Here is a 57,671-nt window from a genome sequence, read left to right on the forward strand (position 1 = left end):
TAGGGCCTGTTGACCTTTCAGGATTAAAATTTGTTCAATCTAGGGGCGATTTAATCGCGGCGTGAGGTTTGTAACCTAGCGGGCTAAGTTAAAACCAAGCAACAAAGAGTAAATTGCCCCTAGGCAGAACCCTTCGGGCAGCGCATGTTTGGCATTTATTCCACGTTATCGCCTATTTATGGGAAATAACCACACTACATAGATTCTGCCTTGCCTAAATACCAAACAGACTGCTGCAAATTTAACCTCGAAAGATAAACAGCCCCTAGCAGATTTAAATTTTCAGTAAAGGTAGTGTCTGCTGAACTACTTCCTCAATAAAATTAATTCAACATAGCAAGTACATAGGGTCTTCGCTTTGTGAAGAACAACGCTCATATCTATCGTTTTTACCTTCTATAGCACTGAAAATAAACACATCAAAAGACACCTTATATTGGACAATATCGAATTTAAAGCTTACGTTTAGTAGTATAAAAAGTTGATAATATTAAACAAAGGCATATCTTTAATGCATGTGAGCCCTCTAATAGAAAAAGAATTAAATGATAGTGTGCGGATCCTTTATTTAAATGCCTACTCTGGATTGTTTATATCTTTTATTGCTAGTACGGGCATAGTTTTTGGTTTTAGTGATAAGTCTTTTACTTCAGTTACCGATAAGCTTATTTGGTGGTTTATCATGGTTGTTGTTTTAGGGATCCGTTTGATAGATGTTTACTATTTTAAACGAAGCAGTAAAGCAGCGAGTTATGTTGATTTATATAGATTCTCTTTAAGTGTAACCCTCACGGCGTTGATTTGGTGCTGTTATGGATTGTATTTCCATTCATCTTTCAGCGTCCTAGAGCTTACAAGTATAATCATCATTTTTTCTGCACTAGGTGGTGGCTCTGCAAATATTCTTTCAGCGCATCGACCAACATGTTTTATATACGCATTTTTGTTATTGATACCATATTCAGTGCTACTGACCCTATCTGAAGAACATTATCAAAATGTATTAGGAGTATTAGGTATAGGCTTTGGGTTTGTTACGCTTATTGCTTTACACAAGGCTGCAAACTTTACGCAAAATGCCATCCATTTAAAAAATCAAAATATTGAACTATTAGAGCTGATGGAGCAGCGTGTCGAATTACGAACACAAGAAATTTATCATCTATCAAATAGCGATTCCCTTACTCAATTATTGAATAGAAACGCTTTTTTAAAAGAGTCAAAAAAAAGGCTATCGCGATACCCTAATGAATCATTTGCGTTGTTATTTATTGACTTAGATGGCTTTAAACATATTAACGATACTATGGGGCATGAGGTTGGCGATCAGATTTTAACAAAAACTGCCCAGAGAATTTCAGCAGTGTGTAGCCAAAATGAGTATAAGTGTCGATGGGGAGGTGACGAATTTTTATTACTTACTGATTATAACTGTAAGGATAAAACTAATGATTTTGCAAATAAAATCATTAGTGCCATTACACAAGTACACTCGAATAGCCATTACAAAGCGGGAATAGGTGCAACGATAGGTATTGCATTTTATCCTGAACATGGCAGTGATTTGGACGAATTAATTCTAAATGCAGATATGGCGATGTATCATCAAAAGCGTATTAATAGAGGAAAAATTAGTTATTTTGATGATAATTTGCGTATGCAACTTGAGCGTATAAGACGCTTAAATGACAGGCTTTCTTTTGCGGTACAAGACGGAAGTTTATCGCTTGTTTTTCAACCTATTATAGATTCGAATACAAATTTCCCCAGTTCAGTTGAAGCACTTTTACGTTGGCAAATGGATGGTGAACCGGTTCCACCGGATGAGTTTATTCCTATTGCAGAGCAATATGGGATGATTAGTGAAATTGGACTCTGGGTTTTAAAAAACGCGTGTATTCAAGGGCTCGAGTTTCAAAGAATCATTCCCGATTTATCAATTAGTGTTAATGTCTCTGTTATGCAGCTTCAAGGGCAAAAATTTGTTGTTGAAGTTGCTGATATTTTAAGAAAACTTAGCTTTCCAGCTGATAAGTTACATATAGAAATCACTGAGTCAGTATTTGCTAAGGATAAAAGTACATTTTTATCAACGGTTAAATCTTTGCAAGAGTTAGGGGCTAGGATATCGATAGATGACTTTGGTACTGGCTATTCATCCTTATCAAGTATGTTAGATATTGGTGTGGATATCGTAAAAATAGATAAAACGTTTATTCAAGATGTCGATAAAAAAGGTCTGAGTATAGTAAATGCAGTGGTACAAATGGCCAGTTCACTTAGCTTTGATGTGGTTGCTGAAGGTGTTGAGACAATTGATCAGAGCGAAAAGTTATACAGTTTAGGCGTTTCGCATTTACAAGGTTATTATTTTTCTAAACCGTTAGATGCGAGTTCTTTATGCACTTATCTTGAGAGCATAAAAAAGGCTTCATAAGAAGCCTTTTAATTATTGATGTGTTTTACTTACAAATCAAAAGTACGTGATATGGCAAGTACGATACGCTCATCTGCATAATCATAGTCAAGGCTCGTATTTTCAGCCGCCACTTCAATACCAAACCCTTCATAACTAGTTTGATATGCTAAACGGTAATGGTTGTATGATTTTTTCTCGTTAACGTCCCACGCCCATTTTTGGCCATCAAGTGAGTTTGATATATCAAAACTTGCACGTAGTGCATGATTTGGAGCCAGCTCATAGGTGTGTGCAACCATTGAGATTACATGACCTCCACCTTGACCAAAGTAATCCCAGCTATACCAAAAGTTAAGCTCAGTTTGGCCGTATTCACTCGCATAGCCAAACTTAGTGTAAGCTTCAGCGTAGTTACCATCGCTGTTATTACCTTGATAAGTGTAATAAGCAATACCGTAGTCAACGCTAAACTGCTCATCAAGCTGCACATACTTGCCTACATAAGCATCAAGTTCAAAATCAGTGTCATCACCAAAATCTACATTTGACGCCCAAACACCGGCGTATACACCGCTATCAAAAGCATAATCTAAGCTGCCTTGAATTGCAGGGTCGTTATCTGTCTGTGTTACACCATTAAATGTGTAGTCAGACGCTGCCGTGATTGTTGTTGACCAATCAGCAGCTGCTGTTGTTGATAAAAGTGCAAATGGTAGTGCTACTACAAGTTGTTTTAGTTTGTTATTCATTGTTTATCCCTAGTGTACTGTGTCTATTTTTGTGTAATCAATCTTATTTGCTTTTGGTGAGCTGTCTATATTTTTGACTGTTTTAAATTTACTGTATCCAATAAAAGCAGCACACAGAAAGAATAGTCCAATAACTAATGCGCCTACCCACTGAATTTGTAAAAACTCTAGTTTAAATAATAGTGTTAATAGAGACAGAGCGACAACATTCCCAAGTATATATTTCATTTTACCAAAACGTTTAACGGTAAGGTTTAGGTTATCTGTATATAAACGCACTAACGAGTCGAGTGAGTTGATTACAAATACAATACCTACAAATACCATAGCAAAGTTTTTAATACCTTGAGTTGGGATGCCTGCTTCATGGTAGTGATAAAGTACGCTAAACCATATCGCAATAGGAATAGAAGGGAATATCAACATCGCACCTAATACTTGGTATGTTTTAAGTCCACCAACAAAGCGTGATGTAAATTGACCAATCATTATGCTCCACGCAAACCACCAAAATAAGTAAAACTCATGGTAATCATTCAACGGTAAAACAAATTCGTTAATGTTGGCAAAGTAAGTGCCAATTGAGCCCAAGTTATTAGTAAACGCAGACATTTCACTATCACCAATAACAAACGCGCCAACCCACATGAAACCTATTAACGCTAAGAATAACCACGTAGTCGCAATACTTAAAATACGCACATATTTAATGTCGGTGCTTGAGTACACTGCAAAACAAATCGCAGCAAATACAATTAAATAAAACTCGCTAACTACACTTGTACCGTCACCTAATTCGGGTAAGTACCAAGGTAAATTTGTAAGTAGTAAATAAGCGGTAAATGCACATGTACCAATAATTACAACATTATTGATAAATTTGACCCAAGGAATTTCGAAAAATTTAACTTTAGGTTCTATTACACAGAAATAAAAGCACGTAAGAAAGTAAAATCCCCAGATCAAGAATCCCCAATAGCCAAATTCAATAGCCAGTGGATTTGCAAACGCGTATTCTGGGCTTGCTTTTATGTCTGCATAACCTGCAAACTCAGTTAAAGGAAACATAATAAGGCCAACATCAAGGCCTGATGTAAATAGTATCGCTATAAACGTAAAGGTTTTTACCGGTGTTACACCTACTACACGTACATTACCCCATTTTAGTAAGATAATAACAACTGCGAGTAAAGTAAAAATGATGCCTGCATTAAGCCAAATAGTCATTGTTACCCTCCAATAATGAATAAAAATAATTCATAAGCACTCCGTATTTTATTGTTTTATTCTCGCATTAACACAACGTAACCTATTTACATCGTGTGCCACTGCAAGGCACGCTCAGGTTTAGCCCGACGAGGCTAAACCTGAGCATGTGGCTAAAGTTAGATCTTTGAACTACGTTGTGTTTCTTGCCAGTTTGTTGTTATGGCAACATTCACATCCGATTTCTGTAATGGGTTTTTACCCAAAATTATGTCAGCTGCTTTTTCGGCAACCATAATGGTAGGTGCATTCAAGTTTCCGTTAGGAACTGTTGGGAATATAGATGAGTCAACAACACGCAGTCCTTCAATACCATGTACTTGCGTATTTGAATTAACAACGGCCATATCATCTTCACCCATTTTGCATGAGCAAGAAGGGTGGTAGGCACTTTCTACGGCTTGGCGAACAAAAGCATCTATTTCTTCATCTGTTTGAATATGTTTACCAGGTTGAATTTCTTCATCGCGGTATTCATCAAAGGCACTTTGTTCGATTATGTCGCGTGTTAAGCGAACGCACGCTCTAAAGCCTTCAATATCGTCTTGGTGTTCAAGGTAATTAAATAAAATAGTTGGTGGCTGCTCAGGGTTCGCAGAAGCAATAGTAACACTACCGCGACTTTTTGGTTTGTTATGACCAACATGTACCTGAAAACCATGACCTGCAAATGCACTTCTACCATCGTAACGCATAGCCGCTGGTAAAAAGTGATACTGAATATCTGGCCATTCAACACCTGGTTTTGAGCGAATAAACGCACACGATTCAAAATGATTCGTTGCACCTAAACCCGAACGCGTTAATAACCAGCGCGCGCCAATCAACCCTTTTGAAATAATGCCTAGCTTGCCGTTAAGCGTGATAGGTTGCTTACACTTGTATTGAAAGTAAAACTCAAGATGATCTTGTAAGTTTTGACCTACACCTGGTAGATGATGCTGTACTTCAACGCCTGCTTTTTCAAGCGCTTGAGTATCACCAATACCAGAGAGTTGTAAAATATGTGGAGAGCCGATTGGGCCTGCACTTAGTACAACGTCTTTTGCAGCATGTGCGGTTTTAACGTCGCCATTTACTTTGTATTCAATGCCTGTGGCTTTTTTGCCATCTAAAATCACGCGTTGTGCGAGTGCACCGGTAATAATCGTTAAATTACTACGCGATTTAACAGGGTCTAAATACTCACGAGACGCAGAGCTTCGCACGCCGTCTTTTACGGTCATGTGCATTGGGCCAAAACCCTCTTGCTGCGACGCATTATAATCATCTGTAGAAGCGTAACCGGCTTGTACACCTGCTTTGATAAAGGTGCGGTAAAGCGGGTTTTTCATTTCGTTGCCGTTATTAACGCCAAGCGGGCCTTTTCCACCACGGTAAGTATTTTCACCAAGGTAAAAGCTTTCTGCTTTTTGAAAATACGGTAAACACGATTGGTAATCCCAGCCGTTTGCACCGTGTTGCTGCCATTCGTCAAAATCTTTTGCGTGGCCACGTACATATACCATGCCATTAATAGATGACGAACCGCCTAATACTTTACCTCGAGGACAATGCATTTCACGGTTATCTAAATGAGGCTCAGGCTGCGTATGAAACTGCCATGCGTATTTGTCACTATTCATAGGAATAGATAACGCGGTTGGCATTTTTATAAAAATACTTTTATCGCTACCGCCAGTTTCTAGTAGTAACACGCGGTTACTTGAATCTTCAGATAAACGGTTTGCTAAAACACAACCCGCCGAACCCGCGCCAACAATAATATAGTCGTAATGATTACTCATAGTAGGGCGCCTTAAAATGGGCTTTCTATGTCGGCCATACCAACATAAATAGACTTAGTTTGCGTGTATTGATCAAGAGTTTGTATACCATTTTCACGACCAATACCCGATTGCTTGTAACCGCCAACTGGCATTTCAGCAGGTGAGTTACCGTATGCATTAATCCAACAAATACCGGCTTGTAACTTATGAATAACGCGGTGCGCACGTTTAATATCGCTAGTAAATACGCCTGCGGCTAAGCCTAGGTGAGTTGCGTTAGCGCGTGCAATAACATCGTCTTCGTCGTCAAAAACAAGCACGCTCATTACAGGGCCAAATATTTCTTCTTTAACGATTGTCATATCGTCGTTGCAATCAATGAACACAGTCGGTGCTACAAAATAGCCATTAGGTGCAGACTCAGGTGAAAGCGTTGTACCACCGGTTAATAGCGTTGCACCTTCTTCGATGCCTTTATTAACGTAGCTCATTACTAGTTCTTGGTGCTTTTTAGAAATAAGTGCGCCAAAGTTAGTATTTAAATCTTGTGGGTCGCCAGCAATAATGTTTTTCTCAGTGCGCGCTTTAAGCTCATCAATAAACTGCTGATATACATTTTTATGAACGTAAATACGTGTACAGTTAGTACAAATTTCGCCTTGCGTATAAAAGTTACCTAACATAGCAGCGCTAACCGCTTGCTCTATGTTGGCATCATCAAATACTAATAGTGGAGATTTACCACCAAGTTCCATCGTGACATCTTTTAACGTACCGGCAGCACTTGCCACTACTTTTTTACCTGTGCCTACTTCACCCGTAAACGATACTTTATCAATATCGCTATGCTGCGTTAGCCACTGGCCTACATCGCCTGCGCCTTGAACAACATTAAACACACCTGCAGGTACACCAGCTTCAACAAATACTTCTGCAAGTTTAATAGCGCCAAGTGGTGTTTCTTCAGATGGTTTGAATATAAATGCATTACCAGCAGCAAGGGCAGGGCCCGACTTCCAACATGCAATTTGTAGTGGGTAGTTCCATGCACCTATACCCGCACAAATACCTAACGGCTCTTTACGCGTGTAGTAAAAGTCATCACCAACCATTTGTTGTTGGCCTACTTGTGCTGGTGCAAGGCCTGCAAAGTATTCAATTACATCAGCGCCGGTTTCAATATCAACACAATTTGCTTCTTGCATTGGTTTACCGGTATCTAGTACTTCTACGAGTGCTAACTCATCGTTGCGTTCGCGTAAAATAGCCACTGCTTTTAATAAAATACGACTACGTTCAATAGGTGTCATTGCTGACCACAGTGCAAAACCTTGTTTTGCACTGGCAATGGCTGCGTTTTGAATAAATTCGTCGGCAATTTCTACTGCGTAAATAACCTCACCCGTTGCTGGGTTTGTTACATCAAATGTTTTGCCGCTCTGGTTTGCAAGAGAATGGCCGTTAATAAAATTTTGATAGACAGGTGTAGTCACGCTAGGCTCCATATTGCTTGATAAGTGAAAGTACATAGCTTTTTGCTAACTTTTCACTGTGTTTAAACTGATTATTGTCTGATTTACTCAGTACTGCTCTTAACCATAGGCCATCGATCATCGCGGCGCTAAGTTCTGCAGCTTGATTTGCTTGCTCAATAGGCATTAATTGCTTAAAAGAAAATGCTAAATTACTTTGCAAGCGTTTACTGTTTACGTTTTGTAGTCTGTGTAATTCTTCATCGTGCATCGATTGCGCCCAAAAACTTAACCACGTTCGGGTTGTATCATTACGCTGTTGTACAAGCGCAAAGTTGGCTTCGATAATAAACATTAAACGCTCAGTGGCAGTGGTTTGATGACTTACTTTACTTATTAAGCCTTGCTTTAAGCTTGTTAGTAAGTATCTAACCGTGGCTTCAATTAACCCCTGCTTTCCACCAAAATAATGGCTAATGATGCCTGACGATAAACCTGCATTTTTACTAATGCTGTTTATCGTTGTGCCTTGCAGTCCCTTAGTAGCAACTGACTCTATAGTTGCGTCAATTAGCTGCTGACGTCTAACAGGTTCCATTCCGACTTTAGGCATAATTATTATTAATTGAACGTTCAATAAAGATAAGCTTAAGGTAATAGCTCTAATAATTCAAGGCTAAGGTAAACACCGAGATATTAAAATGTAGATAGAACATTAATGATCTAGTGATTAATAGAATAAATGCAATGATTTTAAAGTGGGTGTGTATTCAATAAAATCAAATGGTTAAGTTTGTTTTTTTGAGTATTTGAAATGGTGATGATTTCGTTACTATAATAAATTAAGAAAATCATTATAAAATCGTTAGTACCGTAATAGTTAGAGTACTAATAGTGTTATTTTAATGCAAAAGAGTATTAAACCTACAATTAGTTAGTGTTCTAATAAACACATGTGTAAATAGTTGACCTATAAATTAATTAATATTTAAATTAGATTCGGACAACATGATGCTCTGATTTTAAATTTTTATTGCAATTAAGCGTTATTAATAACGCCTTTAAATAGTAGGGGGTAACGTCTTAGTCTATTGCCAATGTAGTCGTCAGCTAAAATTTGCTGGCAAATAAAGTCAATATCTTTGCTTGCCTCAAAGACCCAATCAAAACGCTCTATAGCCAGTAAAAAACCACGCTTTAAATGAGTTTGAGAGCGGTACTGTTCTAGGTTTTTTTGAATAATTGAGATTTTGCTTGGATCAGCTTGAAGCTCTTCTACTACTTGGTTAATAAAAGTAGTATTGAGCTTACTGGTAGGGCGGTGTCTTAATTTTTGTGGGTGCATTAGCGCTCGTTTGCAATGTTATATAATTTTTTCAAAAAGTCGTCTTTATGTTTTTCATGTTGGTAGTCAAGATGATAAGTATTATGAAAACCAAAGCGTAATTCAACGCCGCTACCTTGTAAATATACGGTGTAACCGTCTACGTCAGAATAAGCAGTAACCCCTTGATAATGTTTACCTTCATCAGTCATTTCGCCTTTTTGAATTATGCGTTCATAAACGGCTAAAATCTGTTTGTTGTCGAGTTCGTTTTTCATGCTTTACACCTTTTATTTAGTAACTCATACGATACAGATATGAGGGTCGATCAACTTAAAAACAATAGCTAAAAAAGTGTGATATTGCTTTGTAATTTAGCCTTTTTAAATTATGCTCAAAACTCATTTATTGTTGAGCTTACACCATGATAGACAAGGCGTTACTACTAAAAACTCGTGAATTATCGGATCAATTAATTGCATTGCAAACGCCTATTAGGATACTCGATGCTATTAATTGGGATAAACAAACTAAAGAGGAGTTTTTTAGACAAAAATGTCAAAAAAATCCACTTATTGATCGTGCATACTATCAACAGCGCGACCTCGGTTTTGTACCTAGCGAGTTACGCCAAGCGTTTTCTACTTTGCACCGTAACATTATTAACCAATTGGGGCAGTTAAATCCCATTGCTCAATACATGGGAAAAATGTGCACAGAGTATAAAACGGTATTAAGCATGCTTGAGTATCGTGGCACGCCTGAGTTCCATGACTTATCGGTAGAGTTATTTGGTCATCCTAAAGATTTATTTCATGCCGGTGAGCCATCACTTTCTGAGCTAGCTAATATGCTAGATAAACCGCTGCAAAATTTACTCATAGCCGACATACTACCTGACGACCCTAAAAATATTGCTGCTGTTGATGCGGTGCGTATTTTGTCTGAGCAAGTAAATGCCAGCATGGCAGGTATAAACGTAGAGGTTATGCTTAGCGATGGGATTGTCAGTGATGCAGCCGCCGGTGCAAATAATATAAAACTAAATCAAGATGTAAGTTTTTCCCAGCGTGAGCTTGATATTTTAGAAGTTCACGAAGGGTGGATACACGTGGGCACAACTCAAAATGGATTAGCGCAGCCGTATTTAACCTGTTTAAGTAAAGGTACGCCAAGCTCGACTATTACCCAAGAAGGTTTAGCGGTACTTACCGAAATTATTACATTAAAATCGACCCCAAGGCGTTTATCTAAATTAGTGAATCGTATTCAAGCCGTTACAAAGGTAATAGATGGCGCTGAGTTTGTAGATATTTACCGTGACTACGTAGCGCAAGGTTTATCAAAAGATGACAGCTACACACTTGCGCAGCGTGTATTTAGAGGCAGTACGCCAACAGGTCTGCCGTTTACAAAAGATATTGCCTACATTAAAGGCTTTGTACTGGTTTATAACTTAATACGCGTAGCAATACAGCTTGGTCGAATCGATAGGCTACCTTTATTATTGGTAGGTAAAATATCGATAGATGACTTTAGATTAATATCGCAGCTTCATGATTTAGGTGTGATAGAGAGCCCACAATTTGTGCCGCCACACTTTAAAGATTTACGCGGTTTGGCTACCTGGTTGAGCTTCGGTCGTTTTATTGGCGACTTATCGTTTGAAAAGTTAGAAAACGATTATAAACCGTTATTTTTATAATTATAAATTATTGGTCAATTCATTAATAAGGGAAGCTGCTACCTTATTAATAAATTTTAGTACAGTGATAGTTGTTTTAAATTGGGTAACTACATACTTCTATAGTTGAGGAATAGGAGAATTATTAGCGTATTAAAGATTGGATTTGTACTTTATTCATTTTAAAAAACACCTATGCACGCTTAAAGAGGTTGAAATCGGTTGCCATTGCTAATGTGTATCCCCTCATCCTACAGCTGATAATTAAATCACTGTTGTTCAATTTAGGTAACTGAATAGGCCGAGGATTTCATTTATATTGTCGCAAGTAGGGCTTGAAATATAGAATCAAAATACTGGTTTTATTGTTTAGTACTGTCGGTTGGGGAGTTCGTTGCATCAAACATAAAACCGCAAAATGAACCGTAAATACAACCGTCTAGGTAGTACCGTGTTTGGCTTAACGAACTGATTACTCCATTATTAATGGTAATACTTGTCACGCAGGTTGTCACAATGAAACGACAAGGTTCTGCAACAATTTGCACTGTTCCAGATGCTTAGGTAGTTGTTGAGTTTATTAGCGCAAAAAACACGTCAAGCGGAAGTGCATCTACACTGTATGGCACAGGGAAATACCACCTGAATTAAGCGTATTAATAGCATTAACTTATTTAGTTGAGATTACCGATTAATAAAATTAATCGGTAATCTTAATATTCATTTGTGTTGAGCTATATTAAACGTAGTTTTATATATTGCCATCATCCGCTCTGCTACCTCTGGCGAAGTCGAATTATGGTGAGTCTGCTTTAAAAAATCATAGGCTGCAGGTGTTTTCATGTAAGTATCAATTAAGGCGATTGCTTTTTTTCCTTCTGAAGTTTTACTACAAGCAAAGTACCCATTTATAAACTCGGGGTATTCACTTATGTCTCGACTTTCTAGCTGAGAAAATTGCGTATCTGTTAAGTTCATTTTCATAGTGTTTTCATAATCGATGATCATATCAACACGTTTATGAATTAATAATTGGCTAAGTTGAGCAAAGCTGTTTGCGCCTGTTATTTTTGCTACTTGGGTTCTATAATCCGAAAATATCGCATCTAATTGTTGATAACTTGTTGAACTAACTATGGCAAAGGTGTGTTTGTTATTAAGTAATTTTGAAATAGAAACTTTTGTAGGTAAATCTTTTAAAGTGTTTTTGAAACCGAATAATTTGCGTTGCTGATGCATATAAGTTGGAATTTGAGAAAAGACAAGCTGTTTGTTTCGAGCTTTTGTTTTTATTAAATTAAAGCTACAAACTGCCTCGTTAGTCGATAAACGTTTAATTAATCGAGCATGATTTGTTCTCGTTAAAACGGTATTAAAATACGTGTTCAAAATTGGCTGAAAAAAATTATAGTATTGTTCGCCGGGTCTTGAATCGGCATCTTCATCTGAAAAATACGAATAAGATAAAATAGTGAGGGAAGGGTTCGCATAAATTAAAGAAGGTGTAACTAATAAACTGATAAGAATACATATTTTAAAAAACTTCATATTTATGCCTTTTTCTTTAAAAATACCAAGTATCTCCAATGTTGTCTTTATAAAAAGCCCTTTCGGGCTTTTTTGTACTAAATTTTGAATTTTATTATCGAGCGTTGGTGCTTTCAAATATTTTGTCAGCAGAGGCTGCAACAAAACCAGTATAAAGCTCACCGTCTGCTTTAGGGTAACGAATAGCAAACTCATAAAAACAGCTAGGGATGCTCATATCACCGTCACTAAAGGTAACTGAGTATTCATCAGCAAGTGTTGACGATTGCTCTAGTAACACCTCTGGAGAGCCTTTAACCTCGCCGCCTGATGTATTAAGCGAAAAACCTGCATCTTTTAGAGCTTGGTTAACATCATGAATGTTATCAAACTTAGCAAGCGTATTAATATTTACGGTAAAGTGATTGGCACGGTAACCCCACGCCGACATCCACGCTGCATATTCGCTTTCAGCTAGCAGTTGTTTGTAAGTATCGGTGCTTACTTGCCAATGCGTGCCTGAATATAAAAAGTTGTCTGCTGTAACTGCACTTTCGTCAATTTGACTTACCATACCTGTCACGATGGCTTGTAACTCTGGCGAGCATTTTTCTACTAATAGCTCAGAGATAAACACTTTTGGCTGAGCCGGATCGCTATGCTCATAGTGTTTTGCGTAAAGTTTTTTAGCTTCAAAGTGGTACTCACCACATTCTTTGTAACCAATTGCTAAAAAGTGAGCGGCGAGCTTTTCAAGACTCACTTTTTCTATATTAAATGTACGCAGCGCAATATGATCGTTAATGATGTCATCTTTTTGCGTTGACCCTAAAAGGTCATGAATTTTATCTGCCGATGGAGTTACGTTTAAATAGTTTTCCCAAAGGTTCTCAAATAATGTATTTACATCAGTATGCATGTTAAGTCCTTAAATCTAAAATTTGGTTTTATTGCTTATTCAATTACTAAGCCCGGCGCTAGGGTTTGCGGTAAGTTCACTTTGTCTGACTCCACAGATGCTACAGGGTATGCGCAATAATCGGCGGCGTAGTATGCACTTGCTCTGTGATTACCACTGGCGCCAATACCGCCAAATGGAGCTGCACTAGAGGCTCCTGTAATGGGGCGGTTCCAGTTAACAATACCGGCACGAATACGCTTTAAAAAGTGAGTGTAATCATCTTCACTGTCGCTAAGTAAACCTGCAGATAAACCAAAGCTTGTGTTGTTGGCTTCAATAATTGCACTGTCAAAGTCGGTGTAACGATACACTTTAATTAGCGGCCCAAAATGCTCTTCATCTGGCATGTCGGTAATGCTTGTTACATCAATAATGCCAGGGCTTACAAAACCTGTGCCTGGTTTTAATTGCTTAAGTTCAACAAGGATTTGTGCACCTTTTAAGACTAATTCACTTTGCGCGGCAACCATACCCAATGCTGCTTTTTCGCTTATCATTGCACCCATAAAAGGCTGCTCTGTAGCAAAACTGTCGTCTACAACTATGTTTTTAGTTGCGCTTATTAGCTTTTCTAAAATAGCATCACCATTGAGCGACTTTTCAATAAATAAGCGACGTGCACACGTACAACGTTGACCTGAGGTAATAAAGCCTGATTGAATAATATCGTGCACAGCAGCGCTTATATCGCTCACATCTTTTACAATAAGAGGATTATTGCCGCCCATTTCAAGCGCTAAAATTTTGCCAGGGTGTCCTGCAAACTGTTTATGTAATAAGTGGCCTGTGTTTGAGCTACCGGTAAAAAACAAGCCATCTATATCTTTATGAGAAGCAAGTGCTTTACCTGTTTCAATTTCACCTTGGACAAGGTTAATAACACCCGCTGGCAAACCTGCTTTTAACCAAAGTGAGAGGGTAAATTCTGCAACGTGCGGAGTCAATTCTGATGGCTTAAATACAACGGTATTACCGGCTAAAATTGCAGGAACAATATGCCCGTTTGGTAAATGCCCCGGAAAGTTATACGGACCAAAAATAGCCACAACGCCATGCGGTTTGTGTCTAATAAACGCTTTAGCACCGGGCATTGGGTTTTCGGTTGTACCTGTACGCTCATGGTACGCTTTTACAGATATAGCTACTTTGCCTGTCATTGCGCCCACTTCGGTACGGGTTTCCCATAATGGCTTACCCGTTTCGCGTGCAATAATAGTAGCAAATTCTTCGCTGTGTTCTTTTAATTGTGCTGCGAAGTTTTCTAAAATGGCGATACGCTCTTTAAGTGGTTTGTCTGCCCATTGTAATTGCGCGGTTCTGGCTGCTTTTATAGCAGAATCTACTTGCTGGGCGTTTGCGCCATTACCTTGCCATACCACATCGCCATTACTTGGATTGATTGACTTAAATGCTGGACCAAGTCCCACATGCCATTGATTATTAATTAGGTGTGTATTCATAAATTATTTACAGGCGGAAAAATCGCGCTGCATCTCCTTGGCTTAAATTAAGCGCATTAGCCACATCTTGGCTAATGACGAGGGTATGTTTTGCATGATTGTAATGTGCGTCTTTGGTAAATGTTGCTCTAAAGCCACTTACGCCTTGATTACATACAGCCAGCGTATCAGAGCTATTTTGTGATATGTGATCAAGCTCGCCAATCGTAACAGGGCAAACTTGAGAGTCGCGAATGCTGCGAATATTACCAAGCTTTGCTTCAACTGTTGGGCCTGCATCAAATAAGTCAACGTAGCCTCTGTGCTCAAAACCTTCCTTTTCTAATAGTTTTAGCGCAGGTTTTGTTTTTTCATGCACATGCCCAATCACTGCTTGGGCTTTTTTACTAAGCAAGTTCACATAAATAGGGTATTTAGGCATTAACTCGCTAATAAACACCTTATCGCCTAAGCCAACTAAGTGATCCGCTTGTGGAAATTCGATACTAAAAAAGTGCTCTTGTAGCCATTGCCAAAAAGGAGAATGACCGTCTTCGTCGCTAACACCGCGCATTTCTGCGATAACAGTATCGGCAAAACGCTTGCTGTGCTGAGCCATAAACAAAAAGCGTGAACGAGATAAAAATCGACCCGTTAGGCCTTTACGGCTATTTTCGCGCAAAAATAATGTACATATTTCTGAGCAACCAGTGTAGTCGTTACACATGCTTAAAATATCAACGGTGTTATATACATTTAAAGTAGGCGAGTGGTGTACTGTTTTACCCAAATGATAATGATATAAAGGCACCGATAAACCTACCGCAGCTTCTATAGCGGTTGTGCCAATAACGTCACCTGTTTCACTGTCTTCTAAAACAAATAAATAGCTTTCATCAAGTGGCTGGTTAATGTTTTTGGCAAAGCTTTTTTCAGCACGTTCAATCTTTTCTTTAAGCTGTGTATCGTCCACAGGTAAAGAGGTAAACCCATGACCGGATTCAATCGCTATTTGTTTAAGCGCGTCAAAATCATTGGCAGTAATAGGACGTAATACTTGCATTTATTGCTTGCTCCAATAGCACGCTTGTAGGCGTGCTAATTTAAACTATATTAACCGTTTACTACATCGCTAACTGCTTTTTCAAAGCGCGCTAAGCCTTCTTTAATATCCTCAAACGGAATAACTAAAGACGGTGTAAAGCGAATTACATTCATGCCAGCTACAAGGTTCATTAAACCATTATTAGCACTGGCTACTAAAAAGTCGCGTGCACGGCCTTCAAATTTGTCATTTAGTACTGCGCCAATTAATAAGCCTTTACCGCGTACTTCGCTAAATACGTTGTATTTTTTGTTAATTGCGTTTAATCCGTCACGGAACAATTGCTCGCGCTCTTTAACTCCGTTTAGTACGTCTGGTGTATTTACAGTATCAAATGCGGCTTCAGCTACAGCACAAGCTAGCGGATTACCGCCATAAGTAGAACCGTGAGTACCAATTTTTAAATGCTCAGCAATCGGTGTACGTGTGATCATAGCGCCAATTGGAAAACCACCACCCAATGCTTTTGCCGTTGTTAAAATGTCAGGAACAACCCCTAAACCTTCATAAGCGTATAAATCGCCTGTGCGACCAACACCCGTTTGTACTTCATCAAAAATAAGTAACGCGTTATGTTTAGTACAAAGTTCGCGTACTTTTTTAGCAAATTTATCTGTTGGTGAAATAATACCGCCTTCACCTTGTAATGGCTCCATCATAACAGCACATGTTTTATCGCTGATCAGCGCTTCAAATGCCGCTATATCGTTAAAATCACAATGTACTATGTCAGCTGGTTTTGGACCAAAGCCATCTGAATAAGCCGCTTGCCCGCCCACAGTTACTGTAAAGAATGTACGACCATGGAAACCTTTATTAAATGCAATAATTTGCGATTTTTCAGCGCCATATACGTCCAATGCATAACGACGAGCTAACTTAAGCGCGGCTTCGTTTGCTTCTGCGCCTGAGTTTGCAAAGTAAACTTTATCAGCGAATGTTGCTTCAACCATTTTTTGAGCTAAACGAAGTGCTGGCTCATTGGTCATAACATTTGATAAATGCCAAATTTTTTCGCCTTGCTCTTTTAATGCTTTAACTAATGCAGGATGACAGTGACCCAAACAGTTAACGGCAATACCACCGGCAAAATCAATGAACTCATTGTTATTTTGATCCCAAACGCGTGAACCTTCACCACGAACTGGGATAATTGCTGATGGGTTATAGTTTGGTACCATTACGTCGTTAAATAAGTCTCTAGTTACTTGCATTTTTGTACACCTAAATTAAATGGGCTTAGATAAAAGATTAGTTGCTAAATTAAAGAAGAATATAGCCGTTATTCTTGAGCAAACACGTTATTATTTTTTATAGGACACTATTATCGAAGGTTCGCAGTTAAAATTGCAGTGCTATTTTGTGAAAAATGGTTAGAATAAAAGGCAAAATAACGAAATAAATAACCATTATGATAACTCCACAAGACGAAAAGCTATTATCGATACTAAAAACAAATGCACGCGCGAGTATTTCTGACCTTGCCAGACTATTGAACCTGTCGCGCTCTACAGTGCAAAGTAGAATGTTAAAGTTAGAAGAAAGCGGGGTAATTAAAGGGTATAGCGTAGACTACGGAGATGACTATTTAAACAAAATGGTATCGGCGCATGTATCAATAAAAGTAAAGCAAAAGCTCACCACTAAAACCAACTTAGAACTAAAACAAATTGATGCCATTTCACAGCTTTATGCCATAAGTGGCGAGTTTGATTTAATTGCGGTAGTTCAAGCACAAAATTTGGAGCAACTTAGTCATTTGCTAGACGATATTGGCAACCTTGATGGGGTAGAGCGTACAACATCGTCTGTTATTTTAGAAACCAAATTCAAGCGATGAGCCAGAGTATGTATTATGTCAATGCATCAGATTACTTTGTTGATGCATTGGTTATTTTTGGCGTCACTTTTACTCTTTTCACCACAGTTTTATTTGCTTCATCAAGCTTAATAAAGTAAGCATTACCGCCAATACCTTTAAACTCTTCATCTGTGAATACAATGGTGTTGTCGTCAAAGAACGTAACAGCCTCTTTTTGAGTAACAATCCCTAGGTCTATTTTTGATACATCACCAGAGAAAAATTTATCACCTTCAAAGTTTTCAAATAACCAAATACTGGTTGAATCAAGTAATACCAATTTTTTACGGTCTGGACTTAAGGCTGCTGATGTTATCCAACATAGTTTTTCTAATGTAGTACATGTTTTAAAAGAATCGATTAACTCAGCTTTAAAGTTAGCGGCGTGATCGCCCACTTTATATACCTTAGTAATACCATCAAACGGTTCAGTGCGGTTTTTAGTAAATAAATATAAATGACGGCCAAGCGCGACAAATGCTTCTAAATCAAAATTTCGATTATTGGGTTTTATTGGACTTCCATCCATTTCTGGGTAGGTAAACTTTATAATTTCTGCTTGAGTTATATCTGTTTTTATATCTATTGGGTTTTCTATTTTATAAATAGTGAGCCATCTGCGGTCGTTTTTGTTATTGCCAAAATCACCTAGGAAAAAATGCCCAAACTTGTTTTGAGTCATATCTTCCCAGTCTATGTTTTTGGCATTTTCAACTAAGATTTCTTTGGCGATAGAGCCATCTTTATTGAGCCTATATAGTTTGGGTTCATTGCCTCCATCGTTAATAGCCCATAGGCGTTTTTGCTTATCAAATTCTATACCTGATATTTCTTTTAATTTAGGATCAACTGAGATTTCTTTTTTGCTATAAAGGGTATAGATTGAAGAACCAATAAGTGTGGCTATTATTAAAAAGGTGATTGCTATAGTTATTAGAATGCTTTTTTTCAACATGAAAATTATGATATTTCAAAGTATTAATATGCGGTTTATTATCGTTTATAAAAGCGCATAACAAAAGAATTTTATAAGTTTAAGTAATACTTTTGAATTATTTCATGTTTGGTACTAATAAAAGTTTAGACAATAAATAAAGTGTGGCACGTCTAGTTGGTTTAAATATTGCTCTATAATATTGAGCTTTTCAAAAGTGAATGTTTAGATACTAACTGCACTTTTTAGGTGCAAAAAAAAGAATTGCTGCACTGTAATAATGCGTAAATAAAGTTTTGGTTAACTTACAACGTGTTTAATGATTTTGAATGGAATCCACATCGCCTTTTTGTTTAGTTGTATGGCCTGTGGCAAAGATTAATTACCCTTTATGGTTTAGTTGGAGCCTGCTATGTTGAATAAACGTTTTTTTAAAACAAAAGATGAAGCTGAAGTTACTTTTGAGTTCACTCACCCTGAGGCAGAGCAAGTCTGTTTGCTAGGTGAATTTAATGATTGGCAGCCAGTGCCAATGAAGCTCAATAAAAAACAGGGCGTTTTTAAGTGTAAGCAACGCCTTCCTATTGATCAGCAGTTCCATTTTCGTTATCTAATCAATGGAGATATTTGGGATAACGACCACCAAGCCGACGGTTACATTGGTAATACATTTGGCACAGAAAATAGCATAGTGAATACGCAACGTATAAATTAAGGCCAATAAATGGACGCTCTTTCGCAGTTATTTTACCTGCATGGCATTGGTTATGAATTCACTAAATACACTGGTGAACAGGTTGTTTTTAGCAACGATACACGAAAGCAAGCTTTACAGTGCTGTGGTATTGACACCGACGATGCTAATCAAATAGCGCATCTTAACTATGAATTAGATGCAGCTACTTGGCAGCAATTAGTTCCGCGTGTTAGCTTGCTTGAATGGCCTGAAAATACCTTAAAGATTCGTATAGATGAGCGTCAACAGCATTTATGTGTAGGCATAAAAGTAGAGGCGCTTGGTCTTGACTTGGCATTTCAAACTATGCGTGATTTACCTGTCACAGGTGAATATTACTTGCATGGCGTGCGATATATTGAGGTTGCGCTTGAATTACCTTTTATCCCAGCTGGATATTATGATGCAACGATAAAAGTAGGCGAGCAATTTTCAAATACACAGGTTTGGTCTGTTCCTGAACAAGTATATCAAGTAGATGATATAAAGCGTACAGGGCTCTCTATTCAGCTTTATACTTTAAAAAATAAAGCGCTATTAGGTGTTGGAGATTTTAGCGATTTATTATCGTTAACTCATTTATGTAGTGCGCAAAACATGGATTATATTTTACTTAATCCACTTCATTTATTATTTGCCGATATGCCAGAGCGAGCAAGTCCTTATAGCCCTAACAGTCGTGCTTTGCTAAACCCTTTGTATATTGCCATTGATTTATGTGACGACGCTAATAACAATGCAGAGCTAAATGCTTTAATGCAAAGTGATGATGTTATTTCTCTCATGCAAAGCAATGAGCAATTTATAAATTACGAAAACGTAAGTCGTGTTAAATATACGTTATTTAAAGCGCTTTATAGTCAGTTTGAATTAACTGCCAGTAATGAGCGTCGACAAGCGTTTACAGCATTTTGTAACACTCATACAAGTACGCTAAATACCCTTGAATCAGACAATTTAACGTTTGACTATTATTTGCAGTGGCAAGCGTATTTACAGTTAGCACTTTGTCAAAAAAGTTGTATAGAGCTGGGAATGGCTATTGGTTTAATCAACGATTTAGCTGTTGGGTGTGCTGGCGATGGGGCTGAATTTAAAAATCAGCAATCATTATTTAGCCAAGAGGCAAGTGTTGGTGCCCCGCCAGACCCATGGGCTGAAGCAGGTCAAAACTGGGGGCTTCCAGCACTCAATCCTCGCAGTCTTAGCAATAATCACTTCGAGTTTTATCGCTCACTTATTCGCGCAAATATGCAAAATGTAGGTGGTCTCAGAATTGACCATGTAATGGCTATTAGGCGTTTATGGTGGTGTTTTGAAACGAATGGTAAACAAGATGGCTGTTATGTTTATTATCCGTTTGAGCATTTACTCGCAATTTTAAAAATTGAATCGCATATTAATCAAAGTATTGTTATTGGCGAAGATCTGGGTGTAGTCCCCCCTGAGGTAAGAGATGCTTTAGCCTCTAGCGGTATTTTTTCTAACAGCTTATTTTATTTTGAAAAACAGCACGATGATGAATTTTTATTGGTTAACGATTTACCATCACGTTGCTTATTAATGATTGCCAATCACGATGTGCCTCCTTTTATGGGCTGGTGGCAACACGATGATTTAGATATAAAGCAGCAATACAGTTTAATTAACGAGCAGCAATGCAACGACTTAACCCACCAACGTATTGAAGAGCAAGAGCGATTATTGCGCTTTATTAATGCCAATCAAACAAATGAACTTAACCTACAAGCTAATGCAATGGACGTTTATAAATCACTTGCCTTATGTTTAGCAAAGTCGCAATCACGATTACTTGCGCTGCAAATAGATGATTTAGATGAGCAGCTTTACAGTGTGAATATTCCAGGAACTGATACCGAGTATCCCAATTGGCGGCGTGTTTTAACACACACTTGCGAAGAGATTTTTAGTAAAAATGCCTCTTTGTTAGCTGCAATAGATTCAATAAGGAAAGGTTAATGAGTAGCTCAGCAGTAGATAATATTGGATCTTCTTTTAATAGTTATGATGATCAAGTACAAGCGTTAAGCGCAGGTCGTTTTAAAGACCCGTTTAGCTTTCTTGGGGCACATAAACTAACAAACACAGACACAGAGTTACGACTTTACTTACCCACTGCGTTGAATGTTGTAATTAACCTTGGCGGTAAAAAAATAAAAGCGCTGCGATACAAGCAAAGTGATTTGTTTATTGCAAAGCTAAAAACATTGCCAAGCGCGCCATATCAATGTGATGTTGAATACACAAATACAGCCGTTACGTTTTACGATGAATACAGTTTTGACACTGCGCTCGATACACAGGCAATGTACTTATTTAACGAAGGTAGTTTAGAGCATGCATACTCACACTTTGGTGCACATTTTAGCACTCAACAAAATGTAGAGGGGGTGCGTTTTTGTGTGTGGGCGCCAAATGCAGCAAGTGTATCAATTATTGGTGAATTTAATTTTTGGCAAGCTAATCGTCACTTTATGCGCTTTCATCCTGCAAGTGGTGTATGGGAATTATTTATACCAGGCCTTAAAGCTGACATGTGCTATAAATTTGCAATTACCGCACAAAGTGGAGACGTGTTTGAAAAAGCAGACCCATATGCGTTTAAAATGCAGCAAGCCCCCGGTACTGCCAGTGTATTGCAATACAAACCAGAACCTATAATTCTTGATGAACAGGCCTTAAAAAATAGACAAAAGCGTAACCATATTGATGCACCAATTAGTATTTATGAAGTGCATTTAGGCTCATGGCAACGCGCTGAAAATAATCGTTATTTAAGTTACGTAGAGCTTGCTGACAAGCTAGTTAGCTATGCACTTGAAATGAATTTCACCCACCTACAGCTTATGCCTATCAGTGAATACCCGTTTGATGGCTCGTGGGGCTATCAACCCGTTGGTTTATTTGCACCTACTAGCCGTTTTGGTGACTATAACAGTTTTAAATATTTTGTAGAGCAATGCCATAAAGCAAATTTAGGTATTTTACTCGACTGGGTACCTGGGCATTTTCCAAGTGATCCGCATGGTTTGCATCGTTTTGATGGCACTCATTTGTACGAACATGCCGATATGCGTCAAGGTTTTCATCCCGATTGGAATACCTATATTTATAATTACGATCGCCCTGAAGTTAAAAGCTTTTTGATTTCTAATGCAATGTATTGGTTACACCAATTTGGGCTTGATGGTTTACGAGTAGATGCAGTGGCTTCAATGTTGTATTTAGATTACAGCCGTAAAGAAGGTGAATGGATCCCTAATTGTTATGGTGGACGTGAGAACCTTGGTGCAATCGAGTGCCTAAAGCAGGTTAATTTACGAAGTTATAAAAACAACCCTGGCATCATGATGGTAGCCGAAGAATCAACTGCATGGCCAGGTGTTACACAAAGTGTTGAGCATAACGGTTTAGGGTTTGGCTATAAATGGAATATGGGCTGGATGAACGATAGTTTGCACTATATGCAACGCGATCCGCTTTACAAACAGCACCACCATCACGAAATAACCTTTTCGATGGTATACGCCTTTAGTGAGAACTTCATACTGCCATTGAGTCACGACGAAGTAGTGCATGGCAAAGGCTCACTTATTGAAAAAATGCCAGGGGATGATTGGCAAAAGTTCGCAAACCTTCGAGCTTATTATGCGTTTATGTGGGCGCATCCAGGTAAAAAATTATTGTTTATGGGTTGTGAAATAGCTCAGCGCACTGAGTGGGGCCACGATCATTCGCTTGATTGGCACTTATTAGAGCATCAAAGTCACAATGGTATAAAACAAACAATTAAAACACTCAATCATGTATATAAAAACCAACCTGCTTTGTACGAACTTGACACAAGTGCAGCAGGCTTTGATTGGATAGATAACAACAATAACGATCAAAGTATTTTAAGTTTTGTAAGGTATGCCAAAAATGCACGAAATTTAGTGGTTGTTATAGCTAATTTCACTCCAGAGTCTTATCAAAATTACGTCATTGGTGTGCCAAATAAAGGCCGCTATAAAGTAATTTTAAATACAGATGAAACCGATTATTTTGGCTCAGGGATAGACGTTACACAAAACGAATCAAAGATAGTTACTACCTTCGACAGCCCTAATCATGGGTTCGCTCAAAGCATTTCTATTGCCATTGGTGGTTTAACTACTATTTATTTACAAAAGGTCGAAGATGAGTAATCAATTTGAAGTCACTCACGGCCAAGTTGAACCCTTAGGTTCAAGTGTTACTGACGGCGGTGTAAATTTTGCACTTTATGCGCCAAAAGCAACTCAAGCTTATTTATGTTTATTTGACAAAAGTGGCCATTCAGAAATATTAAAGGTGGCAATGAGCATTAACGAAGGCGGCATTTGGAGTATTCATATATTTCCTTTAAATACAGGTGCTTTGTATGGCTTTAGAGTAGAGGGTGAATATAACCCTAAGCACGGTCAATTATTTAACGAAAACAAACTATTAATAGACCCTTACGCAAAAGACTTATTTGGTGAGTTTACTTGGAGTGAGCGTCATTATGGGCAAATGCCAATCGGCACTAAAAGCACCGTAAATAATGCGATTGATATACCTAAGTCAAAAGTAGCGGCACCTGTGTTGTACGCGCATAAAAAGCCAAACCATAGATGGTCAAATACGGTTATATACGAATGCCATGTGAAAGGAGCAACGTGCCGTCATCCCGAAATTCCTAAGTACCTACAAGGGAAATTTTTAGGACTAAGTCATCCCAGTTTTATTGAACACTTACAGAGCTTTGGTATTACAGCTGTGGAACTTTTACCTGTTCATTCATTTATTAGTGAACAATTTTTAACGGGTAAAGGGCTGCAAAACTATTGGGGTTACAACACGCTTAACTTTTTTACACCTCATAATGACTACTTGGTTAAAGACGATATAAATGAGTTTAAGCAAATGGTGCGAGAGCTTCATGCGGCCGACATTGAAGTTATTATCGACGTTGTTTACAACCATACCGCAGAGGCCGGTAATGATGGCCCAATATTGTCACTTAGAGGCTTTGATAACTTAGCTTATTACCGCACTGTAAGCGATCGACCAGATTTATATATAAACGATACTGGATGCGGTAACACGATTAATATTGACCACCCTCGTGTATTACAACTTGTACTCGATAGTCTTCGTTATTGGGTTGAAGTAATGGGAGTTGATGGCTTCAGGTTTGATTTGGCGACTATTTTAGGGCGTTCTCAATCTGGGTTTAGCGCTTCTCATACTTTCTTACAAGCGGTTGCCCAAGATCCTATTTTAAACAAAGTAAAGCTTATTAGTGAACCGTGGGATATAGGCCCTGGTGGCTATCAGTTAGGTGCTTTTCCGGCACCTTGGCGTGAATGGAACGACCAATATCGTGATGTAATAAAGCGTTTTTGGAAAAGTGAAGAAGGCATTATTGCCACCGTTGCCAAACGTTTACATGGCTCATTTGATATTTTCGAGCACAGTGAGCGCGGTCCTCTCAATAGTATAAATTTTATAACGAGTCACGACGGCTTTACGCTTGCTGACTTAGTTAGTTACGAAGAAAAACACAATGAGGCAAATGGTGAGCAAAATCGAGATGGTCACAGTGCTAATCATTCTTTTAATTGTGGTGTAGAGGGATTTACAAATGATCCCAAAATAACAGCGCTCCGCTTGCAACAGCAAAAAAACTTTTTGCTTACACTTATTTTGTCCAAAGGAGTTCCTATGCTCTCATCTGGGAGTGAAATAGCGCATTCGCAAGGGGGAAATAATAATGCTTATTGCCAAAATAATCGTACCAGTTGGCTTGCATGGAAAGACTCACAATTAAATCATACATTGACTCGTTTTATAGACGATGCACTAAAAATCAGACGTGCCCACAGTGCGTTTAAACACAGTGTGTTTTTAGATGATATTGATGAGCGCTTTACAGTTAGGTGGTTTACCGAAGAAGGTGTAACTATGACTGACGCGCATTGGCATGAAAATACGCGTCAGTTTTTAATGTACAGCTTGCTCGATAAGCAAAATAAACATGCACTTTTAATAATTTTTAATGCGAGTAAAAAAGTAATGTCCTGCCAATTGCCGCAATCTCCAATAAGTGCGCCTTGGCAAATGGTTTTATCAAGTGTAAATAATGCATCTGTAAGTAGTAACAACGATGCGATGGTTGAAATTTCTGCACAAAGTAGCTGGGTTTTCAGTTCAAATTTAGAGGAAGTAGGTCATGGCTAAGCAAGATGAACAAGTGTGTGTAGTAAAGGGTTGGCAAGAAGGCCCTGTTATTGATGAAAGTACGTTAAAAGATGATTTAACACGTCACTTTTATTACACCCTCGGCCGAGATAAGGTCGGTGAATCACAGTTATATTTATATCATGCATTAGCGCTCACTATTCGCGATCGACTTGTTGCTCGTTGCAGAGAAACCAATCAACAAATTAGACAGCAAAAGCGCCGTAAAACGGCTTATCTTTCTCTTGAGTTTTTAATGGGACGAGCACTGGGTAACGCTATTTTAAATTTAGATTTAGATGATCAAGTTGCTTCTGCATTACAAGAATATTGTACAACAATCGAAACGCTTGAAGATGCCGAACATGATGCAGGGCTAGGTAATGGTGGTTTAGGGCGTTTAGCGGCCTGTTTTTTAGATAGCTGTGCAAGTTTGGCCCTGCCTGTCATTGGGTATGGCCTTCGTTACGAATACGGTATGTTTAATCAGTCTATAAATGACGGAAATCAAATAGAACAACCCGACAACTGGCTTCGTGAAGGACATCCATGGGAACTGAGTGCTCCAGAGCATGCAAAGCGCGTTAAGTTTAGTGGCTATGTGCAAAGCTATACAGATAAATATGGCCGAGAGCATCGTCAATGGATGAGTTCGCACGATGTATTAGCTGTGCCTTATGATGTACCAATTCCTGGCTATAAAAATAATATTGTTAATACACTTCGTCTGTGGAAGTCAGAAGCGACAGATGAATTTAATCTAACTGAGTTTAATGCTGGTAGTTACTCAGAAGCTGTAGCACAAAAAAATCTAGCTGAACAAATTACTATGGTGCTTTACCCAAACGACAGTAGCGAAAATGGTAAAGAACTTAGGTTACGCCAACAGTATTTTTTATCGTCTGCGAGTATTCAAGACATTGTTGATCAATGGGTTGCACAACACGGTGAGAGTTTTTCTGATTTTTCTGATTTTCATGTGTTTCAATTAAACGACACGCACCCAAGTATTGCTGTTGCAGAGCTGATGCGTATTTTAATGGATGACTACGAACTTGATTGGGAAGATGCTTGGAAAATTACTACTAAAACAATGGCCTATACAAATCATACCTTACTTCCTGAGGCACTTGAAAAGTGGTCAGTATCTTTGTTTGCAAGGTTATTACCGCGTATTTTAGAAATAGTTTACGAGATAAATGCACGTTTTTTAGCCCAAGTTGCACAGCAGTGGCCAGGGGATGTTAACAAACAGCGAGCGCTATCGCTTATTGAAGAAGGTGATGAGCCGCAAATTCGTATGGCTTATTTAGCAATAGTCGGTAGTTACTCCGTAAATGGAGTCGCGGCACTGCATACTGAGTTACTAAAAGCAGGCTTGTTTAAAGAGTTTTATGCACTGTGGCCAGATAAGTTTAATAACAAAACAAATGGCGTAACACCACGTCGTTGGCTTGCTCACTGCAACCCTATTCTAAGCAAATTAATTAGCGAAAAAATTGGTAACGATTGGGTAGGCGATTTTAGTCAAATTAGTCAACTACGTCGATTTTTTGATGACCAAACCTTTCATATTCAGTGGCAATCAGCTAAACGCGAAAACAAACAACGCCTTGTTGATTTAGTCAAAGCGCGTTGCGGTGTTGAGTTCGATGTATCGATGATGTTTGACGTACAAGTTAAGCGAATTCATGAATACAAACGCCAACTACTTAATGTGTTGCATGTAATTCATCTATATGACCGTATTCGTCGCGGTGATACGCAAGGGCTTGTTCCGCGTTGTGTATTACTCGGTGGTAAAGCAGCGCCAGGCTATTACATGGCTAAAAAAATTATTAAGCTAATCAACAATGTGGCTGAGGTTATTAATAAAGATCCATTAGCAGCACCGTATTTACGCGTAGCATTTTTACCAAATTATAACGTAACAGCAATGGAAGTTATTTGCCCTGCAACCGATTTGTCAGAGCAAGTGTCTACCGCAGGTAAAGAAGCATCAGGTACAGGTAACATGAAGTTCATGATGAATGGTGCATTGACGATAGGTACACTTGATGGCGCAAATATTGAAATTAGAGATGCCGTGGGTGCTGATAATTTCTTTTTGTTTGGTGCTCAAGCACATCAAATTGATGATATTAAATCACGTTATAATCCAGAGCATTTAATTTCACAAAATAGTGACTTGGCAAACGTAATGCAGCTTTTAGAAAGTGGCCATTTTAATTTATTCGAACCATGCTTATTTGATGACGTGATCAATGCGATTAAGAGCCCGAACGATCCTTGGTTGGTCGCGCATGATTTTGAAAGCTATGTTGATGCTCAAAAACAAGTAGATAAGACCTACACTGATCAAGCCTACTGGACACAAATGAGTATTTTAAATACAGCAGCCAGTGGCATGTTTTCAAGTGATAGAACCATAAGCCAATACAGTGACGACATTTGGCATTTAGAACCCCTCAACATTAGTGCAACAGACTTAACGACAACTAAAAGTCATACCACTAACAGCAAAAACTAAATGGAGAGAGTATTATGCCCAACTACGAAAATCGTTATATAAGCAGCCTAACCAGAGAAACTTACGCACTAATACTGGCTGGAGGTCGCGGTTCACGCCTGCATGAACTGACTGACTGGCGAGCAAAGCCTGCGGTTTACTTTGGTGGTAAACATCGAATAATCGACTTTCCGTTATCTAACTGTATTAACTCAGGCGTTAGGCGCGTTGGTATTGCTACACAATATAAGTCTCATTCACTTATTAGGCACGTTAACCGTGCTTGGGGGCATTTTAAAAAGGAATTGGGAGAGTCGGTTGAAATTCTACCCGCATCGCAGCGTCAAGGCGATGATTGGTATTGTGGAACCGCCGATGCTGTTTTTCAAAATATAGATATTATTCGTCATGAATTACCAAAATATGTGATGATTTTATCGGGCGATCATGTGTACCGTATGGATTACGGTGCTCTTTTAGCTAAGCACGTAGAAAATGGCGCCGACATGACTGTTTGTTGCATCGAAGTACCCGTAGAAGAAGCCGCCGATACCTTTGGTGTAATGACCGTTAATGAGGAAAATCGTGTTTGCCGTTTTGACGAAAAGCCTGCAATGCCAAGTTCAGTACCTGGTAAGCCAGGTACGTGTTTAGCTTCAATGGGCAATTACGTATTTAACACCGAATTTTTGTTCGAACAGCTCAAAAAAGATGCTGAAAATGAAGGCTCTGGTCGCGATTTTGGCCACGATATTATTCCAGCGATAATAGAAGAGCATAACGTATTTGCCTTCCCATTTAGAGATCCAAACCAAGAAGGGCAACCTTATTGGCGTGATGTAGGTACGCTAGATTCATTCTGGGAAGCTAATATGGAACTGGTAATGCCTGAGCCGCAACTTGATTTATACGATCCGACGTGGCCAATTTGGACCTATCAGGAACAACTACCGCCCGCTAAGTTTATTTTTGATGACGATGATAGGCGCGGAATGGCCTTAGACTCAACAGTTTCTGGTGGTTGTATTATTTCGGGCTCTGCTGTTAGAAAGTCTTTATTGTTTTCAAATGTACATATTCGTTCATTTTGCGAGATAGAGCAGTCAGTTATATTGCCTGGTGCAATTATAAATAGAGGCTGCAAAATTAAGCGGGCGATAATAGATAGAAGCTGTGAGATACCAGCAGGACTAGAAATTGGTTTTGATCGTAAGACAGATGAAGACAATGGCTTTAGGGTGTCTAAAAAAGGCATCGTACTCGTGACCCGTGATATGCTCACTGAGCTTGCAAAAAAGCTTGCGCGCCAAGCAAATGAAAATAAAAAGTTAGCTTAAATAAACTAGCTAACTAATTTTAAGCATGACAACAAGGCTTGCTCTTTATTGAGCAGGCTCATTAGGTTAAAGGAAGTAGTAAATTAATGCATGTATTAATGGTTGCAGCAGAGAACGACGCGTTACCAGGCGCTAAAGTAGGTGGAGTAGCTGATGTAGTGCGTGATGCACCAAAGGCGTTGGCAGAGCAAGGTGTAACTGTAGATGTTGTTATTCCTGATTACGGCTTTGCGTTTATTGAGCGTATTTATCTCGGTGAAGTAACGGTTGCTTTTAATGCACAGCCACATGTTTTAACACTTTTTAAAGTACGACAAACGCAAAGTAATGTCAGCCAAATTGTTATTAGCCACCCATTGTTTAGTGAATCAGGCACTGTTTACTGCAACGATGCACCCGGTAGGCCATTTGCCACGGATGCAACCAAGTTTGCTTTATTTAATGCCGCAGTTTGTGAGGCATTATTACAAGGGGTACTTACACGCCCTAATGCATTACATTTGCATGATTGGCACAGCGCGTGTGTTGCCGTTTTAATTAAATTTGAGCCACGTTATAGCGCACTAAATAACATACATATAGCCTACACTGTACATAACATAGCGCTGCAGGGAATAAGGCCTTTTAAGCACGATGACTCGAGTCTAGAAGCATGGTTTCCTTCGCTTAGTTATAACGGTCAACATTTATGTGATCCACGTTATCCGCATTGTTTTAACCCAATGCGCAGTGCCATTAACCTATGCGATAAAGTACATGTTGTATCACCAACCTATAGCCAAGAAGTACTTAAACCAAGTAATTATGAACATGGTTTTTTTGGCGGCGAAGGGCTTGAGCAAGATCTGCAAAATGCGGCAGAACAAGGCAAACTGGTTGGTATTTTAAATGGCTGTGAGTATCCTAAGTTAACAAATGAAAATGCAGACCTAAATACTTTATATAAAAAAATAGAGAACACTTTATTTAGCTGGATGAGTAACCATAAGCAGCTTCAAAGTGGTTATTATATTGCGCACCAGCGACTACAGCAATTCAAAGCAGCAGCAAATAATGGCCCATTAGTAACAAGTGTAGGCCGACTTACAGAGCAAAAAGTCTTGTTGTTGTGCCAGCAGGTGAACGGTACTTTAGCGATTGATAACGTTTGCCAACTAGTTAATAAATACGGTGGTCGATTCATTGTTTTAGGTTCGGGTGACAAAGAGCTTGAAAGTCTTTTTACTAAAGCGATGGCACGCAATTCTAACCTTTTATTTTTGCAAGGTTATGGTCAAGGTGTTGGTGATTTAATGTATCAACTAGGTGATTTGTTCTTAATGCCAAGTTCGTTTGAGCCATGTGGTATAAGTCAAATGCTGGCAATGCGAGCGGGACAGCCTTGCTTGGTGCATAGTGTTGGCGGATTAAAAGACACCGTTCAGCATAATGAAAATGGTTTTAGTTTTAGTGGCGACACATTAGCCATGCAAACTAGTAATTTAATCACCTGTTTAGACGAAACACTCTCAATTAAAAAGCAAGAACCTCAAAAGTGGCATAAAGTAAAAAAGGGTGCTGAGCAAGCCCGTTTTTCATGGACGCAAATCGCAACTGCTTATATAACAATCTTATATAGGTAAATTATTACGTGCTTTGCAAAGTTCAGTGACAATTGTATCGCTTTAATGTTTAATGACTTGGTCTGATATAAAAAACAAGAAGTAGGTAATGTGTCTGTATTTGTTGCAAGGCAAGCAATATTTAATCGTCGTCAAAATGTAGTAGCTTACGAGCTACTTTTTCGTGATAGCCCTAAAAATTATTTTCCTGATATTGCAGAAGGCCAAGCGACCGCTCGTCTTATTATGGAGAATCAACTTAACTTAGGTACTCGCCATATTACATCAGGTAAAAAAGCACTCATTAATATTGGTCCTGAATCATTGAAGCTCGACTTATGCGCTTTTTTGCCTTGCCAAGATGTTGTAATCGAACTACTTGAAACCATTGAGCCAAACGATGATAACTACGAACTATGCCGAGGTTTATTTCATAGTAATTATAAACTCGCACTCGATGATTTTGTGTATAAACCACAGTGGGATCGTTTTTTAAAGCTCGTCAAATTAATAAAATTTGATATAAGAATGACACCGCTTAACGAAATACAACCCATCGTTAAAAAGCTGCAAGCACATAAACAAATAAAAATATTAGCCGAAAAAATAGAAACTCAAGACGACTATAAATTAGCCTTTGATATGGGGTTTGATTATTTCCAAGGTTATTTTTTTGCAAAACCCACTATGATCAAGCAAAACGATATCGATTATAATTATGGGTTAGTTGTCGCTATTTATGCTGAAATAATGAAGCCAAACCCAGATATAAAAGTTATATCTGGGTTGTTTGAGCTAGATGCCGCCCTTGCATATAAACTACTGCGTTTAATAAACAGTGGTGTTTTTCCTATACAAAGTCAAATATCGTCATTAAAGCAAGCACTTGTCTATTTAGGGCATGATCGTCTTAAAAAGTTTGTGAGCCTTATTGTTACCGCTCATACAGCAGGAAAAAAGCCTGCTGAGCTAATGCAGGTTTGCGTTGTTCGTGCTCGTTTTTGTGAGCTTTTAGCAAAAAATGTAGCAAAGAGCCAAACTGGAGAGGCTTTTTTAACCGGTTTATTTTCATTGCTTGATGCAATACTTGATCAACCGATGAGCTTACTCGTTGAAAAGCTGCCTTTTCCAGATGAGATAAAAGCTGCATTATTAAATGATAAAAATAACCTTTACTATATTTTAAATGTTGTTAGAGCATACGAAACTGGAAGCTGGTGGGCGTTAGAGCAAGCTGGGCTTTTGTTGAATATAGACAATGCTATACTGCCTGCACTCTACCAGCAGTCGGTCAATTGGGCCGACAGCTATAAGAACAATATTTAACGGACACTAGCTTTAATGCGCAATTACAATATGGACTTCATTCGTGGCATAGCTGTACTGGGCTTAGTTTACATGAATAGCTATGCTTTTGGTGTTTTTGAATTAGGCTACATTGCGCACAGTAATGCCCCTGTTAGTGACTCTATTATTTATATTTTTAGTACCTTATTTGTAGACGGTCGTTTTAGAACGCTGTTTAGTTTGCTGTTTGGGGCTGGGCTTTATATTCAATGGCAACGTTATAAGTCTGATGTGCAGTTAAAAAGTAGGCTTTACTGGTTAATACTGTTTGGTTTAGCGCATGGGTTTTTACTTTGGGCTGGTGATATTTTATTTGTTTATGGCATTTCAGGTTGGTTTACTCTGAAATACCTACAAAGCGATAATGCGTTACTTTTGAGGCGAGGTCTTGCATTTATTTTACTGTGTGGCATCACCACTGGGCTGGTTATGTATAGTGCACCTGTGGATATTATTTATCGCGACTCTCAAGATTTTATTTCTTTATATAGCCCACATTATTTTGATTATTTTATTTCTAATTTCGGTATGAATGCATTAATGGTATTTATAGTGCCCATAATGACCTTGTGGATGTGTGCAGGGATTATGCTCATTGGTATTTACTTGTATAAACAGGGAGTATTTAGCGAAGGCTTAAGCACAAAACAGCTAGCAATAATCGTTATTGCAACCGCTACTTTGAGTGCGTTTAGGCTCTATACCTCGCAATACAGTAGTGGCTTTATGTATGCCATACAAGAGTTAATAAATATGTTTGCGGCACTTGGAATGGCGACGCTGTATATTCATTTTATTGTTAAATTTTGCAATAACAGCGCACACGTTGGCAAGCTTATTCAGCAAACAGGGCGCTTAGCATTTACCTTGTATATTAGCCAAACACTCATGCAACTATTGTTATATAAAGTGCTGTTTACACACTGGGTACTCGGTTTTGATCGTATTGATTACTGGGTGCTGGCAACGGCATTAGTTGTACTGCAGCTCATATTTACCTTTATATACAGCCGCTATTTTAACCAAGGCCCACTTGAATTTGTATGGCGTAAATTAACGAAAGCAAAAATTAATGCTTAAACACCTATAAATTCTAAATTAGGGGCGAAAAAATAGTGTGGGTGGTTTACACTACTCGCCTTAAAAATTACTACGCTATAAGTGCCATGACCGAATTAAAACGTTTAAATAAATTTATTAGTGAAACAGGATTTTGTTCACGCCGCGAAGCCGATAAATATATTGAGCAGGGTCGTGTCAGCGTTAATGGCTACTCTCCAGAAATGGGCGTAAAAGTAGCCGCTACCGATGTTGTATTAATTGATGGCAAGCCACTTAAAGCCACACCAAAGCGCGTTTATATCGCTTACAACAAACCCGTTGGTATTACGTGTACTACCGAAAGTAAAATTCAAAGTAATATTATTCGCGCGGTAAATTATCCTACGCGTATATTTCCAATAGGGCGCTTAGATAGACCGTCTGAAGGGCTTATATTTTTAACTAACGAAGGTGACATCGTTAATAAAATTTTGCGTGCGGGCAATAATCACGAAAAAGAATACGTTGTTACGGTGGATAAACCGCTTAATCGTCAGTTTGTTGCAAAAATGGCCAATGGCGTGCCTATTTTAGATACCGTCACTAAAGAATGTAAAGTCACGCAAAGTGGCCCTAAAGAATTTAAAATAGTACTTACCCAAGGTTTAAACCGCCAAATACGCCGCATGTGTGAATATTTAGGTTACGAAGTGGTTACGTTAAAGCGCACTCGTATAATGAACGTAACACTAAAAGGTTTAAAGGTAGGGCAGTGGCGTCATTTGTCTGATACTGAAATGGCGCAAATAAACGACTCGATTTCTGACTCAGGTAAAACCCAAGAGCATTCGCTTGATGCTAACAAACAATCAGAAAATAATACGCCGTCGGCTCCCAAAAAACGTGATTTTCAGGGTGAAAACCCTCGCCGTTTTAATAAAGGCGAACAAAGTGGCGAGCGTAGTACTGAGCGAAGTTCAAATCGCAACTCTGAGCGCAGTAATGCTAATGGCGAGCGCAAAAATGAGCGCAGTAAAGCACCTTATCAAAAGCGTTCTACCACGTATGTTGGTAAGCCAAAAAGTATTAAAGAGAATAAGTCGTCACAGTCAAAACCTAGCTCGGGGCGTACCCTTAGCTTAAAAAAATAATCTGCAGCTAAGTGGTATTCTACTACCACTGTATTTCTTGTACTATATTGCCAAGTGGGCTTGTAACGCCCACTAAATTTATATTGTTATTTTGCAAAGTCACCAATCTATTCTTATCTAAATACCATCTAAAAGTGTATTTTCTGTAGTTCTGTAAACTAAGCACAGTTAGCGTTGCACAACTGTACTCATAATCAGTTGGGCAACTACCTACCTCAAGTAATTGATGCTCTTGCTGCCATATATTATGGCTGTGTTTATTGGCCCATAATTTCACAGAAATACAAACTGACGTCCATAACCATAAGTAAATTAAAATAGGCAAAAACATTGGTATAAATGCGCTTCGGAACTTCCCATGCTCAGCAATATAATTTTTAACTGTATGTTTAAATTCAACATTATTATTATATTTTTTATATAGGTGCCTTAATAAAACAATCGACAACACTATCGCCGTTATTGGAAATAACGTAAATGTTAAGGTGTTATATATACCGTTGGGAATAAATGCGGGATCGGCTTGTTCATCCTATGCAAGTAGAACCAGCGGAGGTGCTGTTACTAAAAGTAATAGGGCGCTGTTGAAGAGTTGCTTAAAGGTCAAAGGGTATTCACTTATAAAATGCTAAAGCCAATATAAAATAAGAGTATACCTAAATAAACAGCAATCGCCGATAACGAGTTTTTAGAGCGCAGGCGCTTAACAAGGTCGCGTGTGCCATCAACCATGCCTGAAATCACCAGTACTAAACCACCTGTAAATCGGTAGTTGTTTAAGTTCACGTTACCATTCTCGTCAGTTATAAAGCGTAAATAACCAAAAAGTATAAAAACGCTGCCCGCTATTAGTATCGCGGTTTTAAATTTTCCAAGGCTTTTCCATGATATTTAGTTAGATACTAAAATGCCACTGAGTTTAGTCAGTGGCATTTAACTATATTACGAATTTAGTATTTATCCATATTTACTTTGCAAAACCACCTAGAGGCTTTAATAGAAGTGGTGACAATGCAGCATGTTTATCGGTTAGTTCTTTAGGTAAATCACCCAAATGAACCATACGTGTTGGTGTTGCTGCAGCAATCCAGCGCTCTGCATGATCATCCCAGTTTTGAATGTGTATATGCGATGCTTCTAAATCTCTAAAGCGCTCATAAACCATAATATCGCCATCGTCAGACATGTAATATTGGTAATTTAGTGTACCAGGCTCTGTTTTTGCACGTTCTACTTGTGAATTCATCACCGCTTTAAAGTTTTCAAGTTCACCAGCATTAAGTTTAGCTTCTACTATCCATCCAAAATTTTTAAACATGACTTTCTCTACTTAAATAAATTGCCTCTGTATAAGTGAGGCTAAAAAGTTAAAGGCAATTTCTATCGCCCTAGTTAGCATACCTATCGCTTAATTGGTAAGTGCTTAGATAACGAAGCTAAGTGTACAGAGTATTTAAATATTGATAATAACCGCATTTATTTAATCAGTTTATAGTAAATGTATATAATAATAGTTAGCCTATTTTGCAGGCCATTTAAATTTTTAAGTTAAAATTGCTATATAGACGTGTTGTTAAGCTATTTACAAGTACACTTAGTTATATGAAGGGTAAGCTGTTAAGATGCGCCGTCTTAATAATGTAGAAAGGTTATAGAAGTAGCATGTCAAAGTTTTTCTTTATGGGTAAGCCCGACATAATGGGTAAAAATAACAGTAATGGATTTGCACCAAAACGTACTGCCAAGCCAGGGACAGAGTTACATCCGCTAACATTAATTGTAAACTCGGCTGAACGACAATCTGAAGTACAAGCAATATTAGCAGAGCATTCGCTGTTTGCTTCGATTGAAGTTAAAGCAGATGTACCAGAAGATATTCGCGAACTAGACTTTGCGCTTAGCAAGTCAATACCACAAGTATTTGATAAAGTACCAGAGCGTAACGCACCCTGTGTATGTGGTAGCGGAAAAAAATATAAGAAGTGTTGCGGCTAATTTATTAACCACTCAATATGTGGCCTTTCTTTTTTCATCGGTATTAAATAAAAATGCCACTGACCTTGAGCCAGTGGCATTTTTTATGTTAACCGATTAGATGTTTAACTACTTACGCGGTTCGTAATCAATTCTAAATATAACCGTGTAAAGTACTGGCACTACAATGAGGGTTAGTATGGTGGCAAAGCCTAAACCGAACATTATGGTTACCGCCATTGACTGAAAAAACACGTCAAATAGCAGCGGGATCATACCTAAAATAGTGGTTATAGCGGCCATAGCAACTGGGCGTACACGACTCACACCAGAGTCAAATACGGCTTCATAAGGCGATTTACCTTTCCTTAATTCGAGATTTATTTGATCGACCAACACAATCCCATTTTTGATCAACATACCGCTTAAGCTTAACAAACCAAGCAAACCCATAAAGCTAAATGGTGTATTCATAATCAATAACCCTGCACTTACGCCAATAATAGCAAGAGGCACGGTTGCCCAAATTACCAAAGGTTGCTTAACTGAGTTGAATAATAATACAGTTACTGCAAACATAGCTAAGTAACCTAATGGTAAAGAGCCAAATATTGCTTTTTGAGCCTTGCTTGATGACTCAAACTCGCCGCCCCATTCCAGTTGGTAACCACGTGGCAGTTCCATATTCTCTATTGGGCCGCGAATACGCGCAAATAGTTTAGCTGGGGTTTCATCGCCGAGTACATTATGATCGGCCATCACAGTAATAGTACGTTTACGGTCGCGGCGCATTATTAGGCTGTCTTCCCATTGTACAATAAACTCGTCTACTACTTGGGTTACTGGTACAAATACACCAAGTACTGGGCTGTATATTTGAAGGTCCTGAACGCTTTCTACGTTTAAGCGCTCGTTAGCCGGGGATCGTGCAATAATAGGCAGCAACTGCGTACCATCACGATATACACCTACTTGCTTACCTGACAAACTGGTGAGTAATATATCATCCAAGTCTGATTTGCTAATGCCTAAGCGGCGTGCTTTTTGTTCGTTAAACTGTGGGCGAATCATTTTGGTACGTGCGCGCCAGTCATTACGAATATTGTATGCGCCATCATCGTTACCAATCAGTTCTTCGGCTTTAGCGGCCAGTTGCCTTAAAATAACAGGATCAGGGCCCGAAAAACGGGCTTCTATTTTTGCATCAGTAGAAGGACCAATTTCCATTGGTTTAATTTTAAGTTGTGCAGAAAGCGCATACTGATTTGAATAATCACGGACTTTTTGCATTATAGTGGCAACAGCTTCCCTGTCGGCAACACGAACAATCAATTGCCCATAAGCTGGGTATGACTTTTCTGGCGCGTAGGTAAGCATAAAGCGCGGTGCGCCTTGCCCTGTGGTACTTGTTACTTCTTCAACGAGTTCTTCTTTTTGTAAAAACGCCTCAAGCTGTTTAACTCCCTCAAGGGTTGAGCGAACATCAGAACCTTGTGCTTGCCAGTAATCTACATAAAACATAGGTGTATTTGAGGCAGGAAAGAATGACTGTTTTACAGAGCCAAAACCAACAACCGCAGTACACAGTAAAACAACCATTAATATAAGCGTGGTTTTTCTAAAGTGTAGAGAAAAATCTAATACAGCCTTATAGCCATTAAAAATAAAGCCTTTGTATGGGTCTTCATCTTCTTGGTCATTTTCGCCTTTGAATTGAGTTTCTTTAAACATCAAATTGGCAAAAAATGGCGTTAATGTAATAGCTGTTATCCAACTTAATAAAAGCGAAATAAACAGCACCCAAAATAAGCTACCGGCAAATTCACCACTGGCATCAGAGCTTAAACCTATTGGTGCAAATGCGGTTACCGCAATGACTGTTGCACCTAGTAAAGGCCACTTTGTTTGTTCAACAATATTAACTGCTGCTTTGAGTTTTGTTTGGCCACGTTTAAGGTTTATTAGTATGCCTTCGGTTACTACTATTGCGTTATCAACCAGCATCCCTAGTGCAATAATAAGTGCCCCAAGCGATATGCGCTGTAAATCGATAGCGAACAACTTCATAAATATAAATGTACCTAGTACGGTCAGTAGTAAAATACCACCAATTAAAATGCCGCTTTTTAGCCCCATAAACAAAAGCAAAACCACAATTACAATCGCAATAGCTTCAACCAAGCTGATAATAAATCCATCAACTGACTTTTCAACTTCTTTAGGTTGATTGTATACCGAACTAATATCAATGCCATGTGGTCGTTGATACTCAAGCGATGCCAAGTGTTCATCTATATGCTTGCCTATATCAACCACGTTAACACCAGAGGTAAATGACACACCTATTAATAATGCTTGTTCATTATTGTAGCGAATAATATTACTTGGTACTTCGGCATATTCTCTGTGTACCTTGGCTACATCACCTAAGTAAATTAGCTCACTTGCGCCTGTTTTTGAAATCAGTAGCGTTTCAAGCTCTTTTACATTTTTAAACTCACCCGTTGGATGAAAACGGATTGATTCATCGCCTACGCGAATTTTACCCGCGTTTGATACCGTGTTTTGCGATTGTAAAAGTTGAAATATATGACTAGGAGCTATGCCTAATTGCGCTAATTTACGAGTCGATATCTCTACCATAACCTGTGCTTGCTGCTCTCCAGCAACGGTAACTTTACTAACCCCCTTAACAAGTACCAGCTCGCGCTTTAAATAGTCTACGTAATCTTTAAGTTCATCATACGAATAGCCATCGCCTGTTACCGAATACATCACACCGTATACGTCGGCAAAATCATCTAAAATTATACTTGGGTAGACACCGGTAGGTAATGAGGGGGAGAGATCATTAATTTTACGACGCATTTCATCCCATATTTGTCGCAGTTGTTCTTTACGGTAAGTGCTTTTCATTTCTACTGTAATTTGCGATTTTCCATTTGACGAAATTGACGTTACATAATCGACATAAGGTAATTGTTGAATCGCATTTTCGATTGGGAAGGTTACTTCTTCTTCAACTTGTTGCGGTGAAGCACCTGGGTACATGGTTATAACCATGGCCTTTTTGAGTGTAAATTCAGGGTCTTCTAATTGCCCTAAATCAAAATACGATACGCTACCACCAATTAATAGCAGCAACGTAAACATCCAGCTGATTACTTTTTTTTCTATAGAAAGTTGTGCAAAGCTCATTATTATAAGCCTCGCTCTTTATTCCACGCGCGTACCTTCATTCCTTCTTTTATTGAGTGTACACCCGCAGCCACAACTATTTGACCTTCTTTAATGCCGCTTAGTACTTCAATGCCGTCGCGATGAAGTTGACCAATTTCTACCGCTTGCTTATGAACCTGACCTGTTTGCTCGTCGTAAAGCCAAACATATGCATTGTTTTTAATGGTTTCTTGAGGATCAGAAAAAACGGATTCGATAGGTAAAATTGTGTAAGCAACTTGTGAGTTAGTTACTTTACTCAAATCAATTAGTACACTGCCTGTCATGCCAGCAAGTAAATTAAAGTCATCGGGTACAGGCAGAGAAAAAACAACTTTATAAGTAAGTGTTGCAGGGTCTGCTTGCGTATCCCATTCTTTTATCGTTAAGGTGTATTCTTTGTCGTCGTAACCGTCAAATTTAACAGTAGGTTGGTAGCTAGTGCCTTTATTAAAGCGTGCAACTATTTTTTCAGGAACTTGTATTTCAACGTCCATTAAATCGCGGGTTTCTAAGCGTAATATATTTTGCTTCGCTTGAATATTTTCAAAGTTTTTAACAAATACTTTAGCGACGATGCCACTAAAAGGAGCACGTAATTCACTGTACTCAAGGTTTGTTTCAGCTATTTTGAATGCTGATTCAGCAACTTGCATATCAGCAGTTGCTTTATCGAGCTCTGATTGGCTAGTAATTCGTTTTTCAAATAATTGTTCTATCCGGTTAAGTTGAGATTTTGCAAGTTCATACCTAGCTTTTCTATCATCATATTGCAATTCAAAATCTTCAGGATCGAGCTTTGCCAATAGTTGGCCTTTCTCTACATGTTCGCCTGCTAAGACAGGAAATTTTACAAGCTCGCCATTTACTCTAAAAGCAAGGTATGACCCTTGGTTTGCAACAACTTCAGCAGGAAAGCTGCGAATGTTAATTTGAGAATCATGACCTATGTTGAATAATTTAACAGGGCGAATGGGCTCTTCTTTAACTTGTTGTTCTGGCTCAGAACAGGCTATTAAGCTAAGTAAGGTCGTTGTTAATAAACATAGACGAAAGAGTTTCATGTCTTCTCCGTTGCAATAATGGCAAAATAATTAAGTGCAGCATACGCTGCAAACATATAAAATAAAAATCATTAAATTTTAGAAACTCAATAAGTTTTACTTATAATGTTGCAGAGCGGTATATGAAGCTGAATCAATTAATAATTTTAGATGCCATAGTGCAAAGCGCAAGCTTAAGTGGGGCAGCACTAAAGCTACATAAAACGCAGCCCGCGCTTACACTTGCTATTAAAAAACTAGAAGAAAAAATAGGATTTGAGTTACTAGATAGAAGTAAGTACCGATTACAGCTTACTGAAAAAGGGCGTATTTTTCACCGCGAGGCGCAGCAACTCCTGCATGCGAACGGCGAGTTAGCACAGCTTGCTAAAGAATTAGCACTCGGGAATGAGCCCCAATTTAGAATTTGTTACGAACAACTTTGCCATATGCAAAGTTACAACGAGATCATAAGTAATACTTTTAGGTTGTTTACCAGCACGGAATTTAGCTTAACAAGCGGGAAGCGCTTTATTTCGTTAGAGCAAGTAAACAGTGGGCAAGCTGAATTAGGCATTGGCCCGTGGTTTGATTTATTTCACGCGACAGGCGATTTAGAAAGCGTACCCATAGGCAGGCTCGATATTGGCATTGTTAGCGCTAAAGGCGCACTCCCTCAAAAACTAACCTATAGCGAACTACAAACGTATCCGTGTTTAGCCATGTTTGAAAGTGATTTGAGTATCGACAGTGACAGACTATCGTACTCAAAAGGCTCCGCCATGATGAAAATTGATGATGTATCGACCTTAAAATCGTTTTTACTCTCAGGCGCAGGTTGGGCAATGATGAGCCTAGAGCACTGCGACCCTGAAATAAAAGCAGGCTTACTTCAAGAAATACACATAACTGACCGTGAGCATAAGTTTAGTGCACAAATTAGAGCCTTTAGACAACATGCAGTGCACCATGGCCCTGTAGCGCGCACTATATGGGAGCAATTTAAAGTACTTAGTGAGGCGTATTTAAATGAACGCTGATATTGATAAAGAAACACTCATTTATACTGTTATCGCAGGCATACCAACAGGAAAAGTAGCAAGCTACGGGCAAGTTGCAGCTCTTGCTGGTTATCCGCAAAACTCACGGTTGGTCGGGCGCTTATTAAAAATGATGCCAAACGACTCGGTTATACCTTGGCACAGGGTAGTGAATAGCCAAGGTAAAATATCGTTTCCTGCAGGTAGCGAAAAATACCAAGAACAACGCGAAAAGTTATTATCAGAAGGCGTACTGTTTAAAAACGACAAAGTGAATATGCGCGAGTGCCGCTGGGAGTGATATGACTATTATGGGCAGGTAAGTGCCAGCTGCTGACCTCGAGGCGTGAATCTAAAACTTTGTTGGGTGGCGCCTTCTGCTTAACCAACCTACATTTTGACGTAGGTCGGATAAGTGGCGAAGCCACGCCATCCGACACAGTAAAAGATCTTATCAATTATTATCAATATTTTATGTTGTCGAGTGGCTGGAGAGTGCCACATAGCTGAATAGCTGACGGTGAAACACCTCGATAGGTATATTCTACGAATGACACCTAAAAAATGAATAAACTTTTTTATATTCAGATGGATAGTTTTTATCATAAATCTGAAGGGTCTTTTCTATACCTTCTGTGACCCCAATTGCACGCGATTTATACCCAGAAAATTCATCTTTTATCATTTTTCCTGAAGCAATAATTCCATTTAAGATTTTATTTGCTTCTTTCTCATGAATTTCAGATTTTTTGTAATCATTTGAATAAAATGCTAGCTCCGCACACTCTATCTGTTTTGCATATTTCCACCCAGCTTTGTTTTTTTCCTCATCGCTCCACTCAGTACTTCCATACACCGAAGCAACCACGAATAAAAAAATAATAGAAATTAATATTTTCATAATTTTCCTTTAATACTTAACCTTTAGAAAAACCTTTAAAGCTTTCTCGGCTACATCTTAAAACCTAACGCTTGCTAAACGACAACAAAATAGCTGACTACAATTAGCGAGGAAAGTGAAAAAGCCAGCTATTTTTGATCGTTCTAGCAATTGATATAGCTACCAACCTGTAAACTCTAAAATGTTTTCCAGCCTTACTAACTCGAAACGATTAAATCCTGTTTTAGTCTCCCAAAACCTTTTTCTCTCATGCTCGGAGCCAGCACCTTCCCACTCAACAATTAGAAGCTCTTTTTCATCTTTTCTTAGTTTTATTCTATTATTCAAGTGGTCATCGTAACCCGAGTAACCGAACAAAATAATTTGCGATGATTCTTCAAATGCTTTTTCAAGCCTACGCCAGTAGGCGCTCAATATATGAGATGATCCGATAATCAATGGCTTATGTTCGACGTGAGTTAAAACTATATGACATTTATCTTCTGGATCTAAAAAGTCTCTGCCGGCATACATCACTTTACTATTTTCAACAAATAACGGTGAACCATGCAAATGCATATACCAACCATGCCTATTTACATTATGTCGATCTAAATGCCCCTCATCGAAACCTGAACTCCAAAAACCATCAATTAATGCTCCGTTATAACCATTGAGGATTTTCTCAGCTATAAATGCATCGTATAGCAAATTATCATAATTTAATGTGACAACATGAGTTTTTGTATTTTTAACAAATTCAGATAATGGTTCAACAAATGCTTTAGGTAAATTTTGTCCAGAGCGTTGATAATGTAGAGCAACCTCATGGATATATTTTCTAAATGTAGAAGGTAACTCTTTCGCGGGTTCAGAAATCCATGAAGTGCCGCTAACTTCAAAATTGCTCAAAAACTCAGTAGCAACAATTGCCACTTGCAATTTATCTAATTGATCTTCTGAACTCGGAGGTAATTCATCAGTAGTTCCTTCTATCGCACTTAGAATTAAATCTTTGTGTTCGTTGCTCAGATGTTCAGTATTGCTCCAGACACTTTCAAGTCCATTTTGTAAAGAAAAGTAATCAGGGTCTAGTGCAAGGCCAATGCCATTACCTGTAATTAATATTGAACGTGCCACATATCCCTCCGTAGCTATACCATCTAACTGAACACCATTTTTTGTAGTTTATAACCCACTAAAACGACATATATTATATACTTTGATAATTTCACCAACAATTACACTTGTAAACAAATAATTAAAATAGCTAGAATTAAGCTAGTTTTTTCGCATCAAAACAGGAGCAAGTTTAACTTTTATCAGCGTCCACTTTTCGTTCACAGTCGAACTTGGCAAATGTGCCAAACATTGGTAACGCCACATTATGTGGTAATCAGTTTATAGTTATCTGGACTCATTTTTGCTTTAACTACTTTGATTGACAAATTTTTAGTTAAATTAATTTTCTTAACTCTGTCAACTAAGTCGGTGTATTCTTCATCAGACATTTTTACGCCAGCAATAACCCTCGATATAAGAGAGTGATCAAATTTGTGAATTCCAGGACCTGAGTTAGTTGAAAGTACTCTTACTTCCTTTTCGTATCCCCAGCTTGGCGACTTAGTTAATATTGTACTTTCAACCGCAGCAAAACCATCCTTCCCATTTCTAACACTAATTTTGGGCATAGTTTCTTGGTAAACGATCGGATAGCCAATTAGATTTTTTTCTACCTCATACAACTGAGCATATTTATCTTGGAAAGTATCAAATTCAACAACAATTCCTTTATGGTGATTAGAGTAATGTGACCACATTAAGATGCTATCAGGCACTGAAGATAAACAACAAATACCTATTGGATCCATTAGGCTTTTATGGAATTCACCATTACGAATTGAATTTTCAAAATTTTTTAACAATTGCTTCCTTTTGGAAATTCTTTCTGACGGGCTTAATTTAAGCTTATCTCCAACAGTTTTAAATAGATCTTTTCTCGATTTATAATATTCGATTGAGTCATTAATATCATATGAAACCACACAATCGAAAGGATCATTAAATTCACTAAAATGGCTGTATTTTAGTGTCCCATTTTCGAGTAAAGCTTTAGCTCCCTCGTCATAGCCTAAGTATTTATATAGCTTTAATTTCATTTGAACCACATAACCCTATTTAAGCGCGAAAATATCCTTATTTTATGAACTTATATCAATAGCAAATAGTGTAAGCTATTGCCAGCAATAAATATTATGCTTTATGCGGCTTATGTAAACATTTAAACAAGAGGAAAGTTTCCTCTTATTCTGACTAAGTTAATGACGAATCACCTGAACGACTGGTTATCGCTCAAACCAGACCATTCAAATAGGCTTTACCTGCCTAATAAACATAATTACTAATTGAAATATAATGGCAAACACACCCAGCAATAACAAATAAGTGCCAAATTGCGTGGCTAAATTGGGTGCTTTTAGCGCTGTAAAAAAAAGTGCCTAAACTATAAAAAATACCGCCGGCAAGTAGCCAGTAAAGTGCTTTTACATCAACACTTGAATAAAGCGGATATACAATAGCCAGTGCAAACCAACCCATGAGTAAGTAGGTGGCGAGTGATATTTTTTTATTACCGTTTTTTACAAATACTTTGTACGCAACGCCCGCCAGTGCCACAGTCCATATAAATGTAAGTGTTGCCCATGACCAAGCACCAGTTAATGAGATTAATAAAAAGGGAGTGTAGGTGCCGGCAATTAATAAGTATATGGCGCAGTGATCGCACTTTTTATAAAAAGCTCTTAAGCGTGGTTGAATACTGGCGTGGTACAAAGTGGACGACAAAAACAGTACAAATAGACTGCTGCCATAAATTACAGTACTAATATACGCTTTAGTGCTGGTGGCTTGGCTAAATAAATCCCACATAACAAATGCGGCAAATACAATACCAAGTGCATGGCTAATTACGTTTAGTTGTTCTTCTTTTTTAGAATAGGGCGCTTCTAACGACATAACAGATCCTACCACTATTTGAATGAATTTTAGTGTACAAGTGTACGCTGAGTTTTTCAATATTATAATTTTTATATGAATACAATAATTTATTGTTTTTCATAAAGTTGAAACATCAATTTAACCAATGCGTAATTAATAAGACGTAAAAAAGTCGTAATAGTTCGTTAGATTACCGGTAATTCCTAAAAACAATTAACCGGACGAACAGTGAAAAACATGAAAAATAAATTAACAACACGGCCTTTTCTTAAACTTACTAAATTGTCTGTTGCGATGATTTGCGTTACATCAACAAATAGTTTTGCAGATCAAACCATAAATAAAGAACTTGATGAAATAGTGGTTGTTGCTCAAAAGCGTGCCCAATCAATACAAGATGTGCCTGTAACAATAAGTGCCTACGATGGCGACTTTTTAGAAAGCTTAGGTATAGGTGAACTAGACACTTTATCTGAAATAACACCAGGGCTTGTTATTCAAGAGCAAAGCCCTAACAACCCGGGCTTTGTAATTCGTGGTATTACGTCTGATAGTGGGTCGTCTCAATCATCCCCTCGTGTGTCTATTTATTATAACGGAGCAGATGTATCACGCTCTCGTGGCTCATACTTTGAGCTTTTTGATGTAGAAGGAATTGAAGTTGTTAAGGGACCACAAGCAACACTGTTTGGAACAGCAGCTTCTGTAGGTGCTATTAGTGTAGCAACACGCAAACCAGAAAAAGATTTTTCGGCTCAATTAAAAGCATCCGTTGGTAATTACTCAGCCAAAGGTGCTAGTGGCTTTGTAACGGGTGGCAATGATTTATTGCAAGGCCGTGTTGCTTTTACTTATCGTGAACGTGATGGGTTTATAAAAAATATTGCAGGAGATAGTAACTCCCAAAATCCGGCTGGGTTTAAGCAAGATGATATGCATGCTATTGAGCGTTTTTCTTATCGTCCGTCTTTACGTATTACACCTAGTGACGATGTAACGATTGATTTGGTGTATACGTATGAAAAAAATGATGACTCGGGTACATCTTTTAAAAATGGGCTTTATGCACCCACCGGTGGTGATACAAGTCCATATAGCTTTGTTGAAATGCCAGGTAGTCCGTATGCAGAGTCTGTGTTTGGAAAAAAAGACTTAGGTGTGGAGCGCACAGTTAACGATTTAAATTTGACTGTAAATTGGGATGTAAGTAACGATTTAACAATCACCTCAATTACTGCAGGGCGTAATTTTGATTCTTTAGAAGTGTTTGATGCTGATGGTACGCAAGCATGGTTTTTAGAATTTGCAGAAGCTGCTGAGGGCGATCAATTTAGCCAAGAATTACGCGCTGTTTATACGCAGAATAAGTTCACTAGTATTTTTGGTGTGAGTTACTTTGAAGAAGATGGTAGCCAGCGTATTCCATTTAGTACAGAGGAGTCTATATTTTTAAATTGCTTAGGCGTATTGGGCTCAGGTGTTCCTTGTATTAATAATGATGGTAGCGTTAATATTTTAACGCCAGTATTAACAGGTGGTGTAGTAAACGAGTTGCCATATTCACTAGAGTTTACAAACTATGGTGAAAACAAAGCGTACTCAGCGTTTGCTGATGTAACTTATGCTGCAACTGAGGCACTAGAGTTAACAGCGGGTCTTCGTTATATAAAAGAAGAAAAGCGCAGTGGTTATAGCTCTGCAGCACCCAATAGTGTTTTAACACAAGCGCCATTGTTTACGGTTGATACAAATGGTGAAACATTCTATGGCGATGCTGATTATGATGATTGGCTGCCACGTTTTAATGCGCTTTATATAATAAACCCTACTACAAATATGTATGCGACTGTTTCAAAAGGGCGTCGTTCGGAAGTACTTGAAGTAAGTTCGGCTAACGATGAACAAGGGAGTGTTGAAGCTTCTATATCAGAAGTCCCAGCGGAAATTATTTGGAACTACGAAACCGGTATTAAAGGCAAAGCGCTTGACGGGCGTTTAGATTACTCTGTCGCTGTATTTTATCAAGATTACTCTAACTTTCAGGTTACGTTACAGGATGATGAAGGCGTTGCGTTTTCTGCAGATGCGGGCTCTGCCACTAATGTTGGCGCAGAGGTTGAAGTAAGGGCGTTAATTAATGATGAGTTTGAGGTATTTGCCAATACGGCTTACCTTGATGCTGAAATAGATGATGACAGTAATAACGGTAACCTCGCTGGCAATAAATTTAGATTACAACCAGAGTGGACATTTAGTACGGGGCTGTTTTATTCAACAGAATTGTCAAACTCACTTAATTTAACGAGCTCTTTAATATATAGCTACCGCTCTGAAGTGTTTTTTGAGCCAGCAAATGCGCCAATATCAGGCTTAGATATTAGCCAACCAGCGCTTGGATTAGTCAGTGCGCGCTTAGGTATCGCAAATGGTGATGACTGGGCTGTTAGTGTATTTGCTAGTAACTTATTAGATAAAGAGTATTTAGTTGATGCAGGTAATACTGGAGGGGGATTTGGCAACCCAACATTTGTTGCAGGGGCACCTCGCTTTGTTGGTATTGAGTTAACTCTCGGGTTTGGTGGACAATAATACATTTAACTACTTGATATTTTAATTGAGCCACTGCAAAGTGGCTTTTTTATGTGACCACTTTAAAAAGTGTAATTTCTATATTGGATAAATATGAAACCAGATCTTAAAGCTGCTTTACTTACCGCCATTGTTTATCCTGGAGCGGGGCATTTTTCTTTAAAAAAACACCTTATAGGCGCTATTTTTGCGGGTGTTTTTTCTGTTCTTTTAATTTTAACCCTTCAAGATATATTTGCGATTGCACAGTGTACTGCAAATGAAATTGTACACGGAAAAATCCCCATGTCGGTTACGGCTATTTTAAAAGCCGCGCAACAACCATCTAACGCCTGCGCTCAGCTCGCTGAATATAAGTACGTACCTTTAATGGTTGTTATTTGGATATTGAGTATTGCAGATGCCTATCGTTTAGGACGTAAGGTGTTGCCCAATATAATTGACTAAAATGTATGCAAGGTGGTGTTTCTTAATCGATGGCTACCTATTTACTCTACTTAAACATTTTATTTTTACCTAATGTAAAAAAAGTGTAAAAAACAATATATCCCCGACAAAATCTTCGAACTTCGTTAAACATGCCTTTTATTCTCCTTTTCCTAATTCACGGCAGTGCTTCGTGAATTTTTTTGTTCAGTTAATGTTAATAATAAGTTGGTACTTTTAACTTACGTAAAATATAATTGGCAATTACTTTGTATTGCTTTTGCGGTTTTACTTTATTACATCAGCGAAATGACGACTGATAACTTCAATTTAAGGAAATATTATGGATAACAGTTTAATTAATCACAACAAAAGGAACTTTAAAGTGACGAGCTTATCGTTAGCTTTATTATTAGGTTGTTCAACAATGGCTAATGCCGCTGTTGAGAAATTAACGGTTAGTGGTAATCAAATTCTTGCTGGTGGTGAAAATACGAGCTTTGCAGGTACCAGCTTATTCTGGAGTAACACGGGGTGGGGGGCTGAAAAATTTTATACCGCAGAAACAGTAGCACGTGCTAAGTCTGAATTTAATGCAACATTGATTCGCGCGGCAATAGGCCATGGGTCAAGTGCTGGTGGTAGCTTAAATTATGACTGGGATGGCAATATGAGCCGTCTTGATACTGTTGTAAATGCTGCTATTGCTGAGGATATGTACGTTATTATTGACTTTCATAGCCATGAAGCACATACAGATCAGGCGACTGCAGTTCGCTTTTTTGAAGACGTAGCTACCAAATATGGGCAGTACGACAATGTTATTTATGAAATTTATAACGAGCCGTTACAAATTTCATGGGCTAACGATATTAAGCCTTACGCAGAAACAGTTATTGATAAAATTAGAGCAATCGATCCTGATAACTTAATTGTGGTTGGTACGCCTACGTGGTCGCAAGATGTTGATGTGGCATCACAAAACCCGATAGATCGCGCCAATATTGCTTACACTCTGCATTTTTATGCTGGCACGCATGGTCAATCGTATCGAAATAAAGCACAAACAGCACTCGATAACGGCATTGCACTATTTGCTACAGAGTGGGGAACAGTTAATGCTGATGGCAATGGTGGTGTTAATGCTAATGAAACTGATGCATGGATGGCATTTTTTAAAACAAACAATATTAGCCACGCTAACTGGGCTTTAAACGATAAAAACGAAGGGGCTTCGTTATTCACCCCTGGCGGCAGTTGGAATTCATTAACCGCTTCAGGCACTAAAGTTAAAGAGATCATTCAAGGTTGGGGTGGCAGTACCGTTGCTTTAGACTCTGATGGCGATGGTATAAGTGACAGCCTTGATCAGTGTGATAATACTCCTGCAGATACAGTGGTTGATAGTATTGGTTGTGCGGTAACTGATGCCGATGCTGATGGTATTAGCGATAGTGTTGATCAATGTCCAAATACACCTGCAGGGGAAACTGTTAATGATGTGGGTTGTGCTGTTGAAGTAGTTGAACCACAAAGTGATGCGGATAATGATGGAGTGAATGATGATATTGATCAGTGCCCAGATACACCCGCAGGTACAAATGTTGATGCAAATGGATGTAGTGTTGTGAGTTCAACCGATTGTAATGGTATTAATACATACCCTAATTGGGTGAAAAAGGATTATTCGGCCGGTCCATTTACACACAATAACACCGACGACAAAATACAATATCAAGGCAATGCATACAGTGCAAATTGGTATACAAACAGCCTTCCAGGAAGTGATGCTTCGTGGACGCTTCTTTATAGTTGTAATTAAGCGCGTTTAATAAAATAAACGAGAAGGTAAATAATGTGTTTACCTTCTCTTTTTATACAAAATGTTAGCCTTTATAGACACTTTGGTGTTGAGCAGCAATGTTGTAGCTTGGAGAGCTTATGTTATCTACATAGCGCCAATCGGTTGTGATTTGCTCTTTAGTGATTGTAAGCAACATATAGCCACGGTGTGATAAGTCACAATAGTTTAAGTCGTTTATTAACAATGAAAGCGAGTCAGCCATCTGCTTTGCTTGTGCTGTATTAAGCGCTAAATAATGCTCCATACCCGGGGATGTAACACCAGGTGTTGCAAATTCTACTCCCACACTTTCGCCTTTTGCATTTTTTAATGTGCCATGCCACGCATTGTGCGTATCACCTGCAACCACTACTAACTTTTTATTTAATGCGGTAACGCTTTTGTATAATGCTTCGCGCTCGCTTGGGTAACCATCCCACGCATCTAAATTATAAGGCATTAAAGTATTTACGCGTGCGAGTTGCGCGGGTGTTACCGCTTTATTAGCTAACACGGCTTTTTTAATGGCAACAAGCTCTTTTAATACCAGCGGGATTTTAGTGCGATCGGATTGCGAGAATATTTCAGTAGGCAGCCACATTTTGCTCATGAGTACTTGCTGCCCTAATACTTGCCACTTTGCATTTGACTGAGTTATTGCACTCGTGAGCCAGTTTAGTTGTGTTTTACCTAGTAACTGCCTTTTTGGATTATTTAAATCACTGACAAAGCGCGCAATATCCATTTGCTTGGTCTCGGAGTTTTTGTAATCGCTGTAGGCGAGTTGTTTATCGCGTGCTATTACGCGAGTATCTAGCATGTGTAAGCTTATTAAATTACCAAAATCAAACGTGCGATATATTTGCGGGCTTTGTTCGCCCATAGGCGGTCTAATTGGCAGCCATTCGTAATAAGCTTGAATAGCCGCTGCACGACGTTTAAAAAAATCACCTTCGTTAGTGTTGTGATTTTCCGCGCCATTTTTGTATGTATCATTAGCAACTTCGTGGTCATCCCATATTGCAATAAAAGGCGCTGCTGCGTGAAGTGCTTGTAGGCCTTTGTCTGTTCTATAAATTGCATAGCGTTTGCGGTAGTCGCTTAAAGTAATAATTTCACCGCTGTTATCGGCGGCTAATTGGCGGCCAATTTTTTCAGCATTTTCAGTGGCGTATCCACCCATTGGGTATTCGTAAATGTAATCTCCTAAATGCAGTACTACATCTAAATCCTTTTGCTTGGCGGCATCAGTGTAGGCATTGAAGTACCCAGCAGGGTAGTTTGAGCACGACACAACAGCCATTTTTATTTGTTCAACATTACTTATTGGCAGTGTTTTAGCTCGGCCTATAGGGCTTTGTGTTTGCAAACCCATAAAACGGTAAAAGTATTCGGTATTTGGTGCAAGATCTTGCACGTCTATTTTTATAGTAAAGTCGCGGCTTTTATCTGTTTGTTCGTAACCGCTGCGTAATATATTTTTAAAATCAGGATCACTTGCCAGCTCCCATGAAACAGTCGCAATGGAAGATGGTTGAGAGGTTGTGGCTCGCGTCCAAATTATTAAAGCATTACTGAGCGGATCACCACTGGCAACACCATGCTTAAACTCAATTGCTGATAATGGTCTGTCAGCTAGTGTTTGAGCGCAGCCTGTTATAGCGCTGGAAATAGCAACGGTAAATACACTGGCTACTGATGTTTTTAAAAAACCACGACGAGATAAGATAGACATACTGCACTTTTCAATTATTTATAGTAATGGAACTTTAACGTTTAGATATGACGTTTTTATAAACGCTAAATGTATTTACTGTGACTTTTATTAACGTGGGTAAATAGATCTTAATTATTAACCAAATATTGGTCAAAAAATAAAATTAAGTGGTTAGATTAATAGAGTGTGAATTTTTGAAATTAATTAAATTTATAAAAACCTATTTAATTACAATACTTTAATTTTTATTTTCATGTTGGCACAACCCTTGATTATATAACTTCGTCTAATCAAACAATATACAAACAAGGAATACCATTATGAAACATTCAATTAAAATCGCTATGGCAAGTTTATTAGTATTAGGTTCTGCGCAAGTACACGCAACAGAAGTGGACCTAGATGTTACTGATATATTAGCTCAAAGTGTAACAAGCTACGTTAAGCAAACAACATTCGAACTTGAAAAGTCATTAAAAGAAACGCTTTATTTTGATGCTAAAACTGTTTTAGTTGGAATATTAGATGAGGCTGTTTTAACCGAGAATACTGCGTCTAAAAATACTGACGCGAGTGTTAAAAACGTTAAATAAACCATTTAAAGGATTAAAACGATGAGCAGTGAATTTGGGTTATTTGCTTTAATGTTAGCGCCAGTAGCCAGTATGATAAGTGCATATTACTCAGTCCAAGTACTAAAAAGCATGGGGAGCTGGTTTAATATTTAACCAATGGTGGAGTAGGTAATTAATTCGATTCATGCAAAGCTGATCGACTTAGCAAAAGCGCACGTAAGTAAAGGCAGAGTGTTTGAAATAAGTAGACTTTATGAAACGTGCGATTTTTCCATTACCCATTTTTATGTTACCTGAAGGTTATACGCGATTACGCATATTTGAGCCTCGCTATTTAAATATGGTTAAAAACGCATTAAAAAATAATACAGGGTTTGTGCTTTGTACATTCGAGCATGACACGCCTTTTAATATAAGTGCGCAAGGTTGTCTTGTTGATATTATCGATTTTGATCAAGACGATAACGATGTATTATTAATTGATGTATATGCATCTAAAAACGTGCAAATTAATGATGCTTACCAAGACGAAGACGAACTGCGACATGGGCTGGTATCGCCTTGTAAGACGCCTTATTGGTACAAGGACATTAACAACCCAATTGGCAAACATTACCTATTACATGATGCGCTTTTAAACGTCTTTGAAAGTAATCCGGAACTTAGTTTACTGTACAAAAAAACTCATTTTGACAAGTTGCCTTGGATTGCAGCACGTTGGCTTGAGCTCCTGCCTATTTCTATCGAGAAAAAACAGCAACTTGCGTTTGAAACGAACTTTGATAACTTACTGAATTTCCTCCATACTGTGATTAATAACGAATTTGCCTAAATTTTATGATCCTAAATTAATTATTGCCCGTATTACTTAATACAAAAGCAATAACGGGATAAATTATTATGGTAAGTCAACAACAGTCACCACGTTGTGAACCTAATACAGGTAAGTACACTGCCATGCCAGATACGCCGAGTAAAGAGCTCATGCAAGCGCTTATAGACGTTGCGCAATCACGCGACAAAAAAGCGTTTTCCTATTTATTTGAATATTTTGCGCCAAAAATTAAACGCTTTGGAATTAAGCAGTTTGGTGTTGAAGCTCAAGCAATGGAGCTTGTTCAAGAGACGTTAACGTCTGTTTGGCGTAAAGCACATTTGTATCACAGTGATAAAGGTGCAGCGACTACGTGGGTTTATACCGTTATGCGTAATGCTTCATTCGATATGCTTCGCAAAATGAAAAGTAACAAAGAAGAAAACATAAGCGAAGATATTTGGCCGTTATTAAACGAATCACAAGATACACATCACGAATACAGTGATCATTTAGAAGATAAGCAAATTAAGCGCTATTTAGACAAGCTACCAATCGCTCAACGTGAAGTGGTAAGAGGCGTTTATTTTCAAGATATGTCGCAAGAGCAACTTGCACATCAACTTAACATTCCAGTAGGCACGGTAAAATCACGGTTACGTTTGGCCTTGCAAAAATTACGTAATGAAATGGGAGATCAGCATGATTAAACATCACCCGAGTGAAACTCTACTGACACAGTATTGCGATGCATCACTTGCTACATCACTGAGTTTAGCCGTTTCTATACATGTAGATATGTGCCCTGTGTGCCAAGCTAAAGTCGCTAAAATTGAAGCAAGTAATGCAGACGCGTTATTTAGTGAAGAGCCAGTCCAATTTGAGATAGTTCAAACTGAGCAATCTGAGTTATTTGAAGACTTTGAATTGAATGTTCTTGATATGATCACATCTGATGATTCTATCGACGAAGTTTATGAGGTAGAGCCTGTTTCTATTAAAGTAAATGAACATAACTACCAGCTTCCACGTGCTTTAACGCGTATTTCTCATAGTAAATTTACACAAGTTGGTAAGTTAGCGCGATCTCGAGTTTCGCTTGATGATGGTCCGCTACGTTCTAGCCTGTTACACATTGATGCGGGTGGTGAAATACCAGAGCACACGCATACTGGATTTGAAGTTACTCTACTCCTAGATGGTGAGTTTAGTGACGAAGATGGTAGTTACGTACCAGGCGACTTTATATGGCAAGATGGTAGTCATCAGCATACACCTTTAACGAAAGACGGGTGTTTGTGCTTTACAGTTGTTAGTAGTGCGCTACATTTTAATAAGGGCTTCAGCAAGTTACTAAATCCAATAGGTAATTTGATTTACTAAGAGAATATATGCACACAGATATAATAAAAATAGGTATAAGCGCCTGCTTAGCAGGCGAAAAAGTTAGATTTGATACGGGTCATAAAAAATCAAATTTTTGTATGGATGAGCTAGGTAAACACGTTGAATACACACGGTTTTGTCCGGAAGTAGCTGTTGGTTTACCGATACCTCGCCCAACTATTCGCCAAGTTAAAGTGGGCGATACTATTAAAGTATGTCGCCCAGATGGCACTGGCGAAGTAGGTCAACAACTTACCGAATATGGTAAAAAAGTTGCAACAGAACAAGCTAAAGAGTTGAGTGGATTTGTATTTTGCGCGAAAAGTCCAAGTTGCGGTATGGAACGCATTAAAATATACAATGAAGCAGGCACGGGTAATACCTCAGAAGGCGTTGGTTTTTTTGCTGAGCAAATAATGAAGCACAACCCATTATTGCCATGTGAAGAAAACGGGCGTTTAAACGATATGCATTTACGTGAAAACTTTGTAATGAGAATTTACGTATTTAAAAACTGGCAAAAGTTAGTACAAGAGCCGCTTACGGTTCACAAGCTTACTCAATTTCACTCTCAGTATAAGTATTTGTTGATGGCTCACAATTATCAAGCTTATCGTGATTTGGGTAACCTCCTTGGAACGTTTGTAGGTGACGATATAAATGCAGTTGCTGATGAATATATTTTAGGTTTGATGACAGGTCTTAAAAAGCCAGCTTCTCGCAGAAATAATTGCAACACGCTAATGCACTTACAAGGTTACTTTAAAACAGATTTATCGAAGGTTGAAAAACAAGAACTTCGTGATGCGATAGATGAATACCGCGAAGGATTGGTGCCATTGTATGTACCACTTACCTTGTTAAAACATCATTTGAAAGTTCATCCGAATGAGTACCTCGAAAAACAAGTGTTTTTTAACCCATACCCTCACGATTTAAAACTACGATTTGGTATTTAATGGATACATTATTTTGGTTTAGGCGCGATTTGCGCCTTTTTTCTAACGAAGCGTTAATTCAAGCGCTAAACAATGGCGCTAAACACGCCATTTTTTTTGTGTCTGAAAAGCAGTGGCAACAACACCAAACAGCGCCTATTCAGATTGACTTACTCAAGCGTCGAGTTACTTATCTTCAATCCCAACTTGCTGATTACGGTATTACTTTACATATTATTGAAGCGCCTGGCTTTTGTGATTGTACGCGCGAGCTCATTAACTTTTGCAAAGCAAACGATGTAAAACACGTAATTGCTAATACAGAATATGAGCTTAATGAAGTAAACCGGGATAAAGCAATTTTGCATGAATGCGATGAGCGTTCAATTACTTTTACTTTGTACGAAGGTGATTTAATTGCACCTGCAGGCTCAGTTAAAAATCAAAGTAATGAAATGTATAAAGTGTTTACTCCATTTAAACGTGCATGGTTAAAGCAGTATCAAGATACACACTTTAGTTTGCCACAATGGCCTTTAACTTCTGACCCTATTGAATTTGACGAGAGTGATTTACTAAAAAGTGATGGGTGCTCAGATAAGTGGCCGGTTGACGACGAAACACTCTCTACCGTAGTTGATAATTTTATATGCGACAAACTTACAAGTTACGACGACCAGCGTGATATTCCTAGTGTAAAAGGCACATCGGGTTTAAGCCCGTATTTAGCACTAGGTATTGTAAGCACAAAGCAACTGCTTATTAATATTCAGCAGCGTTATCCTGATATTTTAACTACATCAAAAAGCAAAACGTTTACGTGGATTAACGAGCTTGTTTGGCGCGAATTTTACAGGCATTTAATTGCTGAATTTCCGAAGCTTTCGCGCGGTGATAACTTTAACGAAAAGTATAACGCTGTAGTGTGGCGTAAAAGCGAAAATGAATTTACAGCATGGTGTGAAGGGCGTACAGGTTACCCGTTAGTGGATGCTGCAATGCTACAACTAAAGCAAACCGGTTGGATGCATAATCGTTTACGAATGGTTGTTGCGAGCTTTTTAACTAAGCATTTATTAATAGACTGGCGCGAAGGTGAGCGCTTTTTTATGCAGCACCTAATTGATGGCGATTTAGCCTCTAATAATGGTGGTTGGCAGTGGGCTGCAAGTACGGGCTGTGATGCTCAGCCTTATTTTAGAGTTTTTAACCCTATCAGACAAAGCGAGCGCTTTGATCCAACGGGCAAGTTTATCCGTAAGTATTTGCCAGAGCTTGAAAACGTGCCAGATAAACACATTCATTTTCCACACACTTATTTAGCCGCAACAGGCAAAGATAAGGAATGTTACTGGCCAGCAATAGTTGATCATAAAGCGGCACGAGAACGTGCACTTGCTGCATTTAAGGTGTGATATGGATAACCAGTTACCAGTAGATAAATTTGTTGAAATATACCAACAGCTTGATAGCACTAATCTTGATTTATTGAGTGATATTTACTGTGACAACATACAGTTTATAGACCCGATGCATGAAATTAATGGCATTGTAGAATTGCGCAGGTACTTTGCTAACTTATACAGCAATGTTAAGCATTGTCAGTTTGATATTAGTGATTCGTTTAATAGCGGTAACAATGCTTTTATTTATTGGACTATGCATTATGCACATCCAAAGCTCTCATCAGGTAAAACTATTTCGGTAGAAGGTCATAGCAAGCTTATTTTTAAA

49 protein-coding genes (1 of these 49 running past the window's edge) are annotated in these 57,671 nt (G+C 38.4%); 26 read left to right on the forward strand and 23 right to left on the reverse strand.

Annotated features, from left to right (window positions below):
• Positions 1–511 precede the first annotated feature (511 nt).
• The gene (locus tag DO88_RS11615) at positions 512–2,437 is read left to right on the forward strand and encodes a putative bifunctional diguanylate cyclase/phosphodiesterase (protein ID WP_033038801.1); all 1,926 of its coding nucleotides are present in this window, start codon (positions 512–514) and stop codon (positions 2,435–2,437) included.
• 29 nt (positions 2,438–2,466) lie between these two features.
• On the opposite strand, the gene DO88_RS11610 is transcribed toward DO88_RS11615, so the two are convergent.
• The 7 genes from DO88_RS11610 to DO88_RS11580 all read right to left on the reverse strand — a co-directional run bounded on the left by DO88_RS11610 (position 2,467) and on the right by DO88_RS11580 (position 9,277).
• Positions 2,467–3,168: a TorF family putative porin gene (locus DO88_RS11610; protein ID WP_007376370.1), complete on the reverse strand. Its 702-nt coding sequence runs from the start codon at positions 3,166–3,168 to the stop codon at positions 2,467–2,469.
• A 9-nt stretch (positions 3,169–3,177) separates the two neighbouring features.
• Positions 3,178–4,395, reverse strand: a complete 1,218-nt coding sequence (locus tag DO88_RS11605) for a BCCT family transporter (protein ID WP_033038804.1) — start codon at positions 4,393–4,395, stop codon at positions 3,178–3,180.
• A 158-nt stretch (positions 4,396–4,553) separates the two neighbouring features.
• Positions 4,554–6,221, reverse strand: a complete 1,668-nt coding sequence (betA, locus tag DO88_RS11600; protein ID WP_007376368.1) for a choline dehydrogenase — start codon at positions 6,219–6,221, stop codon at positions 4,554–4,556.
• 11 nt (positions 6,222–6,232) lie between these two features.
• On the reverse strand, positions 6,233–7,696 hold the full coding sequence (betB, locus tag DO88_RS11595; RefSeq protein WP_033038869.1) for a betaine-aldehyde dehydrogenase: 1,464 nt from the start codon (positions 7,694–7,696) through the stop codon (positions 6,233–6,235).
• Between the two features lies 1 nt (position 7,697).
• Positions 7,698–8,273, reverse strand: coding sequence for a transcriptional regulator BetI (gene betI, locus DO88_RS11590; protein WP_007376366.1), 576 nt, complete (start codon positions 8,271–8,273; stop codon positions 7,698–7,700).
• Between the two features lie 441 nt (positions 8,274–8,714).
• On the reverse strand, positions 8,715–9,020 hold the full coding sequence (locus tag DO88_RS11585) for a hypothetical protein (RefSeq protein ID WP_033038806.1): 306 nt from the start codon (positions 9,018–9,020) through the stop codon (positions 8,715–8,717).
• Entirely contained in the window at positions 9,020–9,277 is a 258-nt protein-coding gene (locus DO88_RS11580) for a DUF3081 domain-containing protein (protein WP_007376364.1), read from the reverse strand. The genes DO88_RS11585 and DO88_RS11580 overlap by 1 nt, the downstream gene beginning before the upstream one ends.
• 146 nt (positions 9,278–9,423) lie before the next feature.
• On the opposite strand from DO88_RS11580, the gene DO88_RS11575 reads away from it, so the two are divergent.
• A complete protein-coding gene (locus DO88_RS11575) occupies positions 9,424–10,704 on the forward strand; it encodes a flavohemoglobin expression-modulating QEGLA motif protein (RefSeq protein WP_007376363.1) in 1,281 nt (426 codons plus the stop codon).
• A 699-nt stretch (positions 10,705–11,403) separates the two neighbouring features.
• Here the strand turns inward: DO88_RS11575 and DO88_RS11570 are convergent.
• From DO88_RS11570 to DO88_RS11550, 5 genes are read right to left on the reverse strand one after another with little or no spacing between them, the layout of a single operon-like run.
• Positions 11,404–12,348, reverse strand: coding sequence for a hypothetical protein (locus DO88_RS11570; protein WP_232224793.1), 945 nt, complete (start codon positions 12,346–12,348; stop codon positions 11,404–11,406).
• Positions 12,326–13,129: a DUF1338 domain-containing protein gene (locus tag DO88_RS11565; protein WP_007376361.1), complete on the reverse strand. Its 804-nt coding sequence runs from the start codon at positions 13,127–13,129 to the stop codon at positions 12,326–12,328. Before DO88_RS11565 ends, DO88_RS11570 begins: the two co-directional genes overlap by 23 nt.
• Before the next feature lie 35 nt (positions 13,130–13,164).
• Positions 13,165–14,631 (reverse strand): succinylglutamate-semialdehyde dehydrogenase, encoded by a 1,467-nt coding sequence (astD, locus tag DO88_RS11560; RefSeq protein ID WP_007376360.1) that lies wholly within the window; start codon positions 14,629–14,631, stop codon positions 13,165–13,167.
• A 7-nt stretch (positions 14,632–14,638) separates the two neighbouring features.
• Entirely contained in the window at positions 14,639–15,673 is a 1,035-nt protein-coding gene (astA, locus tag DO88_RS11555; protein WP_033038808.1) for an arginine N-succinyltransferase, read from the reverse strand.
• Positions 15,674–15,723: 50 nt separating this feature from the next.
• Complete coding sequence (locus tag DO88_RS11550; protein ID WP_033038810.1) at positions 15,724–16,929, reverse strand: aspartate aminotransferase family protein; 1,206 nt, start codon at positions 16,927–16,929, stop codon at positions 15,724–15,726.
• A gap of 197 nt (positions 16,930–17,126) precedes the next feature.
• Between DO88_RS11550 and DO88_RS11545 the strand changes: the two genes are divergently transcribed.
• Positions 17,127–17,555, forward strand: a complete 429-nt coding sequence (locus tag DO88_RS11545) for an Lrp/AsnC family transcriptional regulator (protein WP_007376357.1) — start codon at positions 17,127–17,129, stop codon at positions 17,553–17,555.
• Between the two features lie 31 nt (positions 17,556–17,586).
• Here the strand turns inward: DO88_RS11545 and DO88_RS11540 are convergent, their stop codons facing one another.
• Positions 17,587–18,531, reverse strand: coding sequence for a hypothetical protein (locus DO88_RS11540; RefSeq protein ID WP_033030158.1), 945 nt, complete (start codon positions 18,529–18,531; stop codon positions 17,587–17,589).
• A 391-nt stretch (positions 18,532–18,922) separates the two neighbouring features.
• Between DO88_RS11540 and DO88_RS11535 the strand changes: the two genes are divergently transcribed.
• The 10 genes from DO88_RS11535 to rluF all read left to right on the forward strand — a co-directional run bounded on the left by DO88_RS11535 (position 18,923) and on the right by rluF (position 34,496).
• Positions 18,923–19,225, forward strand: a complete 303-nt coding sequence (locus DO88_RS11535) for an isoamylase early set domain-containing protein (protein ID WP_007376355.1) — start codon at positions 18,923–18,925, stop codon at positions 19,223–19,225.
• Positions 19,226–19,234: 9 nt separating this feature from the next.
• The gene (gene malQ / locus DO88_RS11530; protein WP_033038812.1) at positions 19,235–21,226 is read left to right on the forward strand and encodes a 4-alpha-glucanotransferase; all 1,992 of its coding nucleotides are present in this window, start codon (positions 19,235–19,237) and stop codon (positions 21,224–21,226) included.
• Entirely contained in the window at positions 21,226–23,454 is a 2,229-nt protein-coding gene (glgB, locus tag DO88_RS11525) for a 1,4-alpha-glucan branching protein GlgB (protein ID WP_033038814.1), read from the forward strand. The genes malQ and glgB overlap by 1 nt, the downstream gene beginning before the upstream one ends.
• Entirely contained in the window at positions 23,447–25,510 is a 2,064-nt protein-coding gene (gene glgX / locus DO88_RS11520) for a glycogen debranching protein GlgX (protein WP_033038817.1), read from the forward strand. The genes glgB and glgX overlap by 8 nt, the downstream gene beginning before the upstream one ends.
• Positions 25,503–28,040: a glycogen/starch/alpha-glucan phosphorylase gene (locus tag DO88_RS11515; RefSeq protein ID WP_033038820.1), complete on the forward strand. Its 2,538-nt coding sequence runs from the start codon at positions 25,503–25,505 to the stop codon at positions 28,038–28,040. Before glgX ends, DO88_RS11515 begins: the two co-directional genes overlap by 8 nt.
• 14 nt (positions 28,041–28,054) lie before the next feature.
• On the forward strand, positions 28,055–29,356 hold the full coding sequence (gene glgC, locus DO88_RS11510) for a glucose-1-phosphate adenylyltransferase (RefSeq protein ID WP_007376350.1): 1,302 nt from the start codon (positions 28,055–28,057) through the stop codon (positions 29,354–29,356).
• An 86-nt stretch (positions 29,357–29,442) separates the two neighbouring features.
• On the forward strand, positions 29,443–30,978 hold the full coding sequence (locus DO88_RS11505; RefSeq protein ID WP_033038822.1) for a glycogen synthase: 1,536 nt from the start codon (positions 29,443–29,445) through the stop codon (positions 30,976–30,978).
• Positions 30,979–31,068: 90 nt separating this feature from the next.
• On the forward strand, positions 31,069–32,283 hold the full coding sequence (locus DO88_RS11500; RefSeq protein ID WP_007376348.1) for an EAL and HDOD domain-containing protein: 1,215 nt from the start codon (positions 31,069–31,071) through the stop codon (positions 32,281–32,283).
• A 30-nt stretch (positions 32,284–32,313) separates the two neighbouring features.
• On the forward strand, positions 32,314–33,384 hold the full coding sequence (locus DO88_RS11495; protein ID WP_033038823.1) for a DUF418 domain-containing protein: 1,071 nt from the start codon (positions 32,314–32,316) through the stop codon (positions 33,382–33,384).
• 86 nt (positions 33,385–33,470) lie between these two features.
• Complete coding sequence (gene rluF / locus DO88_RS11490; protein ID WP_033038875.1) at positions 33,471–34,496, forward strand: 23S rRNA pseudouridine(2604) synthase RluF; 1,026 nt, start codon at positions 33,471–33,473, stop codon at positions 34,494–34,496.
• Positions 34,497–34,518: 22 nt separating this feature from the next.
• Here rluF and DO88_RS19090 read toward each other — a convergent pair whose 3' ends face one another.
• The 3 genes from DO88_RS19090 to DO88_RS11485 form a co-directional block, all read right to left on the reverse strand.
• A complete protein-coding gene (locus DO88_RS19090) occupies positions 34,519–34,773 on the reverse strand; it encodes a hypothetical protein (RefSeq protein ID WP_232224794.1) in 255 nt (84 codons plus the stop codon).
• A gap of 341 nt (positions 34,774–35,114) precedes the next feature.
• The gene (locus DO88_RS19095) at positions 35,115–35,282 is read right to left on the reverse strand and encodes a hypothetical protein (protein ID WP_232224795.1); all 168 of its coding nucleotides are present in this window, start codon (positions 35,280–35,282) and stop codon (positions 35,115–35,117) included.
• 181 nt (positions 35,283–35,463) lie between these two features.
• Positions 35,464–35,814: a putative quinol monooxygenase gene (locus DO88_RS11485; protein WP_232224796.1), complete on the reverse strand. Its 351-nt coding sequence runs from the start codon at positions 35,812–35,814 to the stop codon at positions 35,464–35,466.
• 344 nt (positions 35,815–36,158) lie between these two features.
• Here DO88_RS11485 and DO88_RS11480 point away from each other — a divergent pair, with 344 nt between their 5' ends.
• Entirely contained in the window at positions 36,159–36,491 is a 333-nt protein-coding gene (locus DO88_RS11480; protein WP_033038827.1) for a PBPRA1643 family SWIM/SEC-C metal-binding motif protein, read from the forward strand.
• Positions 36,492–36,599: 108 nt separating this feature from the next.
• Here the strand turns inward: DO88_RS11480 and DO88_RS11475 are convergent, their stop codons facing one another.
• Positions 36,600–39,668 (reverse strand): efflux RND transporter permease subunit, encoded by a 3,069-nt coding sequence (locus DO88_RS11475; RefSeq protein ID WP_033038830.1) that lies wholly within the window; start codon positions 39,666–39,668, stop codon positions 36,600–36,602.
• Positions 39,669–39,670: 2 nt separating this feature from the next.
• Positions 39,671–40,753 (reverse strand): efflux RND transporter periplasmic adaptor subunit, encoded by a 1,083-nt coding sequence (locus tag DO88_RS11470; protein WP_007376342.1) that lies wholly within the window; start codon positions 40,751–40,753, stop codon positions 39,671–39,673.
• A gap of 122 nt (positions 40,754–40,875) precedes the next feature.
• On the opposite strand from DO88_RS11470, the gene DO88_RS11465 reads away from it, so the two are divergent.
• Together DO88_RS11465 and DO88_RS11460 are read left to right on the forward strand one after the other, a co-directional pair.
• Positions 40,876–41,772: a LysR family transcriptional regulator gene (locus tag DO88_RS11465; protein WP_033038832.1), complete on the forward strand. Its 897-nt coding sequence runs from the start codon at positions 40,876–40,878 to the stop codon at positions 41,770–41,772.
• Entirely contained in the window at positions 41,762–42,073 is a 312-nt protein-coding gene (locus DO88_RS11460) for an MGMT family protein (protein ID WP_033038834.1), read from the forward strand. Before DO88_RS11465 ends, DO88_RS11460 begins: the two co-directional genes overlap by 11 nt.
• A gap of 243 nt (positions 42,074–42,316) precedes the next feature.
• On the opposite strand, the gene DO88_RS11455 is transcribed toward DO88_RS11460, so the two are convergent.
• The 4 genes from DO88_RS11455 to trhA all read right to left on the reverse strand — a co-directional run bounded on the left by DO88_RS11455 (position 42,317) and on the right by trhA (position 45,667).
• Positions 42,317–42,673: a hypothetical protein gene (locus tag DO88_RS11455; protein ID WP_033038836.1), complete on the reverse strand. Its 357-nt coding sequence runs from the start codon at positions 42,671–42,673 to the stop codon at positions 42,317–42,319.
• 159 nt (positions 42,674–42,832) lie between these two features.
• The gene (locus tag DO88_RS11450) at positions 42,833–43,792 is read right to left on the reverse strand and encodes an SIR2 family protein (RefSeq protein ID WP_033038837.1); all 960 of its coding nucleotides are present in this window, start codon (positions 43,790–43,792) and stop codon (positions 42,833–42,835) included.
• A gap of 245 nt (positions 43,793–44,037) precedes the next feature.
• The gene (locus tag DO88_RS11445) at positions 44,038–44,811 is read right to left on the reverse strand and encodes a DUF2971 domain-containing protein (RefSeq protein ID WP_033038838.1); all 774 of its coding nucleotides are present in this window, start codon (positions 44,809–44,811) and stop codon (positions 44,038–44,040) included.
• 226 nt (positions 44,812–45,037) lie between these two features.
• Positions 45,038–45,667: a PAQR family membrane homeostasis protein TrhA gene (trhA, locus tag DO88_RS11440; protein WP_033038839.1), complete on the reverse strand. Its 630-nt coding sequence runs from the start codon at positions 45,665–45,667 to the stop codon at positions 45,038–45,040.
• A gap of 219 nt (positions 45,668–45,886) precedes the next feature.
• On the opposite strand from trhA, the gene DO88_RS11435 reads away from it, so the two are divergent.
• From DO88_RS11435 to DO88_RS11425, 3 genes are all read left to right on the forward strand, one after another.
• Positions 45,887–48,238 (forward strand): TonB-dependent receptor, encoded by a 2,352-nt coding sequence (locus tag DO88_RS11435; RefSeq protein ID WP_033038840.1) that lies wholly within the window; start codon positions 45,887–45,889, stop codon positions 48,236–48,238.
• A 93-nt stretch (positions 48,239–48,331) separates the two neighbouring features.
• Entirely contained in the window at positions 48,332–48,685 is a 354-nt protein-coding gene (locus DO88_RS11430; protein WP_033038842.1) for a hypothetical protein, read from the forward strand.
• A gap of 322 nt (positions 48,686–49,007) precedes the next feature.
• Positions 49,008–50,486: a cellulase family glycosylhydrolase gene (locus DO88_RS11425; RefSeq protein WP_033038844.1), complete on the forward strand. Its 1,479-nt coding sequence runs from the start codon at positions 49,008–49,010 to the stop codon at positions 50,484–50,486.
• 64 nt (positions 50,487–50,550) lie between these two features.
• On the opposite strand, the gene DO88_RS11420 is transcribed toward DO88_RS11425, so the two are convergent.
• Positions 50,551–52,242, reverse strand: coding sequence for an alkaline phosphatase D family protein (locus DO88_RS11420; protein ID WP_033030191.1), 1,692 nt, complete (start codon positions 52,240–52,242; stop codon positions 50,551–50,553).
• Positions 52,243–52,544: 302 nt separating this feature from the next.
• On the opposite strand from DO88_RS11420, the gene DO88_RS11415 reads away from it, so the two are divergent.
• From DO88_RS11415 to DO88_RS11385, 7 genes are all read left to right on the forward strand, one after another.
• A complete protein-coding gene (locus DO88_RS11415) occupies positions 52,545–52,817 on the forward strand; it encodes a hypothetical protein (RefSeq protein ID WP_007376333.1) in 273 nt (90 codons plus the stop codon).
• Between the two features lie 235 nt (positions 52,818–53,052).
• Positions 53,053–53,631, forward strand: coding sequence for an LON peptidase substrate-binding domain-containing protein (locus tag DO88_RS11410; protein ID WP_033030193.1), 579 nt, complete (start codon positions 53,053–53,055; stop codon positions 53,629–53,631).
• 68 nt (positions 53,632–53,699) lie between these two features.
• Positions 53,700–54,323 carry a sigma-70 family RNA polymerase sigma factor gene (locus DO88_RS11405; RefSeq protein ID WP_033038846.1) on the forward strand — a complete coding sequence of 208 codons (624 nt, stop codon included), beginning with the start codon at positions 53,700–53,702 and terminating at the stop codon, positions 54,321–54,323.
• Entirely contained in the window at positions 54,316–54,996 is a 681-nt protein-coding gene (locus tag DO88_RS11400; RefSeq protein ID WP_033038849.1) for a ChrR family anti-sigma-E factor, read from the forward strand. The genes DO88_RS11405 and DO88_RS11400 overlap by 8 nt, the downstream gene beginning before the upstream one ends.
• A gap of 8 nt (positions 54,997–55,004) precedes the next feature.
• Positions 55,005–55,958 carry a YbgA family protein gene (locus DO88_RS11395; RefSeq protein ID WP_007376329.1) on the forward strand — a complete coding sequence of 318 codons (954 nt, stop codon included), beginning with the start codon at positions 55,005–55,007 and terminating at the stop codon, positions 55,956–55,958.
• The gene (gene phrB / locus DO88_RS11390) at positions 55,958–57,352 is read left to right on the forward strand and encodes a deoxyribodipyrimidine photo-lyase (RefSeq protein ID WP_033038851.1); all 1,395 of its coding nucleotides are present in this window, start codon (positions 55,958–55,960) and stop codon (positions 57,350–57,352) included. The genes DO88_RS11395 and phrB overlap by 1 nt, the downstream gene beginning before the upstream one ends.
• A gap of 1 nt (position 57,353) precedes the next feature.
• Positions 57,354–57,671: the 5' portion of a nuclear transport factor 2 family protein gene (locus DO88_RS11385; RefSeq protein ID WP_007376327.1), read on the forward strand. It continues 111 nt past the right edge of the window; only the first 318 of its 429 coding nucleotides appear in the window; its start codon is at positions 57,354–57,356; the stop codon falls past the right edge of the window.

The sequence above is a fragment of the Pseudoalteromonas sp. S3431 genome, from assembly GCF_000690035.1.
GTDB lineage: Bacteria > Pseudomonadota > Gammaproteobacteria > Enterobacterales > Alteromonadaceae > Pseudoalteromonas > Pseudoalteromonas fuliginea.

Coding starts and splice junctions, on each gene's coding strand:
- DO88_RS11615 (WP_033038801.1), top strand. CDS start 512: ATGCATGTGAGCCCTCTAATAGAAAAAGAATTAAATGATAGTGTGCGG.
- DO88_RS11610 (WP_007376370.1), bottom strand. CDS start 3,168: ATGAATAACAAACTAAAACAACTTGTAGTAGCACTACCATTTGCACTT.
- DO88_RS11605 (WP_033038804.1), bottom strand. CDS start 4,395: ATGACTATTTGGCTTAATGCAGGCATCATTTTTACTTTACTCGCAGTT.
- betA (WP_007376368.1), bottom strand. CDS start 6,221: ATGAGTAATCATTACGACTATATTATTGTTGGCGCGGGTTCGGCGGGT.
- betI (WP_007376366.1), bottom strand. CDS start 8,273: ATGGAACCTGTTAGACGTCAGCAGCTAATTGACGCAACTATAGAGTCA.
- DO88_RS11585 (WP_033038806.1), bottom strand. CDS start 9,020: ATGCACCCACAAAAATTAAGACACCGCCCTACCAGTAAGCTCAATACT.
- DO88_RS11580 (WP_007376364.1), bottom strand. CDS start 9,277: ATGAAAAACGAACTCGACAACAAACAGATTTTAGCCGTTTATGAACGC.
- DO88_RS11575 (WP_007376363.1), top strand. CDS start 9,424: ATGATAGACAAGGCGTTACTACTAAAAACTCGTGAATTATCGGATCAA.
- DO88_RS11565 (WP_007376361.1), bottom strand. CDS start 13,129: ATGCATACTGATGTAAATACATTATTTGAGAACCTTTGGGAAAACTAT.
- astD (WP_007376360.1), bottom strand. CDS start 14,631: ATGAATACACACCTAATTAATAATCAATGGCATGTGGGACTTGGTCCA.
- astA (WP_033038808.1), bottom strand. CDS start 15,673: ATGCAAGTATTACGTCCTATTACTGCCAATGATTTTGACGCGCTTAAA.
- DO88_RS11550 (WP_033038810.1), bottom strand. CDS start 16,929: ATGCAAGTAACTAGAGACTTATTTAACGACGTAATGGTACCAAACTAT.
- DO88_RS11545 (WP_007376357.1), top strand. CDS start 17,127: ATGATAACTCCACAAGACGAAAAGCTATTATCGATACTAAAAACAAAT.
- DO88_RS11540 (WP_033030158.1), bottom strand. CDS start 18,531: ATGTTGAAAAAAAGCATTCTAATAACTATAGCAATCACCTTTTTAATA.
- DO88_RS11535 (WP_007376355.1), top strand. CDS start 18,923: ATGTTGAATAAACGTTTTTTTAAAACAAAAGATGAAGCTGAAGTTACT.
- malQ (WP_033038812.1), top strand. CDS start 19,235: ATGGACGCTCTTTCGCAGTTATTTTACCTGCATGGCATTGGTTATGAA.
- glgB (WP_033038814.1), top strand. CDS start 21,226: ATGAGTAGCTCAGCAGTAGATAATATTGGATCTTCTTTTAATAGTTAT.
- glgX (WP_033038817.1), top strand. CDS start 23,447: ATGAGTAATCAATTTGAAGTCACTCACGGCCAAGTTGAACCCTTAGGT.
- DO88_RS11515 (WP_033038820.1), top strand. CDS start 25,503: ATGGCTAAGCAAGATGAACAAGTGTGTGTAGTAAAGGGTTGGCAAGAA.
- glgC (WP_007376350.1), top strand. CDS start 28,055: ATGCCCAACTACGAAAATCGTTATATAAGCAGCCTAACCAGAGAAACT.
- DO88_RS11505 (WP_033038822.1), top strand. CDS start 29,443: ATGCATGTATTAATGGTTGCAGCAGAGAACGACGCGTTACCAGGCGCT.
- DO88_RS11495 (WP_033038823.1), top strand. CDS start 32,314: ATGGACTTCATTCGTGGCATAGCTGTACTGGGCTTAGTTTACATGAAT.
- rluF (WP_033038875.1), top strand. CDS start 33,471: ATGACCGAATTAAAACGTTTAAATAAATTTATTAGTGAAACAGGATTT.
- DO88_RS11485 (WP_232224796.1), bottom strand. CDS start 35,814: ATGTTTAAAAATTTTGGATGGATAGTAGAAGCTAAACTTAATGCTGGT.
- DO88_RS11480 (WP_033038827.1), top strand. CDS start 36,159: ATGTCAAAGTTTTTCTTTATGGGTAAGCCCGACATAATGGGTAAAAAT.
- DO88_RS11475 (WP_033038830.1), bottom strand. CDS start 39,668: ATGAGCTTTGCACAACTTTCTATAGAAAAAAAAGTAATCAGCTGGATG.
- DO88_RS11470 (WP_007376342.1), bottom strand. CDS start 40,753: ATGAAACTCTTTCGTCTATGTTTATTAACAACGACCTTACTTAGCTTA.
- DO88_RS11465 (WP_033038832.1), top strand. CDS start 40,876: ATGAAGCTGAATCAATTAATAATTTTAGATGCCATAGTGCAAAGCGCA.
- DO88_RS11460 (WP_033038834.1), top strand. CDS start 41,762: ATGAACGCTGATATTGATAAAGAAACACTCATTTATACTGTTATCGCA.
- DO88_RS11455 (WP_033038836.1), bottom strand. CDS start 42,673: ATGAAAATATTAATTTCTATTATTTTTTTATTCGTGGTTGCTTCGGTG.
- DO88_RS11445 (WP_033038838.1), bottom strand. CDS start 44,811: ATGAAATTAAAGCTATATAAATACTTAGGCTATGACGAGGGAGCTAAA.
- trhA (WP_033038839.1), bottom strand. CDS start 45,667: ATGTCGTTAGAAGCGCCCTATTCTAAAAAAGAAGAACAACTAAACGTA.
- DO88_RS11435 (WP_033038840.1), top strand. CDS start 45,887: ATGAAAAATAAATTAACAACACGGCCTTTTCTTAAACTTACTAAATTG.
- DO88_RS11430 (WP_033038842.1), top strand. CDS start 48,332: ATGAAACCAGATCTTAAAGCTGCTTTACTTACCGCCATTGTTTATCCT.
- DO88_RS11425 (WP_033038844.1), top strand. CDS start 49,008: ATGGATAACAGTTTAATTAATCACAACAAAAGGAACTTTAAAGTGACG.
- DO88_RS11420 (WP_033030191.1), bottom strand. CDS start 52,242: ATGTCTATCTTATCTCGTCGTGGTTTTTTAAAAACATCAGTAGCCAGT.
- DO88_RS11415 (WP_007376333.1), top strand. CDS start 52,545: ATGAAACATTCAATTAAAATCGCTATGGCAAGTTTATTAGTATTAGGT.
- DO88_RS11410 (WP_033030193.1), top strand. CDS start 53,053: ATGAAACGTGCGATTTTTCCATTACCCATTTTTATGTTACCTGAAGGT.
- DO88_RS11405 (WP_033038846.1), top strand. CDS start 53,700: ATGGTAAGTCAACAACAGTCACCACGTTGTGAACCTAATACAGGTAAG.
- DO88_RS11400 (WP_033038849.1), top strand. CDS start 54,316: ATGATTAAACATCACCCGAGTGAAACTCTACTGACACAGTATTGCGAT.
- DO88_RS11395 (WP_007376329.1), top strand. CDS start 55,005: ATGCACACAGATATAATAAAAATAGGTATAAGCGCCTGCTTAGCAGGC.
- phrB (WP_033038851.1), top strand. CDS start 55,958: ATGGATACATTATTTTGGTTTAGGCGCGATTTGCGCCTTTTTTCTAAC.